Source organism: Cellulosimicrobium sp. Marseille-Q4280 (genome assembly GCF_943181405.1).
GTDB lineage: Bacteria > Actinomycetota > Actinomycetes > Actinomycetales > Cellulomonadaceae > Cellulosimicrobium.
Map to the genome: position 1 here is coordinate 341,867 of NZ_CALPBY010000004.1, position 56,567 is coordinate 398,433.

Sequence of the window (56,567 nt, forward strand, 5' to 3'; positions counted from 1 at the left end):
GCGGGAGCTGGCCGCCTGGGCGACGTCCCACGGCATCGACTACCTCGACGGCGGGATCATGGCGGTCCCCGCGATGATCGGCGGGCCGGGCTCGGAGGTCCTCTACAGCGGGTCGCGCGCCGTGTTCGACGCCGCGCGTCCCGTGCTCGACACGTGGGGCGAGAGCACGTGGCTCGGCGAGGACCCCGGCCTCGCGCCGCTCTACGACCTCGCGCTGCTCGCCGGCATGTACGCGATGTTCGCGGGCTTCTTCCACGGTGTCGCGATGGTCGGGACGGCGGGCGTGAGCGCGACGGACTTCGCCCGCCGCGCGGCGCCCTGGCTCGTCGCGATGACGTCGGGCCTCGCCGACTACGCCGACGTGATCGACCGTCGCGACTACGGCGGTCCCGGCCAGCAGAGCCTCGAGTTCTCGGACCCCTCGGACATGGTCCGTGCGAGCGAGGAGGCCGGGCTCGCGACGGACGTCGTCGCTGCCGTGCAGGCGCTGGTCCGGCGCCAGGTCGACGCCGGTCACGGCGCCGACGGGTTCGCACGTGCCGTCGAGAGCATCCGGACCGACACCACCCGGACCCACACCGCAGGAGGAACCCGATGAGCAAGCCCACCCCCGTCACCGTGATCGGCCTCGGCCCGATGGGCCAGGCCATGGTCCGCACGCTGCTCGCCGCGGGCCACCCGGTCACCGTGTGGAACCGCACGCCGTCGCGCGCGGACGCGCTCGTGGCGGAGGGCGCGGCTCTCGTCGCGTCGCCGGCCGAGGCCGTGGCGGCGAGCGACGTCGTCGTGCTGAGCCTGACCGACTACGCGGCGATGTACGACGTCCTCGGCGCGGCGCCGGACGCGCTGCGAGGAAGGACTCTCGTCAACCTCAGCTCGGACACCCCGGGCGCGACGCGCGTCGCCGCCCGGTGGGCTGCCGACCACGCCGCGACGCTCGTGGTCGGCGGCGTCATGGCGCCGCCGCCGATGGTCGGGACCTCGGACGCGTACGTCTACTACAGCGGGCCCGAGGCGGCGTTCCGGTCCCACGAGCGCACCCTCGGGCTCCTCGGCGCACCGCGGTACCTCGGTGAGGACCCGGGTCTCGCGCAGCTCATGTACCAGGCGCAGCTCGACGTGTTCCTCACGGCACTGTCCGGGGTCGCGCACGCGGCGGCGCTCGCGCAGGCCGCCGGGGTGCCGCCGACCCAGTTCGTCCCCGAGGCGCTGCAGACGCTCGTCACCACGCCCGCGATGATCGGGGCCGACGAGGCGGCGGGGGTGGAGTTCGAGACCGGCGTCCACCCCGGCTCCCTCAGCACCGTGACGATGATGGGCGCGACCGCGGCGCACGTCCTCGGCGCGAGCGAGGAGCTGGGAGTCGACCCCGAGCTGCCGCGCGCGGTCCAGTCGCACTACGAGCGCGCGCTCGCGGCGGGGCACGGGCGGGACGGCTGGACGGCGATCTTCGAGGGGATCAGAGCGGGCGTCGACGTGGGCTCCGGTGCTCGGGCGGCGCGTCGGTAGTGTGGAGCGTGTGACCGACGCACCGCGCGAGACCTCGTCCGGGACCTCGCCGCGGGACCGGGAGGGGATCTTCGTCGCCGGTCCCGCATCGTGGAACCGGATCGTCCAGCTCGACGCGCTCCCGGACCCCACCCCGCACGCGGTGCTCGCGCGCGACTCCTACGACACCGTCGGCGGGACGTCCGCCGGGAAGGCGCTCAACCTCGCGGCTCTCGGCCGGCCGGTCACCCTGCGCACCGTGCTCGGAGCCGACGACGACGGCGCGCGCGTGCGCTCGGTCCTCGAGTCCGGCGGGGTGCGGCTGCTCGTCGAGCCGTCGCCCGACGGGCGGACGGAGAGCCACCTCAACCTCATGGACCGTGACGGTGGCCGCGTGTCGGTGTACCTGCGCGCCCCGGGCGAGGTCGCGGCGTCGGGTGCGGGGTGGGACGCGGCCGTCGCAGCGCTCGACGCCGCCGCCGTGGTCGTCGTCGATCTCGCCGTCCCGGCTCTGCCTGTGCTCGACCTCGCCGTCGCGCGCGGGCGGGAGGTCTGGGTGGACCTGCACGACTACGACGGCGCGGCGGACTTCCACCGCCCGTGGGTCGAGGCGGGGACGCACGTGTTCCTCAGCTCCGACCGCCTGCCCGATCATCGCGCGTTCATGGTGGCCCGGCTCGGTGCCGGCGCGCGGTTGGTCGTGTGCACGCACGGCGCTCGCGGGGCGACGGCGCTCACCGCCGAGGGGTTCGTCGACGTCCCCGCGCAGCCGGTCGAGGACGTCGTCGACACGAACGGCGCCGGGGACGCGTTCTTCGCGGGGTTCCTCGACGCGCACCTGCGCGGCGAGCCCGTCGAGGCGGCGATGCGGGCCGGGGCCGCGCACGCGGCCCGCGTCGTACGCAGCCCCGGTCTCGCCCCGCTCGGCGGCGTCGAGCGGGGCTGACGCCGTCCGGTCCTCGGCGGACCCGGCGCGGCAGGGCTCAGCACGGCCGGCCGGCCCCGGTCAGCCGCGACCGGAGTCGACGAGCGCGTCGTCGGCCGTCGTGCCCGCGCCCGTGGGTGCGGTGGTCGGGGCGCCAGCGGACCGAGCCCGGGAGGGACGGTGCCCGGCGAGCACGAGCCCGACCCCGAGCACGGCCCAGCCGGCGAGGACGAGCCACGGCAGGGTCGTGTCCGCGGCAGGGAAGTACGACAGGTCGCGCAGGAGCGTCGCGGACGCGCCCGGCGGGAACCACTGCCCGACGGCGCCCCAGGGCGCGAGCAGCATCTCGACCGGCACGGCTGCGGCGGAGAGCGGGTTGGCGACCAGCAGGAAGAGCACCGGCCCGACGGCGATCCCCGGCCGCCCGAGCACGGCCGCGGCGCCGACGACCGTCCCGGAGATCCCGAGGAGGGTGAGCCCCACGGCCGCGGAGTCGGCGAGGAACGCCCCGTGCAGCCCGCCGAGGCCGTGCAGGATCCCGGTGATCGCGAGGCCTCCGGTCACCGCGTAGGTGCCGAGCGCGGCGAGCCGTCGTCCGGTGCCGTGGACGGCGAGCGCGATCGCGACACCGCCGGCGATCCCGCCGAGGACCAGCGGGAACGTGGCGGCGGAGAGCGTCGTGCCGCGCGCGTCGTCGGGGGACAGCGGCACGACGTCGGTCACGACGACCGTGGGCGCGGTGCCCGCCGGTGCGCCCTGGGCGGCCGCCGCGGAGTCGACCTGCGCCTGGAGCGCGGCCGCCTGCTGACCGAGGAGCTGCGCGACGACGGGGCTCGCGGCCGACGCCGTGAGGACCTCGGGCTCCGGGCCGAGCACGATCGCGCCGTAGACGTCACGCGACTCGACGAGCGCGACGGCGGCGTCGCGGTCGGCGACGGCGGTGATGTCGAGCGCGCCGGGGGCGCCGTGCGCGAGGCCGGCCTCGACCTGGGCGACCGCCTCGGCCGGTCCGGCGACGGCGACCGGGAGGTCCCGCGCCTCGGCGGTGACCGACGGCCACAGGAAGGCCAGGACCACGACGCTCACCACGACGACGAGTCCGACGGCGATCCCGAGGGCGCGACGCCAGGGCGTCGCGACGGGTGCGGGGTGCGTGCTCATGACGGGCCTCCAAAACGAATGTTCGTTCTCTATAGCGTCCACCTGTGCCGCGAGGTCTGTCAAGAACGATCGTTCGGTTTAGGCTGGCCCGGTGCCCAGGGTCACCGAGGAGTACCGCGCCGCGCGCCGGGACGAGATCGTCGACGCGGCGTTGCGCGTGTTCCGGCGCAAGGGCTTCCAGGCGGCCTCGATGGCCGACATCATCGCCGAGTCGGGCCTGTCGGCGGGGGCGATCTACGGGTACTTCGCCAGCAAGTCCGAGATCGTCCGCGCGACGGCGACCCGGATCGTGGGGGCGCGGGTGCTCGACGTCGAAAGGCTCGCCGCGCAGGAGCCGCTGCCCGCGCCGGCCCAGGTCGTCCGGGTGCTCATGACGGGGGTGCAGCGCGAGCTCGGCGACCCCGGAATCCTCGTGCAGCTCTGGGGGGAGGCGATGACCGACCCCGCGCTGCGGGGCCTCGCGGCGGGCGTCGTCGGTCGCATCCGGACGACGTTCGAGCACTACCTCACGGAGTGGCACCAGCGGGCGAACGGCCTCGCCGGGGCCGCGGCGACCGCGCTCGCCGTCGAGCAGGCGCCGCTGTTCGTCGGTGTGTGCCAGGGCTGCATCCTGCAGTCCGGGCTGTTCGAGGACTTCGACCGCGACGGCTACCTCGACCAGCTCGACCGGTACCTCCCGCGCTGACGGGCCGGCCCGCTCGTCGTCGCCGGACGTCGTCGGACGGCGGGCGTCGTCGGTGCGCCGGGCTACGACGCGGCGAAGAGCGGCGCCCGGCCGGGCGGCTGCGCGGGCGGCGGGCTCTGCTCCCCGGGACGGACCGGCCGCACCTGCGCCGGCTGCTCCGGGGTGAGCCGGAGCTCGTCGCCGTCGTGCACGATCCGCAGCTTCTCCCCGGACACGAGCCGGTACGTCACCCCGTCGCTGCGCACCTCGACGCGGGCGCTCGCGCCCGCCGCGTGCACCGGGAACGCGTACCCGGTCAACCGAGACGGCAGGCAGGGCGCGAGGTGGAGCACGCCGCCGTCGAGGCGCGCGCCGCCGAGCCCGGCGACCATCGCGGTCCACGCCCCGGCGAGCGACGCGACGTGCAGGCCGCCGTCGGTCGACGCGCGCAGGTCGCACAGGTCGAGGAGCGCGCACTCGCGGGCATACGCGTAGGCGAGGTCCACGTAGCCGATCTCCGCGGCGACCACCGCCTGCACCGGAGCGGACAGCGACGAGTCGCGGACCGTGAGGGGCTCGTAGTAGTCGAAGTCGCGACGCCTCTGCTCGGGCGTGAACTCCTCCCGCGCGACGTGCAGCGCGAGCACGAGGTCGGCCTGCTTGACCACCTGCCGACGGTAGAGCTCGGAGTAGTGCACGTGGTCGTCGAGCGGGAACCGCGCCGTGCCCCGCGCCTCGAAGTCCCAGTGCGCGTGGCGCGTGAAGTCCTGCGACTGCTCGGTGACCTGCAGCTCGTCGGAGTACGGCACGATCATCCGGTCGGCCGCGAGGAGCCACGCCGCGCGCTCGTCGGCGCTGACGCCCAGGCGGTGGGCCTGCTCGGGATACCGGTCGCACAGGCCCGCGGCGGCCCGGAGGTTCTGGCGCGCCACGAGGTTGGTATAGGTGTTGTTGTCCACGATCGCGGTGTACTCGTCCGGTCCGGTCACGCCGTCGATGCGGAACCCGGCGTCCGTGTGGTGCCCGCGGCCCGCCCACAGCCGCGCCGTCTCGACGACCAGGTCCACGGCGACGTCCCGCGCGAACGCCTCGTCCCCCGTGGCTGCGACGTACCGCACGGCGGCGAGCGCGACGGCGGCGCTGACGTGGAACGCGGCCGTACCGGCGGGCCAGTAGCCCGACGACTCCCGACCGCTGATCGTCCGCCACGGGAACGCGGCGCCCGGCAGACCCAGCTCGGCCGCGCGCTCGCGCGCCCGAGGCAGGGTGGTGTGCCGCCAGCGCAGGTGCGCGGCCGCCGCGCCGGGCAGGACGTGGTCCAGGACCGGGAGCACGAAGGTCTCCGAGTCCCAGAAGGCGTGCCCGCCGTACCCGGTGCCCGTCAGGCCCTTGGCGCGGACGCCGACGCCGTCGACGCAGGCCGATGCCTGCACGGTCTGGAAGAGGGAGTACCGCGCGGCCTGCTGCATCTCGTCGTCGCCCTCGAGCTCGACGTCACCGCGCGCCCAGACGTCGGCGAGGAGCTCCGCCTGCTCGCGCTGAAGCTGCTCCCAGCCGGCCGCCAGCGCGTCGGCGAGCGCCGCGTGCGCCCGCGCCGGGAGGGCGTCGGCGTCCGGCCCGCCCACGTGGGCCGCGAGCACCAGCACGGTGAGCCACTGACCCGCACGCAGGTCCACGGTGAGCGTGGCGGCCCCGGCGCGGTGGTGCCACACCGGCGTCACGCCGTCCGCGCACTCCACGACGTGAGCCGTCTCGACGGCGACACCCCGGCCCGAGCGGACGGTGCGCTGGTGCACGGACGAGCCCTCGGCGTCGTGCCGGCACGACGTCGTGACGAGCCCGGGCTCCGTGCGCTCACGGTCGGCGTCGTCGCCGTGGGAGCAGTCAGGTGCGGGTCGCAGGGCGACCGTGACGTCGTCGTGTGCGAGCACGTGCCAACGGGACGCGACGAGCTCCGGTCGCGTGAGCGACACGAGGCGCCGGTTGACGAGGGTCGTGCTCCCTCCCGACGGCGCGGTCCACCGCAGCTCCCGGTCCAGGACGCCGGCGCGCAGGTCGAGGGCGCGGTCGTGCGACCCGGCGGCCGAGGCGTCGACAGGCGTGCCGTCCACGGACCAGCCGACACGCCAGGCGTCGACCACCGGGACGAGGCGTTCCTCCACCTCGGGATAGGCGTAGCCGCCCTCGGCGTACGTCTGGTCGTACTCCTCGAGCACGGTGGCGAGGAGCGTCGCCGGGTCGGCGTCCGCGGGGGTCTCGTCGAGGACTCCGCGCACGCCGACGTACCCGTTCGACAGGGACAGGATCGAGGCCGCTGCCTGGGGGCCGTCGAGGTCGAGGTCGGACTCCCGGACCGACCAGGGGCTGAGATCGCTCGTCACGGGTGCCACACCATCACGACCCGTACGTGCTCACCCGTCGAGGGGCGCGTGCCCCCGGGCGCTGCGGCCTACGCCAGCCCCGTGTCCCGCGCGACGATCGCGGCCTGCATGCGCGACGTGACCCCGAGCTTCGCGAGCACCCGGGAGACGTGGGTCTTCGCCGTCGCCTCCGAGATGAACAGCTCCGTCGCGATGCCCTGGTTCGACAGCCCGCGGCCCAGCGCCGCGAGGACGTCGACCTCGCGCGGCGTGAGGTCGGCCAGCCGGGGGTCGCCCGCCGTGCCCGGTTCCCGTCCCGTGCCCGACGGGTGGGCCGGCTCCCCGGGGCGAGGGCCGTCGTCGGGCCCGGGACCGCGGGCGAACGCTGCCAGCAGGCGCCGGGTGACCTCCGGGGCGAGCACGCCGTCGCCGTCGGCGACGCGGCGCACGGCGTCGAGCAGCGCCGCGGGCTCCGCGGTCTTGAGAAGGAAGCCCGCCGCGCCGGCGCGCAGCGCGCCGTCGACGTACTCGTCGAGGTCGAACGTCGTGAGGACGAGGACGTCCGCGAGTCCCTCGGTCGTGATGACGCGCGTCGCCTCGATCCCGTCGACGCCCGGCATGCGCAGGTCCATGAGCACGACGTCCGGGCGCAGCGCCCGCGCGTTGGTGATCGCCGCCGTCCCGTCGGCGGCCTCGCCGACGACCTCGACGTCGTCCGCCGCCTCGAGCAGCAGGCGCAGCCCGGCGCGGATCGCGGCGTGGTCGTCGGCGAGGATCACGCGGACCGTCGGGCGCATCATCTCGGTGCCCCCGACGCCGATGCCGGACCACCGGTGGGCCCGGCCGCCGGGACCGCCGCGCGGACGGTCCACCCGCCACCGCCCGTCGACCCGTCCGCGGGCCCGGCGTCGAGCGTGCCGCCGACCCCCTCGGCACGCTCGCGCATCGTCAGCAGACCCGTTCCTGCGCTGAGCGCCGGGTCCCCCAGCGGGGTGGGCGCGGGCGTCCCGTGGTCGTGGACGGTGAGCACGACGTCGTCGCCCGACCGTTCGAGCCGCACGGCGACCGGCGCCCCCGGCGCGTGCTTGAGCGCGTTCGTCAACGCCTCCTGCGCGACCCGGTAGAGCGTCTGGTCCACGGCGGCGGGCAGCCCGGCGGCACGGGGGTCGTCCGTGAAGGTCACCTCGGTCCCCGTCGCGCGCGCGGCGTCGAGCAGCGTGCCGATCTCGGCGAGCCGACCGGGGGCGACCACCGGTTCGGACCCGCGCCGCTCGCTGCGCAGGAGCAGGATCATCGACCGCATCTCCTCCAGCGACGTGACCGCGCTCGTGCGCACCTGCTCCAGCGCCGCCCGGTCGCGCGTCGCGTCCGGCGGGAGCTGGAGCGCGGCACCCGAGTGGATGGCGATCGCGGAGAGGTGCGACGCGATGACGTCGTGCAGGTCGCGCGCCATCGCCGCGCGCTCGGCCCGGACGGCCTCGTGCCGGTCGAGCTCGGCGATGCGCTCGAGGTCGCTCGCGCGCTCGCGCTCGAGCTCCGCGGCGCGGGCGGCGCTCGCGGCGTCGCGGGCTGCGAGGTCGGCCCGGTCGCGCTCCAGGTCGGCGAGCTCGGTCTTCTGGCGCACGTTCGTCGCCCACCACAGGGGCAGCAGCAGCACGGCGCCCAGCTGCAGACCCGTGTACACGAACACCCGCACGTCGCGCGCGGCCTCGCCGGCCGCGACTGCGCCGAGCACCGAGACGGTCACCGTGACGCCCCACAGCCAGGCCCGCGCCCGCGGGCTGCCCCACGTCGCCGCCGCGTACAGCAGGTCCCACAGCACCACGGTGATCGCGAGGGACCCGCCCCACGAGAGGTCCACCAGCATGACGACGACGCCGCCCGCCAGCGCGAGCATCGGCCGGCGGCGCTTGACGAGGATGAGGGCGCAGCCGACCGCGAGCAGCGCGTACCGCCACCACGGCTCGGGCGTCACGATCCCGATCGCGCCGTCGACCGACACGAGGTCGACGAGCCCGACCTCGATGAGCACCCACCCGAGCGCGAACGTCATGACGGCGGTGACGACGTCGTTGCGCGAGTCCTCGAGGCGCCACACCTGGCGCAGGGCGCCGTCGCGGGACCACCAGCGGGCTGAGCTCACGGCTCCATCCCAGCACACGGGCCGTCGTCGTGGGATCGGTCGAAGGGTGTAGGCGGGGCGCGGCGGCGCTCCGCGGCGGGTCCGAGGATCGTCCGTCCGGCCGACGACGCGGCCGCCCGCTCGGGGGAAGGTCGGGCCATGGACCTTCCCCTCGACCTCGCCGGCGCCGACGGCACCGGGCTCGGCCTCGCCACGATGGCCGGCATCCTCGTCGTGCTCGCGCTCGTCGACTCGACGAGCTTCGGGACGCTGCTCATCCCGGTGTGGCTGCTGCTCGCGCCCGGGCGGATCCGCGCCGGCCGTGTGCTCACCTACCTGGCGACCGTGGCGGGCTTCTACCTCGCCGTCGGGATCGTCGTCATGCTCGGCGCCGGGGCGTTCCTCGACCGCTTCGGCGACGCTCTCGACACGCGGGCCGCGGCGATCGTGCAGCTCCTGCTCGGCATCGGGCTCTTCGCGCTGAGCTTCCGGTTCGACGGCAAGCGCGCCGCGCGCCGCGCGGAGCGTGCCGCGGCGGACGGCCGCCCGCCCGCGCCGGGAAGGTTGTCCCGGTGGCGCGAGCGGGCGCTCGGCATCGAGTCCGGGGCCGACGTCGGCGGTGCGCAGGCTGGCGCGACCGTGCGGACGCGGCCGTCCGTCCTGCCGCTCGTCGGTCTCGCGCTCGGTGCCGTGGCGATCGAGGTCGGCACGATGCTGCCGTACCTCGCCGCGATCGGGATCGTCACCACGTCCGACGTCGCGTGGCCGGCCTCCGCGGGCGTGCTCGCCGCGTACTGCGTCGTGATGATCGCTCCGGCGCTCCTGCTCCTCCTCGGCAGGCTCGTCGCAGCACGCGCGGTGGACCCGCTCCTGCACCGGCTCGACCGGTGGCTGACCAAGAACGCCGCCGAGATGACCGGCTGGGTCCTCGGGATCCTCGGCGTCCTGCTCGCGCTGAACGCCATGGGGCGGCTCGGCTGGACGGGCTGACGGTCGTGACCGGTCGGTACGCCTGTCACGACGACCGAGCACGTGCGTGCGGCCCGTCCGGAGAGCCGGACGTGCCGCGCCCGCACGGCGCTCCGCTCGTCAGCGTGCCCGACGCCGCAGCGCCAGCACGACCGCACCCGCCAGGACCAGCGCAGCCGCGACCGCGACGGGGGCGACCGTCGCCGCGCCCGTCGTCGCGAGCGCACCGCTCGTCGACGGACGCCGTGCAGCGGCCGTCGGGGCGGGGGTGCCGGTCGGGTCGACGGCGCCCGGGTCGCTCGGGTCGGTGAGGTCGGTGGTGTCCGGATCGGTGGTGCCTGGATCGGTGGTGCCCGGGTCGGTGGTGCCCGGGTCGATGGTGCCCGGGTCGATGGGGTCGGTGGGGTCGGTCGGGACCCACGGGCCAGGCGTCCCGTCCGCGGTGTTGGTGAGGACCAGCTCGACGATGGTGCCGTCGCCGACGACGAAGGTCGCCGACCCGTCCGGGCCGACCCTCACGCCGTCGCCCGTCCAGCGCGGCTCGCCCCACCGGACGCCCTCGATCTCCGGCAGCGCGACCTCGGTGAGCTCGACCTGCGTGCCGACGGGCAGGCCGTCGACGACCTGCCGCTCGTCGGCGCGCAGCGTCAGCGGGTCGGCTGCGACACCGTCGAGGGTCTGCTCGACGGTGAACGTGGTCCCGGTCGGCACGACGTCGGCCTTCCTGTCGTCGACGACCTTGGTGACCGCGTAGCCGCCCGTGGGCGTGGGGACCGGGTCGCCACCGCAGGGGATCGTCCCTGCGAAGAGGAACGCGTGCGCCTCTCCTTCGCCCGCCAGGACGAGGTTGCGCGCGACGACCTGGCCGTCGAGCGGCGAGGCGGAGACCGTCAGGTCGGCCGCGGGCGCGTAGACGGAGCCGTCGATCCGCACCGGGCTCGTGAGCGAGACCGGCCCGGTGACGGCCGAGAGGTCCCACAGGATGTACGGCGAGTACGTTCCCTGCGGATCCATCCGGAACCCCGTGAGGTCGGTCGTGCCAGCGGGCACCCGGACGATCAGCGGGTTCGTCGGGCCGGGCGCGGCACTGCCGTCGGAGAGCTGGAGCAGGCCTGCGCCCGCGACGTCGGCGTAGTCCACGACGTTCGGGGCGACGGCGGAGAGCGGCTCGAGCACGTACCGCTCGCCCCACGACCCCGCGACCCCGACCTGGTGCCCGGCCCCCGTCGGCGAACCCAGGTCGGCAAGACACCGCTGCACGGTCTCGAAGGGGGTCGCCCCTGCCTCGACGTAGCTCGCGACGTCGTCGCGCTCGGTCCGGACCGTCTCCTGACCCGCAGGCCAGGGCTGGTTCGTCGCGTCGATCGCGGGGGCGTCGTCCGTCGCCGTCCGCCAGCGGACCCATCCACCGCGCTCGAAGGCCGCGAAGTCCGTGCTGTCGTGCGCGACCTTGAGGTGACCGGCGAGGGCAGGGTCGCCGCCCGACCCGGAGTTCTTGATCTCGACGAGCCCGGAGTCCGTGGAGTACGAGCCGACGAGGAGGCGGGTGGGGTCGCCGTCCACGGTCGGGATCGTGTAGCCCGGCGTCCCGGCGACGTAGTGGTGGATCGCATACGTCCCTCCGCCGCTGCGCGTGACGGTGAGCTCACCGCCGACGGCGATGCTGCCCTCCGTCTCCTGGTTCGCGAGGGTGGCGTCCTGGCGCGCGTACACGCTGAAGCCGCCGGCGAGGTCGAACGGGTTGACGGTGATCGGAGCAGAGGTCGACGGGTCGGATGCGCTCGCGGCCGATGCCGTCGCCGCAGGGGTGAGGGCGACGGCTCCGGCGAGGAACGCGGTGCCGACGAGTCGCGCGGCGCGGCGGCGGTCGCGACGGGGTCGCGGGAGCATGGTCATGTCGATCTCCAGGGGGTCGTCCGGAGAAGCGACGCTGGTCCTGCCGGTGATCGGGCTGTCGAACTGGACAACCGTCCAGCTCGTCTCCCCGTTCCCGCTCCGGACCGCCTGGCGACCTTCGGCGTGGCGCGCGGGACGAAGGTCCCGGACCTCGGACGCGTGGCCGGCGAGTCCTCGGCCACGCACGACCGTGGCCCGCCCGGAAGGCCGGACGGGCCACGACTCGAAGGGGCGCGAGAGGTCAGACGCGCGTGCCGTTCGACTCCGACGTGGCGCCGGTGCCGGGCAGCGTGCTGCCCGCCAGGCCGGCGATGAGCTGGTTGATGTCGACGCCCGTGAGCTGCTTGATGACGCCCTGGCCCTCCCCGAGGACCGAGGCGACGTTCTTCGTGATCGCGGACGCGCCGTCGGTGGAGATGACGGTCATGCCCTGGATGTTGCCGATCGGCTCGGCCGCGGCGCGCACGATCTCGGGCAGGCGCTCGATGAGCTCCTGCACGAGGGCCGCCTCACCGTACTTCTTGAGCGCCTCGGCCTTGGCGTCGGTGGCGACCGCCTCGGCGCGACCCTCGGCCTCGATCGCCGACGCGCGAGCCTCACCCTCGGCCTTGATACCGGCCGCCAGGGCGACCTGGCGGTCACGCTCGGCCTCACCGGCGCGGCGCACCGCGGCGGCGGACGCCTCGGCGTCCTGGATCGCCGCCGTCTTGTTCGCCTCGGCGATGACGGTGCGCTTGTAGGCCTCCGCCTCCGTGGACGCGTTCGCGGCGTCACGACGCGCGTTCGCCTCCTGGACCTCGGCGTACGCCTTGGCCTCGGCCGGCTTGCGGATCTCGATGTCGAGTCGCTCCTGCGTCACGCGAGCCTGCTCGGCGAGCGCCTCGCGCTCCTGCTGCGCGACGAGACGGTCCTGCTCGGCGCGGGCCAGCTGGCCGGCCGCGTCCGCCTCGGCGTTCGCGCGGTCGGTGTCGGCCTTGATGACGGCGCGCTTGAGGTCGAGCGCCTTCTGACGCTCGGCGATCTGCTCCGCCGCCTCGATGACCGCGAACTCCGACGCACGCTGCGCCTCGGCCTCGGAGACCTCGGCGACCTGGCGGGCGCGCGCGTTCTCGGCGCGGCCCAGGTTGGACAGGTAGTCCGACCCCGGCGTCGAGATGTCGGAGATGTTGAGCAGGTCGACCTGCAGGCCCTGCTCGGACAGGTCGGCCTTGGTGGACTCCACCACGCGGTCCGACAGTCCCTTGCGGTCCGAGATGATCTGCTCGATCGTCATGTCGCCGACGATGGAGCGCAGCGAGCCCTCGAGGGACTCCTTGATGATCTCGGTGAGCGTGCCCTGCTGGGACAGGAAGCGCTGGGCGGCACGCCGCACGCCCTCCTCGTCGCCGCGGACCTTGAAGTTGATCGACGCCTTGATGGCGATCTTGATGCGGTGCTTGTCCACGCCCTCGACGGTGATCCCGATCTGACGCTGCTCGAGCGAGATGGGGAAGCCCTGCTGGAGGATCGGCCAGACGAACGTGCGGCCGCCGACGATGACCTTCTGGCCGCTGCCGGTGGCCTCCTTGCGGCCCGCGCCGCGGCCCACGATGACGAGGGCCTCGTTCGGCGGGACGCGACGGATGCGCTTGCTGATGAAGATGATCACCGCGAAGAACGCGATGACCAGGGCGACGATCGCCAGGGTCGTGATGAGGTTGTTCGAGTCGTCCAGCATGGTCAGCGCCGGGGCGCGTCTCCTTCCGTTCGGGCGGTGGGCGTGCGGTGCGTGCGAAGGTTCGGGTGGCCTGTGCGGCGGTGCGGGCGGGCCGGGCGGCGGTGCAGCAGGTGCGGGACGTCGTCAGTCGTTCGCGAAGTGCCGGCGCACGCGCACCTTGCTGCCGGACTGCTCGAGGACGACGACGCGCGCGCCCTCGGGGATGGGCTCCTCCGACCAGGCGAGCCGGCGCTCGAGCTCGTGCGCGGCGTCGAGCGACACCTCGCCGCGGGCCGGGTCGATGGCGGTCGTCGCGGTGCCCTGCACGCCGACGAGCGACACGGGCGTCCCGTCCTCCGAGTCGCGCAGGTGCGTGACGAGGCGCTGGACGACGAGCACGACGACGACCGCGACGACGAGCGAGCCGACGTACGCGACCCACGTGGGCAGGCCGTTGGCCGTGACGATGACCCCGACGGACCCGAACACCACGCCCCCGACCCCCAGCGAGGTACCCGAGAGCGTCCCGTCACCCAGGTCGACGATCTCCCCGACCAGGAGCGAGAGGAGGAGCAGCGCGAGCGCGGCGATGCCGATGACGAGGAAGACGATCATTCGTGGTCCCTTGAGCGACGCGTGGAGTTGTCGTGAACGTGCGCACACCATACCGTGACGCGCGCGCGAGATCGGCCGTCCACAGCCACCCGGGCATGGGGACCTCTCCCCGCGCCGGTTCGCCTCGCGGGCGGCGACCACGGATGTTTGAGTTCCACCCATGCGGACAGACCCTGCGCGACGCGAGATGCTCCGGTGATCGAGGTCGAGCACCTCACCAAGACCTATGGCGAGACGGTCGCCGTCGACGACCTGAGCTTCGTGGTGCGCACCGGCCGGGTGACCGGGCTGCTCGGCCCGAACGGTGCGGGCAAGTCGACGACGATGCGCATGATCCTGGGCCTGCACCGGCCGACGAGCGGGGTCGTCCGGATCGACGGGAAGCCGTTCGTCGACGACCCGGCGCCGCTCACGGCCGTCGGCGCCATGCTCGACGCCCACGCGGTGCACCCGGGCCGCACCGCGCGCACCCACCTGCGGTCGATCGCGCTCACGCACCGGCTGCCCTCCTCCCGCGTGGACGAGGTGCTGGAGACGACGGGACTGGCCGCGGTGGCCGGTCGTCGCATCGGCACGTTCTCGCTGGGGATGGGGCAGCGCCTGGGCATCGCCGCCGCGCTCCTGGGGCGCCCGCGCACGCTCGTGCTCGACGAGCCCGTGAACGGCCTCGACCCCGACGGCGTGCACTGGGTCCGCGAGCTCGTGCGCGCGCTCGCGGCGCAGGGCACGACCGTCCTCGTCTCGAGCCACCTCATGAGCGAGATGGCGCTCACGGCGGACGACGTCGTCGTCCTGGGCCGCGGACGGCTCGTCGCCAGCGGGACGGTCGAGGAGATCGTCGCGGCTGCGACGGGGGGCAGCGTCCGGGTCCGGACCGCGGAGGCGTCCGACGCGCTGGCCGCCGAGGTCCGTGCGTCCGGCGGCACGGTCGCGTCGACGGAGGAACGGGTGCTGACCGTGACCGGGCTGTCGAGCGACCAGGTCGGCGCGCTCGCGATGCGCACCGGCACGGTGCTCGCGGAGCTCGTCCCGCAGCACGTCTCGCTGGAGGACGCGTTCTTCGAGCTGACGAAGGACGCCGTCGAGTACTCGACCGACGGGGGCCCCCGATGACCGCACAGCCCGCACGGCCCGCGCCCCCGACGACGTCGCCGGCCACGTCGCCCGCCCCGCCCCCGACGAGCGCGCCGCGGCTGGGGTTCGGCGGCCTCGTCGCGTCCGAGTCGCTCAAGGCGCGGGGCCTGCGGTCGACGTGGTGGCTCCTGTCCCTCGCCCTGCTCGTGCCGGTCCTCGTCGCGGTGATCACGGCGCTCACCGAGCGGTCGGACGTCACCGACGCCGACACCGCGCTCGCCGGTGCGGTCGGCGCGTTCACGGACACGAACTACCTCGGGCTCCTGCTCCTCGTCGTCCTCGGGACGATCGTGGGCACCACGGAGTACGAGCGCGGTGCCGTCCTCACCACGTTCGCCGTCGTGCCGCGCCGCGTGCCGGTCGTCCTCGCCAAGGCCGTGGTGGTCGCCGCGGCCGCCCTCGTGGCCTCGGTGGTCTCCGGCGTGGTGTCGTTCCTCGTCGCGGCCCTCGTGCTCGGTCACGGGTCAGCCGGAGGGATCACCGACCCGGTCGTGCTGCGCGTGCTCGCGGGCACGGCGTTCTACCAGGCCGCCGCGGCGGTGATCGCCCTCGCGTTCGGGCTCGTCGTCCGGTCCAGTGCCGGCGGCATCGCCGCGACCCTCGGCTTCCTCTACGTCGTGCCCGCGCTGCTGCAGGCGATCCCGGTCGACGCCGTCGGCCGCTTCGCCCGCTCGCTCCCGGGGCCGGAGGGCACGGTCCTGGAGCTCCCGAGCGGAGCCGACGGTGCGACGCTCACATGGAGCGTCGTCGCGATCGTGGTCTGGACGGCGGTCGTGGTGGCCGCTGCCTGCGTCGTCGTGCGCCGCCGGGACGTCTGACAAGAGGCCTCGGCCTCAGGCGGGCTCGAGCAGGCCGTGCTCGCCGACCGCGCCGACGCTGAGCGTCCGGTAGCCGTGCGAGGCGAAGAGCACGGTCACGCGTTCGCCCTCGCCGTTCTCCTCGCCGGCGTCGTACCCCATGACCGTGCCGTCGCCGAACTCGGCGTGCCGCACCTGCGAGCCTGCGGGGAACGGCACCGTGTCGTCGACGACCCGTTCCGTCGCCGTGCCCGCCAAGCACGTGTCGCAGCGCCCGCAGGGCTCGGCGAGCTCCTCGCCGAGGTAGGCGAGGAGGAACTGGCGCCGGCACTGCGCGGTCTCGGCGTACGCGCGCATCATGTCGAGGCGCGAGTCGTCCACGCGGCGCCGGTCCTCGGCGAGCTCGACCGCGGCGTCGGCGACGTCGGCCGGTCGCGCGCCCGGGCCCAGCAGCGCGCGGGCGTCGGTCACGAGCGCGCGCAGGCGCGCCAGGCGGCGCGGTAGCCGGCCGCGCGGCGACGTGGCGTCACCGGCGCTCGTCCCGGGGGGCGGGTCGGCGGGGCCAGCCGGGTCGTGCGCACCGCGCAGCGCGCGCGCCACCTCGAGCACGTCGCCGCGGTCCGGCACGCCGACCCGGAAGTAGCGCTGCAGCCCCAGGTCCTCCGGCCGGTAGAACAGGACGGCGACGGCGGGCTCGCCGTCGCGGCCCGCGCGACCCACCTCCTGGTAGTAGCCGTCCGGGGACCCGGGCACGTCGGCGTGCACGACGAACCGCACGTCCGGCTTGTCGATCCCCATGCCGAACGCCGACGTCGCGACGACGACGTCGACCTCGTCCTCGGTGAACCGGCGCTGGGCCTCTTCGCGCTCGGCACGGCGCATGCCGCCGTGGTAGGCGACGGCGCGCAGCGCCCGGCCGGTGCTCGGGTCGGCGAGGGCGTCGGCGAGCTCGGTGGTGTGGCGGCGGGTCGCGACGTACACGATGCCGATCCCCTTCTCCGCCTCCTCGCGCACGCGCTCCACGACCGCGCGCCGCTTGTCCGCGTCGTCGATCGCACGGACCACCTCGAGCGCGATGCCGGGGCGGGCGAACCCTCGGACGATCACCGCGGCGTCGCGCAGGTGCAGGCGGGCGGCGACGTCCTCGCGGACGGGTGGCGCCGCGGTCGCGGTGAGCGCGAGGACGCGCGGGCGCGGGTCGAGCGTGTCGATGCGCTCGCCGAGCCGCAGGTACTCCGGCCGGAAGTCGTGGCCCCACACGGAGACGCAGTGCGCCTCGTCCACGGCCACGAGGCTCGGTCGCGCGGCGCGGACGGCGTCGAGCACCTCGGCGTTGGCGAGCTGCTCGGGCGACAGGAAGAGGAAGTCGAGCTCCCCGGCGGCTGCCGCCTCGAGCGCGGCGCGCCGCTCGGCGGCGGGCACGGCGGAGCTCACCGCCGCGGCCGCCGCCTCCCCGTCCCCGAGCTCGAGCAGCGAGCGCATCTGGTCATGCTGGAGGGCGATGAGGGGTGAGACGACGAGCGTCGGCCCGGGCAGCTCGAGGCCCGGCAGCTGGTAGACCGCGGACTTCCCGGCGCCCGTGGGCAGGACGAGGAGGACGTCGTGACCGTCGAGGAGCGCGGAGATCGCCTCGGCCTGGCCCGGCCGCAGCCGCTCCCACCCGAACACCTCGCGCGCCGTGGTCCGTACCTCGGCGAGGGTCGGCGCGCCCGGCGCCGTGGCGCCCTCCGTCACGGGCGCGGGACGTTGCGCAGGTTCGCCCGCGCCATCGACACGACCTCGCCCATCCCTCCGCCGAGGACCTCCTTGCTCATCGCGGCGGCGAACCCGCGGACCTGGCCCGCGGTGATGTTCGGGGGGATCGACAGCGCGCGCGGGTCGGTGACGACGTCGACGAGCGCCGGACCGGGGCGGTGCAGCGCGTCCTCCAGGGCGCGCCGCAGGTCGCGGGGATGCTCCACGCGGACCGCGGGGATACCGATCGCGTTCGCCACGGCCGCGTAGTCGACCTGCGGCGACTCGGTGCCGAACATCGGCAGGCCGTCGACGAGCATCTCGAGCCGCACCATCCCGAGGCTGGCGTTGTCGAACAGGACGACCTTCACGGGCAGGTCGTACTGCCGCAGCGTGACGAGCTCGCCGAGGAGCATCGAGAGACCGCCGTCGCCCGCCATCGCGACGACCTGCCGGTCGTGACCGGCCTCGCGCGTCGCCGCCGCGGCGCCGATCGCGTGGGGCAGCGCGTTGGCCATCGAGCCGTGGAGGAACGAGCCGACGATGCGGCGTCGGCCGTTCGGCGTGATGTACCGGGCGGCCCAGACGTTGCACATGCCCGTGTCGACGGTGAAGACGGCGTCGTCCGCGGCGACCTGGTCGAGGACGTCGGCGACGTACTCCGGGTGGATGGGGGTCGTGCGCTCGACCTTCTTCGTGTACGCGCCGACGACTCCGCTCATCGCCTTCTCGTGCTTGCCCACCATCTTGTCGAGGAACGTGCGCGACCGCGCCTTCCTCACGAGCGGGAGCAGCATCCGCACGGTCTCGCCGACGTCGCCGACGACCGCGAGGTCGAGCCGCGTGCGACGCCCGAGCCGCGTGGGCTCGACGTCGACCTGTGCGGTCCGGACCTCGGCCGGCAGGAACTGGTCGTACGGGAAGTCCGTGCCGAGCAGGAGCAGCAGGTCGCAGTCGTGCATGGCGTCGAACGCGGCGCCGTAGCCGAGCAGGCCCGACATGCCGACGTCGAACGGGTTGTCGTACTGGATGAACTCCTTGCCGCGCAGCGAGTGGCCCACGGGCGCGGCGATCTTGTCGGCGAGCGCGATGACGTCGTCGCGCGCGTCCCGCACTCCCGCGCCGGCGAAGATCGTCACCTTCTTCGCGGCGTCGATCGCCTCGGCGAGCTCCTGGACCGACCGCACGTCCGGGACGATGCGCGGGCGCGGGGGCCGGCACGCGACGTCCGGTACCGCGGCCGGGGCGTCGAGATCGGCGACGTCTCCCGGGAGCGTCAGGACCGCGACGCCCGGCGCGCCGAACGCGTGGTGGATCGCCGAGTTGATGACGCGCGGCGCCTGCTCGGCGCTCGAGATCATCTCCGAGTACACGGAGCACTCGGTGAAGAGCCGGTCGGGGTGCGTCTCCTGGAAGAACCCCGTGCCGATCTGCTTGCTCGGGATGTGGCTCGCGATGGCCAGCACCGGCACGCGCGACCGGTTGGCGTCGTAGAGGCCGTTGATGAGGTGGAGGTTGCCGGGGCCGCACGAGCCCGCGCACACGGCGAGCTCGCCCGTGACCTCGGCCTCGGCGGCCGCCGCGAACGCCGCGGCCTCCTCGTGCCGCACGTGCACCCACTCGATGCCCTTGCCCGCGTTGTCGCCGGTGTTGGACCGGTGCACGGCGTCGACGACGGGGTTGAGGCTGTCGCCGACGATGCCGTAGATCCGGCGCACCCCCGCCTCGATGAGCTGCGCGACGAGCAGGTCCGCGACCGTGCGGTCGCGCTTGTCCTGCGGGGGGCGGCCGATTCCGAACGGCATGACGTACCTCCACGGGTGGGGACGGGTCGTCCTCCATCCTGCGTCGGGCGGCGGTCGGTCGCAGGGCGAGCCCGCGGCGGTCGGCCCGGGCCGGTACGACCGTGTCCCGGCGCTCGACGTCGTGGTCGGCGCCGCACGTCAGCGTGCACCCGCCGGTGCGACGCGGAGCAGCGCCACCGCCAGCAGGGCCCCCAGCGCCGCAACGCCGGCCAGGGCCAGCAGCGCGAGCTCGAAACCCTCGGTCAGCGCGGAGTCCGACGGCGGACCGGCGGACCGGCGCGTCGCGTAGCCCACGGCGACCGCCGAGGCGAGCGCCGCACCGGTCGTCGTCCCGATCGCGAACGACGTCTCCTCCAGACCTGCCGCCAGTCCGGCGTCGCGCTCCTCCGTACCGGCCAGCGCGGCGATCTGGCCCGCGACGAAGGCCGCGCCCAGTCCGGCCCCGAAGACGGTGAGTCCCGGGAGAAGGTCCACCGGCACGCCTGCGGGCGAGAGCCGGCTCAGCAGCACGCACGCGATCGCCAGGAGGCCCAGGCCCGCGGTGGCCACGAGCCGGAACCCCGAGCGGGTGACCAGGTGCTGCCCGACCATCACCGCGAGCACGGAGGCGACGGTCATGGTCGCCGTCGTCAGCCCGAACTGGATCGCCGAGAACCCGAGCACCTGCTGCGCGTACAGGGTCACGACGATCAGCAGTCCGTCGACCGCGATGCCCGCGATCACGACGACCAGGTTGCCGCCGGCCCGGGTGCGCGAGGAGAGGACCCGCAGGGGTACCAGGGGTGCCGGGCTACGACGCTCGACCGCGACGAACGCGGCTGCCGCCACCACGGCACCCGCAGCCAACGTCGCCGCGGCGACACCCGGCCCGTCCTCGGCGACCCGGAACAACGCCAGGAGCATCAGCGTCAGCGCGGCGGTGATCGTCACCGCACCCGCGACGTCCGGACGCTGCCCGCCCGCAGAGCCCTCGGGCAGCAGCACCCGGCAGAGCGACAGCACCACCAGGCAGACGGGGACGTTGGTGAGGAAGATCCACTCCCAGCCCGGCCCGTCGGTCAGCACGCCACCCAGCAGGAGACCGGCCGACGCGCCGGCCCCGCCGAGCCCGCCCCAGATCCCCAGGGCCTTGTTGCGGTCGGGGCCGTCGGGAAAGACCTGCATCACGATCGACAGCCCCGCAGGCGTCATCACCGCAGCGCCCACTCCCTGGACCACACGGGCGGCGATGAGCACCTCGCTCGACCAGGCCAGGCCGCACGCCACCGACGACACCGCGAAGACGCCCACCGAGGCCATGAACACCCGGCGCCGTCCGAGGAGGTCGGCCAGCCGCCCACCCAGCAGCAGCAGCCCACCGATCGCCACCCCGTAGGCGGTGACCACCCATTGCGTCTGGGCAGGGGCGAAGCCGAGGTCGACGGCGATCACCGGTAGCGCCGCGTACACGCTGGTCGAGTCGAGCACCCCCATGAACATGGCCATGCACACCACGGCCAGCGCCCACCACCGCCGCGTCACCGTCCTCGGGCGACCCACGCTCACCATCACGCCTCCTCGGCAGCCTGCCGGAACCCTCGTGGGTGCGTCGGCGCTGAAGAGGTAGATGCCCGCCGGCCCCCGGACTCATCGGGACGCGGGCGAAGACGTCGGGCGGCCGGTCCCGCTCAGGCGAGCCCGTGCGCGCGGACGCCCGCCACGAGCGCGGCGACCTCGGCCTCCCGGTGCGCCGAGAACGGCGACCGACGGCGCTCGACGGCCCGCTCGGCGTCCTCCGTGACGAGCTCGGCGTTGAGCTGCGCGCCGGCCATCACGCCGGCCGCGGCCGACGCGCCGACCATCGCCGACAGGTCGCTCGTGTTGCCCGCGGCCCACACGCCCGGCACCGCCGTCGCGCCGCGGGCGTCGACCGGGACGAACCGCCCACCCATCGGGTGCTCCTCGAGCTCGCCGCCGAGCTGCTCGAACAGCTCGCCGCGCGCGACGAAGCGCGGCGCGACCGCGACCGCGTCGACGGCGAACGTCGTGCCGTCCTCGAGCACGACGCCGCGGAGCGAGCCGCCGGCCACGCCGTCCTCTCCTGCCGGTCGGGTACCCGGAACGCCCACGTCGAGGCGTGCGACCCGCCCCTCGACCACGCGCACGCCGAGGGCCGCGAGCTTCTCCCACGCCGCGTCGTCGGGCTCGGGTGCGGTGTGGAGGAAGAGCGTGACGTCGTCGCTCAGCTGGCGCAGCAGCAGCACCTGGTGCACCGCGTTCGGCCCCGTGCCGAGGACGCCGATGCGGCGACCGCGCACCTCGTAGCCGTGGCAGTACGGGCAGTGGATGACGTCCCGGCCCCACAGCTCCCGCACGCCCGGGACGTCGGGCAGCTCGTCGACGAGGCCGGCGGCGAGCAGCACCCGCCGGGCGCGGACCGTCGTCGGCGCCCGGCCGTCGACGGGGCCCGACGCGTCCGTGCGGTCCGTGCGGTCCGCGCCGGCAGCGCCGGCAGTGGCGAGCGTGGCGAGCGGCGCGACGTCGAGGGCGAACCCGTCTCCCTCCCTGCGCACGGCGACGACGCGGCCGGGCCGGACCTGCGCGCCGTACGACGCCGCCTCGCGCCGCCCGGCGGCGAGCAGCTCGCGGGGCGGGACGCCCTCACGCCCGAGCAGGTTGTGCGCGCCCTCGGCGGGCGCGTTGCGGGGTTCGCCCGCGTCGATCACGACGACGGAGCGCAGCGAGCGGGCGAGCGTCACCGCGGCGGACAGCCCGGCGGGTCCGCCACCGACGATCGCGACGTCGTGGGTGGGGAGCGAGGTGGTGGTCATGGGGTCTCCTCAGCAGGGATCGGGTCAGCGGGAGGGGCGGCGCGCCGCCCAGAGGATGCGGCCGCTGCGGGCCGTCGGCTCGTCGCCGGGGGGCTCGGGGTCGGTGCCCGACGCCGTGCGCTCGGGCCGGTCGAGGAAGGCGGCGATCGCGGCGACGTCCTCGGGCGGGAGGTGCGGCGCGAGGTGGTCGCGCTGGCGCTCGAGGGCCGTGCGCACCCAGCGCGTCGCGTCGGGTCCGGTCGCCGGTGACGACTCGAGCTCGACGCGCTCCACGAGCCGGAACCCGGCGCGCTGGAGGTGGGGCGTCCAGTCGGGGTACTGGTTCCACCCGGCGTGCGTCATCGCCTCGGCGAGGCGGCCGGCGAGGCCCTCGCGTCCGACGGACCGCGGCAGGACGGGCGTCGTCCCGGTCATCTCGACGACCGCGACCAGCCCGCCGGGGGCGAGCGCGGCGTAGGCGTCGCGCAGGACGCGGTCGGGGTCCGCGACGTGGTGCATCGACGCGGACGCCCACACGAGGTCGGCCTCGCCGGTCGCGGGCCACCCGTCGTCCAGGTCGGCCTCGACGGTGCGGACCCGCTCGCCGACACCCGCGCCGTCGGCGGCGGCGCGCAGGCGGCCGAGCATCACGGACGACGAGTCGACGGCGACGACCTGCGCGTCCGGGAGGGCCTTCGCGAGCGCGAGCGTCCCGGTCCCGGTGCCCGCGCCGAGGTCGACGACGGTCCGAGTGGGCGACGGCGCGAGGGCCGCGACGCGCGCGACGACGTCGGCGAGGAGGTCCGCGAAGACCACGGCGTCGAGCTCGAGGATCTCGGCGCAGGCGTCGTCGTCGGGGCGGGCACCTCCGTGGGCGCCTTCATGGGCACCGACGTGGGCATGGCCGTGGTGACCTGAAGCATGGTCGTGGTGGTGGTGGTCGTGCGACGTCATGCCACCACGGTAGGCCGGATCTGCGCAGGAGACATAGACTCTTGCGCATGACGCAAGAAGTCGACCTCGACGCCGTCGTCCGGCAGCGCATCCGCGGGCTGCGCCTCGCGCGCGGCTGGACGCTCGACGCGCTCGCGGCCCGGTGCTACCTCAGCCCGTCGACGCTGAGCCGCATCGAGACGGGGGGGCGCCGCATCGCGCTCGACCAGCTCGTGCCCATCGCCCGTGCGCTCGGCACGACGCTCGACCAGCTCGTCGAGCCGGTCGACGACGAGGACGTCGTGATCCGCCCCGAGCCCAGCCGGCACGAGGGCGTCACGACGTGGCTCCTGTCGCGCGAGCGTGCGGGGAGCACCGTCGCGAAGATGCGGATCACGCCGGAGCGGCCGGTCGGTCCCGAGCACCAGCGCGTGCACCCCGGCCACGAGTGGTTCACCGTGCTCTCCGGGACCGCGTGCCTCTACCTCGGCGAGCGCCGCGTGCTCGTCCAGGCCGGGCAGGCCGCGGAGTTCTCGACGATGGTCCCGCACTCGTTCGGCGCGCACGACGGCCCGGTCGAGATCCTCACGATCTTCGACCACGACGGCGAGCGCGCCCACCTGCGGGACGGCCGGCCCGGCGCGACGCCGCCGACCGGCTGAGGGACCGCCGTCGGGCACCCGCCGAACCCGGGGTTGCACGGCAACGTCCCGTGCCGAACCCCGGGACATGTGTCGTTCGGGCCGTTCAAGGGCGCACAACCCGGGGTTCGGCAGGAGCGATGACCGACGGCGCACCGGTGGGCCGACGGCGCGAGGCGCGTCAGGGTGCCGGCGCGACGTCCTCCCGCGCGGCGCTGCGCCGCAGCGACCGGACTGCCGCGAGCGCCAGCACGACCGCGAGCAGCGCCGCCGCGACGACGACCTCGAACCCGGCGTGCGCGCCGGCCGCGTCGATCCGCGTCCCGGCCACGGACGACCCGATCGACACGCCCACGCCGAGCGACGTCCCGACCCACGCGAGACCCTCGGTGAGCTGGTTCGGGGCGACGAGGTTCTGGACGAGCCCGTTGCCGTTGATGAGCGTCGGCGCGATGGCGAAGCCGGTCACGAACATCACCGCCGCGAGCACGGGCAGCGACGTGACGAAGAAGAACAGGCTCACGCCGACGCCGAGGCCGACGATCCCGAGCACGAAACGCCGCCACAGCGGCGACACCCAGTGCCGGGCGCCGTAGAACAGCCCGGACAGCAGCGAGCCGGACGCGAAGACCGCGAGGATCAGCCCGGCGGCGCCCTGCTGCCCCTGCTCCTCGGCGAACGCGATCGTCGACACGTCGGTGGCGCCGAACACGATGCCCATCGCGACGAAGATCACGGCGAGCACGACCATCCCCGTCGACCGCATGGCCGACCGCTGCTTGACGCCCGGCTCCGGCACGACGACGGGCGGCTCCGTCCCGCGCTGCGAGAGGAACCACAGCCCGCCCACGACGGCCGCGACGAGCGGCACGAGCAGCCCGGCGGACGGGAACACGGTCGTCGCGAGGATCGTGGCGAGCACGGGCCCGACGACGAACACCAGCTCGTCGAGCGCGGACTCGAGGGAGTAGGCGGTGTGCAGGCGCCGGGGGTCGTCGAGCACCCCGGTCCACCGGGCACGGACCATCGACCCGTACGAGCCCTGCGTCCCGCCGGCGATCGCGGCGAAGACGTAGAGCGTCCACTCGGGCGTGCCGAGCACCGCGCACAGGATGAGCCCGCCGAGCCCGAGGGTCGTCGCCGCCAGCAGGGGCAGCATGACCTTCCGCTGGCCGACGCGGTCGACGAGCCGCGCGATCTGCGGCGAGAAGATCGCCTGCACCACGATGAGCACCGCCGCGACGCGGCCGGCGAGGGCGTACTCGCCGTAGATCCCCTGGATCATGAGGATCGTGCCGATGCCGACCATGGACATCGGCAGGCGTGCCACGAGCGCGGCGGCGGAGAAGCGCCAGGCGCCGGGAACGGTCAGGACCGCCCGGTAGGGGTTGCGCGACGCCGGGGCCTCGGGGGCCGCGACGCCGCGCTCGTCACTGGGGTCGTCGTCCTCCGGTCCGGCCGGGGAGAGCGGGGGATCCTGCACCACCGTCCCAGTGTCGCACCGGGTGCTCGCATCGTGGACGATGGGCGCCATGAGCCAGGACACAGACCCGCAGACGATCGACGTCGTCGACGCCGGCGACCGCTTCGAGGCCCGCACCCCGGACGGCGTCGTCGCCGGGTTCGCCGAGTACGTGCGCGAGCCGGGGCGGGTGATCTTCACGCACGCCGAGGTCGACCCGGCGTTCGAGGGCCGGGGCGTCGGGTCGGCGCTCGTCGTCGGCGCGCTCGACCAGGTCCGCGCGTCGGGCGAGCGCGTCGTGCCGCTGTGCCCGTTCGTCAAGGCCTACATCGCGCGCCACCCCGCGTACGAGGACCTCACGCGCCGCTGAGCCCCGACGCACGACGGCGCGGGTGCGGTCGTGCCGCACCCTCGCCGTCGCGCTCGTCCCCGGGCCTGCCGCAGCGCGGACGGCCCGGTCGGACGGTCAGGAGATCGTGCCGGTCCCCGAGCCCTCGAGGCGCTCGTCGTGCAGGAGCTCGCCCTCGGCGTCGACCGGTGTGATGACGGACTCGAACGTGATCGGCGACCCGGGCTGGTACGGGAAGTTCTCGCCGTACGAGTAGGTCTGGTCCGTGCCGAGCGTGTACACCGACGGCTCGCGGTAGGCCCCGTCCGCCATGCCGTTCCGGTTGACGCCCTGCGCGTCGGTGAGGTCGAAGTCCGTGACGGAGTCCATGCCCTGCATGTAGGGCCAGTCGTCGTAGCGCGCGCTCGTGTTGACGAGGCTCGAGCCGAGGTCGATCGGCTCGCCCTCGTTCGTCACGACGTAGTTGACGAAGACGATGTCGTCCCCCACGGCGATGATCGGCTCGTTCTTCTCCGGGTCGACGAAGTTCCCGGTCTTCGTCGCCGGGACGACGCTCACCTGGTAGACGTCGACGCGCACGTCGCCGACGGTGTAGGTCGAGATCTGCTCGCCCGGGTCCTTGAGGGGGTTCGCCCAGTCGGGCTGCTCGCCGTCGCTCGCGGGCGCCGCGTCCTCCTCGGCCGCCTCGGTCTCGTCGTCCGCCGGCTCGGCCTCCGTCTCGGCCGACTCCTCGACGGCCGGGGCGCTGGTCTCCGCGGGCGCGTCCCCGCCGTCGGAGCAGGCTGCGAGGCCGAGGACGAGAGCGGACGCGACAGCGAGGTGGGCGGCGGTACGGGCAGGGCGCATGAGGACTCCGGGCTCGTCGGGTGGGATTCCCGGCGACCGTACGTGGGCGCGGCGCGCGCAGCGATGGGTACCGGTGCCCATCCAGCACGGTGGGACCGAGGACCTTCGCCTGTTGCGCAAGATTCCGCGAGGCACGAGCCTTCCGGTATGACCCACGTCACGTCCGTCCCCCCGGTCCGACGGCCCGCTGTGCGAGACAGGGCCGGAGGTCCCGTCCGGTGACGCGGCTGCGGGTCGAGCACGCGGACGTCGTCGTGGTCGGTGGCGGCGCGGCCGGGCTGAGCGCGGCGCTCGCGATCGCGGAGGCGGCCGCCCGCGAGGCGACGGCCGACGAGACCGCCCGGACCCCCGTCGTCGCACTCGTGTCGAAGGTGTACCCGATGCGCTCGCACACCGTCGCGGCCGAGGGCGGCGCCGCGGGCGTCGTCGGGGACGACGACTCGCTGGAGCAGCACGTCGCCGACACCCTCGCAGGCGGCGCGGGGCTGTGCGAGGAGGACGCGGTGCGGTTCGTCGTCGAGCGCGCGGCCGGCGAGCTGTGGCGGCTCGAACGCTGGGGCATGCCCTGGAGCCGCGGCGACGACGGGCACGTCGCGATCCGCCGGTTCGGCGGGATGAGCCGCGCGCGCACGTGGTTCGCCGCCGACCGCACCGGGTTCCACCTGCTGCACACGCTCTTCCAGACGTCGCTGCGCCACTCGGGCGACGCCGGACCGATCCGCCGCTACGACGAGCACCACGTCCTCGACCTCGTGGTCACGGGTGAGGTCGTGGACGGCGGCGGGCCGGCCGTCGCGGGCGGTTCGCCAGGCGCGCAGGTGCGCGGCGTCGTCGTGCACGACCAGCACCGCGGCGAGCCGCTGCTCCTCGCCGCGCCCGCGGTGGTCCTCGCGACCGGCGGCGCGGCGCGCGCGTGGGGGACGAGCACGAACGCGGGGATCGTCACGGGCGACGGCATGGCGATGGCGCTGCGCGCGGGCGTCCCGCTGCGCGACCTCGAGCTCCTCCAGTTCCACCCGACCGGCCTGCCCGGCAGCGGCATCCTGCTCACCGAGGCGGTGCGCGGCGAGGGCGGCGTGCTGCTCGACGCCGACGGCAAGCGGTACCTCGCCGACTACGGCCTCGGCCCCGAGACGCCCGTCGGGTCGCCCGTGCCCCGCACGATGGAGCTCGGCCCGCGCGACCGGCTGTCGCAGGCGTTCTGGCACGCGGACCGCGACGGTCGCACGATCCCCTCGCCCGACGGCGGCGTCGTGCTGCTCGACCTGCGCCACCTCGGCCGCGAGCGCATCGCCGAGCGGCTGCCGCTCGTGGCGAGCCTCGCGAAGCAGTTCGCGGGCGTGGACCCCGCGCTCGAGCCGGTCCCCGTCCGCCCGACGGCGCACTACACGATGGGCGGCATCCGCACCGACGCGCGGGGCGCGACGGAGATCGGCGGGCTGTTCGCCGCCGGGGAGTGCGCGTCGACCGGGCTGCACGGGGCCAACCGGCTCGGGTCGAACTCGCTCGTGGAGACGCTCGTCGTGGGACGCGCGGCCGGCGAGCAGGCGCTCGGGTGGTCGCGCGAGCACGCCGTCGGGGGCGGGCGCGTGACCGGCGGTGCTGCGGCCGCCGGTGCGGGGGTCGGCCCCGGGAGCGTCGCGGCGGACGTCGTGGACCGCGCCGCGGAGGTCGCGGACCGTCACCTCGCGATGCGGGGTCGCGGCACCGAGCCTCCTGCCGCAATCCGCGCGGAGCTGGGCCGCGTGCTCGACGCGGACGCCGGGATCTACCGCGACGCCGAGGGGCTGCGGCGGGCGCTCGCGGCGCTCGAGGAGCTGCGCGCACGCTACGACGACGTCCGCGTCGCCGACACGGGCGCGGTGCTCAACACCGACTGGGCGACGACTGTCGAGCTCGGCGCGACGCTGCTCGTGGCCCATGTCGCGGTCGCGGCGGCGCTCGCGCGCGAGGAGTCGCGTGGCGCGCACCAGCGCCTGGACTTCCCCGGCACCGACGACGTCCCGCGCCACTCGCTCGCGGCGCTCGACGCCGACGGCGGGGTGCGGATCACGCACGCGCCCGTGGGTGGACGGCCGTCGTCCGGCGCCGAGCACGACCTCACGGACGGAAAGAGCGCGAGAACGACCGCCAGGTCGTTCTCGGCGGCAGAGGGAGCGGGCTCGTGAGCGAGACGGGGAGCACGGTGCGGCTTGAGGTGGCACGTCAGGACCCCGACGGCGCAGCACGGCGCGACGTGTTCGACGTCCCGTTCGACGACCGCACGTCCGTGCTCGACGCGCTGCAGTGGGTCAAGGACAACGCCGACCCGACACTGACGTTCCGGTGGTCGTGCAAGATGGCGGTCTGCGGGTCGTGCGGCGTCATGGTCAACGGCCGCCCGGTGCTCGGGTGCGAGACGTTCGTGCGCGGCTACCGCACGTCGGGCCTCGTCGTGGAGCCGCTGGCGCACGCCGAGGTGCTGCGCGACCTCGTCGTCGACACCGACACGTTCCTCGGCAAGCTCGCCGCGGTGAAGCCGTGGCTCGTGCCCGACGGCGCGACGCGGCTCCCGCTGGCCGGCCCGGCGGGGGAGGCCCTCGCCCTGGGCGCGGACCCGGGTCCGGGTGCGCACGACCCGGCCCCGGACCCAGGCGACGACGCGCTGCGGGCGCGCGGGCCGGCGTCGGGCAGCGTCCAGGCGCCGGGCGAGCTCGCCGCGTTCCGGGACTTCGCGCAGTGCATCGACTGCATGCTCTGCTACGCGGCGTGCCCGCAGCTCGAGCCGGCGCCCGACTTCCTCGGCCCGGCGGTCGTCGCGACCGCCCGGCGGTGGGACGAGGACTCGCGCGACGGCGGCGAGCTGGACCGTGCGGACGTCCTCGACACGGAGAACGGCGCGTGGCCGTGCATCCAGGTGGGTGCGTGCACGCAGGTGTGCCCGAAGGGTGTGGACCCGGCGCGCGCGCTGCGGGACGCGCAGCGTGTCGCGACCGAGACCTGGGACGCCCGTCAGGCGCCGCGCTAGGTCTCCGGTTCTCGCCGAGGGAGAAGCTCCGGTCGCGAGGTAGGACGCCGGGGGTTCTCCCTCGCGACCGGAGCTTCTACCTCGCGACCGGGAGTCAGCTGCCGAGCGCGGCCGAGACGACGTCCTTCGCCTCGGCCTGGACCTGCGCCAGGTGCTCCTCCGACACGAACGACTCGGCGTAGATCTTGTAGACGTTCTCCGTGCCCGACGGCCGCGCCGCGAACCAGGCGTTCTCGGTCGTCACCTTGAGGCCGCCGATCGCCGCGTCGTTGCCCGGTGCGCTCGTGAGCTTCGCGGTGATCTGCTCGCCCGCGAGGTCGGTCGCGGTGACCTGCTCGGGCGAGAGCTTGCCGAGCGTCGCCTTCTCCTCGAGCGTCGCGGGGGCGTCGACGCGCGCGTACCAGGACTCGCCGTACCGCGCGACGAGCTCGCGGTGGTGCTCCGACGGCGACTTCCCGGTCGTCGCGATGATCTCCGACGCGAGCAGCGCGAGCAGCAGGCCGTCCTTGTCGGTCGACCAGACGCGGCCGTCCTTGCGCAGGAACGACGCCCCCGCGGACTCCTCGCCGCCGAACCCGACCGAGCCGTCGAGCAGCCCGGGCACGAACCACTTGAACCCGACCGGCACCTCGATCAGCCGGCGCCCGAGCCCGCCCGCCACACGGTCGATGAGCGCCGACGACACGAGCGTCTTGCCGATCGCCGCGTCGTCGCGCCATCCGCCCCGGGCGCCGCCGTACAGGTACTCGATCGCGACGGCGAGGTAGTGGTTCGGGTTCATGAGCCCGGCGTCGGGCGTGACGATGCCGTGGCGGTCGGAGTCGGCGTCGTTGCCCGTCGCGACGTCGAACGGCGCCTCCTCGCCCGTGCCCGTCATCCCCGCGACGAGCGACGCCATCGCGTACGGCGACGAGCAGTCCATGCGGATCTTGCCGTCCCAGTCGAGCGTCATGAACGACCAGCGCGGGTCGACCTGCGGGTTCACGACGGTCAGGTCGAGCCCGTACCGCTCGCCGATCTCGCCCCAGTACTCGACCGACGCGCCGCCCAGCGGGTCCGCGCCGATGCGCACGCCCGCCGCGCGGATCGCCTCGAGGTCGAGGACGTTCACGAGGTCGTCGACGTACGTCGTGAGGAAGTCGTGCTTGTGGACGTGCTCCGACTCCAGCGCCTGCGTCAGCGCGACGCGGGGGACCGCCCCGACGCCGGTGCGCAGGATCTCGTTCGCGCGGTCCGCGATCCAGCCGGTGGCCTCGGAGCCGGCCGGCCCGCCGTGCGGCGGGTTGTACTTGAAGCCGCCGTCGCGCGGCGGGTTGTGCGACGGCGTGACGACGATGCCGTCCGCGAGGCCGGGGCCCGTGGTCCGCACGCCCTCGGACGTCCCGGCGCCGTTGTGCAGGAGGATCGACTGCGAGACGGCAGGGGTGGGCGTGAAGGAGTCCCGCGCGTCGACGAGGGTGGTCACGCCCGCGGCGACGAGCACCTCGAGCGCCGTCTGCCACGCGGGGAGCGACAGGGCGTGCGTGTCGCGGCCGATGTACAGCGGTCCGTCCGTGCCCTGCGACCGCCGGTACTCCACGATCGCCGCCGTGATCGCGACGATGTGGGCCTCGTTGAACGCGTGGTCGAGGCTCGACCCGCGGTGGCCCGACGTGCCGAACACGACCTTCTGCGCGGGGTCGTCGACGTCGGGGGACAGGTCGTAGTAGGCGCCGACCACGGCGTCGACGTCGATGAGGTCGCTGGGCTGGGCGGGGGTGCCGGCGCGGGGGTCCATGGGTCGATCCTGCCAGGGGTGGCCGTCCCCCGTCAGCCGGGACGGGAAGGCCGTCTCAGCGACCGGCGTTCGCCCGGTCGATCGCCATCTCGACGGCGTCGAGCAGGCGGTCGAGGCTCGCGTCGAACGGGCCCTGCGGGGCGTCGAACCCGCCCGCGACGTAGACGCGCGTCATGGTGGGGTAGCGCTCGACGTCGAACCAGTCCTCCCAGAACGAGCTGAGCGTCGTCCAGTACTCGTCGCTGCCGTCCTGCTCGGACGACTCGGCGATCGTCGCGCGCGCCAGCCCCTGCACGTAGTTGTCCACCAGGCCGAGCGTCTCCACGACCTGGATCTCGCCGAGGCCGGTGTCGACGATCGTGCGCAGCCCGGCCTCCTGGGCGTCGAGCACGTGCGGGGCGAGGGGCGCGCGCCACATGTTGGTCTGCAGGATCCACGGGTGGCGCAGGTAGAGGTGCCACATCTCGTGCGCGTACTGCGCGAGCGCCCGACGCCACGGGTCGCCGGCGGCAGGCAGGTCGAGCTCGGAGTAGGCCCGGTCGATCATGAGGTCGACGAGCTCCGTGCGCCCGGGGACGTACGTGTAGAGCGACATCGCGCCGACGCCCAGCTCGGTCGCGACGCGGCGCATCGAGAGCGCGTCGAGCCCGCCCTCCTGCGCGACGGCGATCCCGGCCCGCACGACGTCGTCGAGCGTGAGTCGTGGCTTGCGTCCCCGGGTCGCAGGGGAGGGCGGGTCCCACAGGAGCGCGAGCCGGCGCGTGACCTCGGGCGTGCGCACGACCTCGGCGATCCCCGCGCGTGCGTGCTCGGCGGCGGCGACCGCGCTCGGCACCCCGGCCTCGGCGGCCGCGACGACGCCGCGCGGCCGGTCCCGGGTCCCGTCCCCGCCGGCCTCGGCGGGCTCGTCGGACCCGGCCGGCCCGGCAGGGCTGCCCGGGACGGGCGGGGTGCCCGACGGCGCGTCGGAGCTCGTGCGTTCCTCGGTGCGGTCGGTCGTCACGTGCGCATCCTCCCCCGACTTCCTCTCGTGGGCCGCCTCGGTACGTGTCCGCAAGCAAGGCTTGCCTTTTCCCGTACACCGTATGCTAGCGTGGTCGGGTCAATTTCGGTACGGCGTACGAAAGGGTGGCTCCGGTGATCCGAGCCCGTGGCCTGACCAAGACCTTCCACCGCAAGAAAGAGGTCGTCGAAGCCGTCAGGGCGATCGACGTCGACGTCCGCGAGGGCGAGCTCGTCGCCTTCCTCGGTCCCAACGGGGCCGGCAAGTCCACCACCCTGAGGATGCTCACGAGCCTCCTCGAACCGACCGCCGGCTCGGCCGAGGTCGCCGGGTTCGACGTCGTGCGCCACCCCGCGCACGTGCGCTCGCGCATCGGCTTCATCGGGCAGGGCAACGGGGGCGGCTACTCCTACCGCGTGCTCGACGAGCTGCACAACCAGGGCCGCTTCTACGGCCTGCCTCCCGCCGAGTACTCGCGGCGCGCGGCCGACCTCCTCGAGGCCCTCGACCTGGGCGGGCTCGAGAAGCGGACCGTGCAGTCGCTGTCCGGTGGTCAGCGACGGCGCCTCGACGTCGCGCTGGGCCTCATGAACCACCCGCCGCTGCTGTTCCTCGACGAGCCGACGACGGGGCTCGACCCGCACGCGCGCGCCAACCTCTGGGAGCACATCCGGGCGATGCGCGAGCGGTACGGCATGACGATCGTCCTCACGACGCACTACCTCGACGAGGCCGACGACATGGCCGAGCGCGTCGTCGTCATCGACCACGGCGACATCATCGCCGACGCCACCCCGGACGACCTCAAGCGCGACCACGCGGACGACCTCATCACGCTCACCGTGAGCCCGTTCCCGGGCGACGGGCCGGGGCAGGGTGCGCCCGCGTCGTCGGGCACGGAGGGCGTGCCCGACGACGTCGCCCGGGTCCGCGCGGCCCTCGCCGAGGACGCGGAGCGGGCGGAGGTGACGCCCGGCGCGGACGGCGGTCTCGCCGTGCGGATCTCCACGACGCACGGTGCCGACCGGCTGCCCGAGGCGATCGAGACGCTGCGCGTCGGCGGGTTCGCCGTGCGGTCGGCGGAGCTCCGGCAGGCGAGCCTCGACGACGTGTTCCTCAACCTCACCGGACGCAGCCTGCGAGAGGAGGCGGCGTGATGACGACCAGGACCGACGTGTCAGGAGCACGGACCACCGGGGTGACCTCCGGCCCTGACGCCACCCTGCGGACGGGGGCCGCGAAGTTCTTCGCCGACACCTGGGCCGTGTTCACGCGCGAGATCCTCCTCGTGCTGCGCGACCCGTTCACCCTCATCTTCTCGCTCCTGCAGCCGCTGATCTTCCTCGGGCTGTTCGGGCCGTTGCTGACCGGTGCGGTCGGCGGGTCGTTCGGGGGAGCGGAGGGCGCGAGCACCGCGGACACGCTGCAGTGGTTCGTGCCCGGCGTGATCGTCATGATCTCGCTGTTCGGCACGTCCATGAGCGGGTCCAACCTGCTCTACGAGATGATGACGGGCTCCTACGAGCGGGTCCTCGCGACGCCGCTCGACCGGTCGGCGATCCTCGTGGGCCGCGCGCTCAAGGAGTTCGCGCCGCTCGTCGTGCAGGGGCTGCTCATCGCGCTCGTGTGCGTGCCGTTCGGGTTCACCCTGTATCCGCTGCACCTGCTCGTCGGGCTCGCGCTGCTGGGCCTGTTCGGCATCGGTGTCGGCGCGCTGTCCATCGCGCTCGCGCTCGCGGCGAAGAACCGTGAGTGGCTGTTCTGGGGCGTGCAGCAGTCGCTGCTCTTCCCGCTGCTGATCCTCTCCGGGATGATGCTGCCGCTCGAGGCCGGCCCGGCGTGGATGCGCACGGCCGCGCTGTTCAACCCCCTCACCTACATCGTCGACGCCGAGCGCGCGCTGCTCGCCGGCCGGTTCGCCGACACGGACGTGCTGTGGGGCTTCGTGGCCGCGGCGGTGACGTGCGCCGTCGGGCTGTGGGTCGGCATCCGGCGCACGCGGCGCACGGTCTGACCGCTCAGCGGCTCGTGAGCACCACGAGCCGCTGGGTCGCGCGCGTCATGGCGACGTAGCGGTCGACGGCGCCCTCGATCCCGGAGCCGAACGCCTCCGGGTCGACGAGGACGACGAGGTCGAACTCGAGCCCCTTCGCCAGCTCGGGCGTGAGCGAGCGGACGCGGGGCGTCGCGACGAACGTCGGGTCGCCGATCACGCACGCGGTGCCCTCGGCGTGCTCGGCGAGCCAGCCGTCGAGGATCGCGTCGCGCTCCGTGGCCGGTGCGTGCCGGACCGGCACCCCGGTGCTCCGGACCGACGTCGGCACGTTGGCGTCCGGGAGCGCGGCGCGGATCACCGGCGCGGCCTCCGCCATGACCTCCTCCGGCGTGCGGTAGTTGATGCTCAGCGACGCCACCTCGACGCGGTCGAGACCGACGCGCCCGAGGCGCTCCTCCCACGACCCGGCGAACCCGTGCCGTGCCTGGGCCCGGTCGCCGACGACCGTCAGGCTCCGCGACGGGCAGCGGTCGAGCAGCATGCGCCACTCCGCGTCGGTCAGCTCCTGCGCCTCGTCGACCACGACGTGCGCGTACGGGCCGGCGAGCAGGCCGGGGTCCGCCGGCGGGGCCGAGTCGTCCACGAGCGCGTCCTGCAGGTCCTGCCCGCGCAGCATCGACATGACGAGCAGCTCGGAGTCGTCGGCGGCGACGAGGTCGTCCACCACGTCGGCCATGCGCCGCCGCTCCTCCACGACGGCCGCCTCGCGCCGACGCCGACGTCTCGACGTCTCGGGGTCGCCGAGCCTCCGCCGGGCGGCGTCGAGCAGGGGCAGGTCGGAGACGGTCCACGCCTCGGGCTCGTCCCGCTGGAGCGTCCGCACCTCGTCGGACGTGAGCCACGGGGCGCACAGCCGCAGGTAGGCCGGGACCGACCACAGGTCGGCCACGAGGTCGGTCGCCTCGACCAGCGGCCAGGCCCGGTTGAACGCCGCGCCCAACTCGCGGTCCTGCGCGAGCGCGCGGCGGACCTGTTCCGCGGCGGCGCCACCGCCGTCGGCCGACTCGTCGCCGTCCGCGTCTCCGATCTTGTCGACGAGGATGCCGAGGAGTGCGTCCCAGACGTCGTCGCGCGCCTCGTTGTGCGGCGTCCCGGGCTCGGGGGCCTCGAAGGCCTCGGCCCAGTCGGCGGTGCTGACCCAGACGTCGCCCCACGGGGTCTCGACCTCCATGCCCTCGCCGGGCGGCCGCTCGGAGAACGCGACGGCCGGCTCGATCGCCCGCACGAGCTCGACGGAGGCCTTGAGCCGAGCGACCTCGGGGTCGGTCTCCGGCACGGCGCTCGCACCCTCGGGGACGAGGTCGCGCAGCGTGCAGGTCTGCACGCCCTCCTCGCCGAGGCTGGGCAGGACGTCGGCGACGTAGGCGAGGTAGGGCTGGTGCGGGCCGACGAACAGCACCCCGCCGCGGCGGTGGCCGAGGCGCGGGTCGGAGTACAGCAGGTACGCGGTGCGGTGCAGGGCCACGACGGTCTTGCCCGTTCCCGGGCCGCCGTCGACGACGAGCGCGCCCCGCGACCCCGCCCGGACGATCGCGTCCTGGTCGGCCTGGATCGTGCCGAGCACGTCGCGCATCCGGGGCGACCGGCTGCTGCCGAGGCTCGCCACGAAGGCGGACTGGTCGTCGAGCGCGACGTTCCCCTCGAGGCCGTCGGGCGTGAACACCTCGTCCCAGTAGTCGCTCACGCGGCCGCGGGTCCAGCGGTAGCGGCGGCGGCTCGCGAGGCCCATCGGGTCGGCGTGGGTCGCCCCGAAGAACGACTCGGCCACCGGCGACCGCCAGTCGACGAGCAGCCGACGGTCGGCGCCGTCGGTGAGGCCGAGGCGGCCGACGTAGACGGGCTCGGAACCGTCGGCCGGGACCATGCGGCCGAGGCAGAGGTCGAGCCCGAAGCGCCGCAGCGTGCGCAGGCGTGCGCTCAGGCGGTGGACCTCCTGGTCGCGGTCCAGCGCCGCCTGGCCGTGGCCGCCCGGGGCGCGGCGCGCGGCGTCGAGGCGCACGGTGAGGTCGGCGACCTGCTCCTCGAGGGTCGCCGCGATGCGCGCGAGGTGCTGCTCGTCGTCGGCGACCAGGGCCGGGTCACCCTTGTGCGAGAGGCGGTCGGGAAGGTCGAAGGCGCTCGTGGCGAGAGGGTTCACGGGGCTCCTTGCGTCGTGGCGTGAGCCGTCAGTCTGGGTGCCGAGGGGGGCCTTGCCACAAGACCCCCCATGCGCTATACGTTGAGAACGGAGGGGTTCGCGCGACGTCGTCCGCGCGGTGGTTCACTGGACCGGTGCCCGACGACGCGCCGCTCGCCCTCCCTCTCACCCTCCCCGGCCTCACCGACCGCGTCGAGGACGTCTCCGCCCTCTACGCGCGGAAGTTCGGCATCGACCGCGACGCCGACTGGTTCGCGCTCAAGCTCACGGAGGAGGTCGGCGAGCTCGTGCAGGCGTTCCTCGCCGTCACGGGTCGCACCCGGCCGCGGGCGGCGGGCGAGCCCGTGCCCGACGGCGCACGACAGGCCCTCGCGGACGAGGTCGCCGACGTCCTCGCGCACCTCCTGCTGCTCGCCCGCTCGCAGGGCGTCGACGTCGAGGCGGCGGTGCGGCGCAAGTGGCTCGCCTGGGAGTCGGAATTCGATGGTTGAGCCGTCCGCCGCGCCTCTAGGGTGGCGCGGTGACCGACCAGCGCACCGACCCTCCCGCCACCGCCGACGAGATCACGACCCTGCGCGGGTACCTCGACTTCCACCGCGACACGCTGCGCTGGAAGACGTCCGGCCTCGACGCCGCTGAGCTCGCGCAGACCCTGTCGCCGTCGACCATGTCCCTGGGTGGCCTGCTCAAGCACGTCGCGCTCGTCGAGTCGTACTGGTTCTCGGAGATCTTCCTCGGCAAGCCGTTGATCGCCCCGTTCGACACCGCCGACTGGGACGCCGACGCGGACTGGGACTGGCACAGCGCGACGCAGGACAGCCCGGCCGAGCTGCGCGTGCTCCTGGACCGGTCGATCGCCGCGTCCGACGAGATCCTCGAGGCGGCGTTGTCGGACGGCGGCCTCGACCGCGTCTCGGTCGTGACGCACAGGCGTACGGGCGAGCCGTGGAACCTGCGCTGGATCGTCGTGCACATGATCGAGGAGTACGCGCGGCACAACGGCCACGCGGACCTCATCCGCGAGTCGATCGACGGGGCGGTCGGCGAGTAGTCCTCGTGGAAGACCGGGCGGTGCGCGCCGCCGTGGACGACGGTTGCCCCGGTGTCGGGCACCCGGCACGATGGCGGGCGTGACCGCGCCACCGCCCCGCCCCTCCCGCGACGGCCTCGCGCCTCGCGCAGCACGGCGACCACCGTCGGCCAGGTCGCCGCGAGCGGGCGCGGCATGAGCGCGCCCGGGTACGACGTCGTCCTGCTCGACCTCGACGGGACGCTCGCCGACTCCGCTCCCGGGATCGTCGCGTCCGTGCGCCACGCCTACGCGGCGCTCGGGCTCGCGGTACCGCCGGACGACGTCCTGCGCGGCTTCATCGGCCCACCCCTCGACGACACGTTCCCGCGGCACGGCGTGCCGGTCGACCAGGTCGGCGCGGCCGTCGCCGCCTATCGCGAGGTGTACGCGGCGGGGAAGCTGTTCGACAACGCCCTCTTCCCCGGCATCCCCGCGTCCCTGACGACCCTGCGTGACGCAGGTGTGCGCCTCGCCCTCGCGACGTCGAAGCCGGAGCCCCTGGCCCGCCGGATCGCCACGCACCTCGGCATCGACGCGTTCCTCGACCGTGGTCTCGACGACGTGTTCGGCGCGACGCTCGACGGCACGCGCCGGTCGAAGGGCGACGTCATCGCGCACGCGCTCGCCGGGCTGCGCGCGGACGCGGGGCTCGTTGACCTGACGGCCGACGCAGTGGTGATGGTCGGTGACCGCGAGCACGACGTGCACGGGGCGGCCGAGCACGGGATCGCGTGCGTCGGCGTCGCGTGGGGCTACGCCGACCCGGGTGAGCTCGAGGCGGCGGGGGCGCGCGCCGTCGTCGGGTCGCCCGCGGAGCTCGTCACGACGGTCCTCGGGCTCGCTCGACGCGACGCCGGCTGATCCGACGTGACGGGAGAGGGCATCTTTTCGCGACGTTCGGTCGCCCGTCAGGCGCGAGCCAGGACGACGACCGGTGCGAGGATCCCGGCTCTGGTCGCCGCCATCCGGTTCGCCATGCGCTCGACGAAGGCTGGACCGAAGACGACGGCCCGGTCCTCCGCGGGTTCCCCAGGACCCGCAGCGAGCGCCGCACGGCGGTCCTCGACGCTCAGCACCTCGAAGCCGGCCGCTGCGAGCGCGTCCACGTAGGCGGACGGGGAGGCGAGGAACGACGTCTCGTCGTCGACGGCCCACGGCTGCGGGTAGGGCAGGTCGCCGGGGCCGACGCGCATCTGGTCGTGCAGCCCGAACAACCCGCCGGGCCGCAGGACGCGGTGCACCTCGGCGAAGGTCGCGGCCTTGTCGGGCAGGTTCATCCCGACGTGGATCATCACCGCGCGGTCGTGGGAGGCGTCGTCGCACGGGAGCTGCTCTGCCTGCCCGACCTCGAACCGGAGGAGGTGCGACAGGCCGACACGCGTCGTCAGGGCCCGCGCCGCGGCGACGAAGTCCGGGCTCAGGTCGACGCCGGTCACCGGGCAACCGTGGCGGTCGGCGGCGACGCGGGACGAGCCGCCGAGACCGCAGCCCACGTCGAGGAGGGCCGTCCCGGCGTCGAGCTCGAGCCGGCTCAGCAGGTAGAGGGTCGTGGCCAGCCCCCCGGCGTGCAGCTCGTCGTACGGCGCGAGCGCGTCGACCGGTACGGCACCGCTCTCGTCGTCGGCACCGGCGGCGGCAAGGATGCGGTCCGCGAGGTCGCGCCCTGCGTAGTGCTCGCGGATCCGGTCGTTCGCGGCCATCGTGGCCTCCGCTGTCATCGCGTGTCCCGGCGGGCGCACGTCCACCGTCGACGGTACGCCGTCGCCTGACACCGCGCCCGGGCGGCGCGGGGTTGTCGAGCGCGGTGTTGACCTTGACGTAACGTCAACTCCTAGCGTGGTGATCGCTGCCGCACCGCACGGGCTGCGTACAGGAGGAGGCGTCATGGGAGTCACGGCACCCGCTCGGACGGCCGACTGGTCGATCCAGGAGGTCGCTCGGCTCGCGGGCACGACGAGCCGCACGCTGCGTCACTACGACGCCGTCGGGCTGCTCGCACCCACCCGCGTCGCGTCGAACGGCTACCGCCACTACGACGCGGACGCACTGGTCCGGCTCCAGCGGATCCTCCTCCTGCGGGATCTCGGTCTGGGTCTGCCCGCGATCAAGGCGGCGCTGGACGGCCCGGGCGACCGGGCGCCGTCGGGCACGGGTGCCGAGGACTCCCAGGTGCGGGCGCTGCGCGGCCACCTCGAGTGGCTGCGTGCCGAGCGGCAGCGGCTGGCGCGACAGATCGCGTCGGTCGAACGGACGATCACCACGATGGAAGGAGGTGGCGAGCTCATGGCGAAGGACATGTTCGACGGGTTCGACCACACGCAGTACCAGGCCGAGGTCGAGGACCGCTGGGGCAAGGACGCGTACGCGCGCGGTGACGCCTGGTGGCGCGGGATGTCCGACGACGAGCGGTCGGCCTGGAAGGAGCGCACCGCACGGCTGAACGACGACTGGGCGGCGGCGGCGCAGGCCGGTGCCGACCCGGCGTCGGACGAGGCGCAGGAGCTCGCCCGACGCCACGTCTCGTGGCTGCAGGCCGTCCCCGCGAACCCCGTGCACGAGGCGGGTGCGCTGGCCGGCTACCTCCTCGGTCTGGGAGAGATGTACGTGAACGACCCGCGGTTCGCGCTCAACTACGGCGGCGTCGAGGGCGCGACGTTCGTGCGCGACGCGCTGCGCGTCTACGTCGACCGCGTCCTGTGAGCCGGACGCCCGGCCGGCCTGCCGGGCGGTCCCCGAGGGAGGGCTCCGCGTGAGCCCTCCCTCGCGGGCCGGTGCCGAGCCGGTCGCCGCCGTGGTGATCGCCGTCGCGGCGGCCACCGCGCTCGCGGGCTGCTCGTCCTCGACGTCGTCGCCGGACGCGTACCGCCTGCCGCCGACCGAGGGCACGTTCGACTACCAGCTCGGCGCCGCGTACGACCTGCCGGGCGGGCTCGACGTCGTCGTGCGCGACGCGACGGCCGAGCCCGCCGGGGGCGCCTACTCGGTCTGCTACGTCAACGGCTTCCAGACGCAGCCGGGCGAGGAGGACCGCTGGCTCGGCGAGCACGAGGACCTCCTGCTGCACGACGCGTCGGGAGAGCTCGTGGTCGACCCCGACTGGCCCGACGAGCTCGTCCTCGACCCGTCGACCGCCGCGCAGCGCGCGGGGATCCTGGAGGTCCTGGGCCCGGTCGTCACCGGGTGCGCCGACGCCGGGTTCGACGCCGTCGAGATCGACAACCTCGACACGTGGACCCGCTTCGACGACCCGGCGACCGGTCGCGTCGACGAGGAGGGCGCGCTCGCCCTCGCGGCGGCGTACGTCGACCTCGCGCACGGGGCGGGGCTCGCCGTCGCGCAGAAGAACGCGGCCGAGATCGCGGTCGTGGCCCACGACAAGCTCGGCTTCGACGTCGCGGTGACCGAGGAGTGCGCCGTCTACGACGAGTGCGCCGCGTACACGGACGTGTACGGCGACCACGTGCTCCAGGTCGAGTACGTCGACGCGCTGCCCGCTCCGTTCGCGGACGTGTGCGCACGGGCCGACCGTGCGCGGCTCACCGTCCTGCGCGACCGGGACCTCGTGGGGCCCGACGACGCGGGCTATGTGCGCGAGCAGTGCTGACCGGCCGAGGCGGGCGGCTCAGTCCGTCGTCGCGGCGGACACGTCGACGCAGACGACTCCCTCGTTGCCGTCCTGGTCCGCGATCACGGTGAGCGCGGGGGCGTCGCTGTCGTCGACGACGGTCCCGCCCGCGGCGAGCGCGGCGGCGACCCGTCGCGCGGCCACCTCGGGTGCGACATAGACCTCGACGTGGAACCGCTGACGTGGGGTCTCGTGCTCGCCGGAGGGCCCGAACCACAGGTTCGGCACCCGACCCGTGGCGTCGCGGATCTCGTCGCTCGGCGTCCCGCGGCCCTGGGCCTCGGCGCTCCCGGTCAGGAGCGCGGCCCACACGGGGGCGATGGTCGCGGAGCGCGCCGTGTCGAGACCGAGCTCGACGACGCTGACCGAGCCGGGGTCGGCGCCGAGCTGGTGCTCGGCGGCGATCTCGCTGATCCGTCGCGCGAGGTCGACGTCCAGCTGGGTCACCCATTCGACGACGTGCTCGGTGCCCGCGTCGTCGCGGTAGATCGCGTCGTCGCTGACCAGCTCGAGGTCGACGAACCCCGTGCCGATCGACACGCTCGGGTGGTGGCCGAGCTCGTCGCCCGCCTCGCCCACCGCGGCGACGAACCGTGCGCCGGTGCCGAAGTCGTCGACCAGGTAGCGGGTATGCAGGCCTTGGGCCAGCTTGCGCCAGTCCGTCAGGTCGGCCGCCGCGATCTGTGCGCCGCTCAGCATGTCCATGGACGGGCAGCGTATCCCCGTTCCGGCCGCAGCGACCCTCGAACGCCGGCCTGAGGTTCGTGACCTCCGACCCGCGCGCGATCGGCGTCACCTCACTAGCCTGGGGTGACGGTGGGCGGTCGCCCGCCGCGAGACAGCGTCGCGAGGCAGCCGAGGGAGGCAGCCATGGGCACGTCGTCACCAGCCCCCGGGCCGCGCACGGTCCGCAACGTCGCCCTCGTGGGGCACAGCGGCTCGGGCAAGACCACGCTCGCCGAGGCGTTCCTCCATCGGGCGGGCGCGATCCCGCGGCCCGGCTCGGTCACCGAGGGCACGACCGTGTGCGACCACGAGCCCGAGGAGATCGCGCGGGGCATCTCGGTCGGGCTCGGCGTCGCGCACCTCGACTGGACCGCGCCCGACGGCGAGTCCTACCGCGTCACGCTCCTCGACACCCCCGGCTCGCCGGACTTCCTCGGCGCGGTCGACGCGGCGCTGGCCGTCGCGGACCTCGCGGTCGTGGTGGTGAGCGCCGTCGACGGGGTCCGCTCCGGGACCCAGGAGGTGTGGCGGCTGTGCGACGAGGCGGGGATCCCCCGCCTCGTCCTCGTCTCGCAGGAGGACCGCGCGCGCGCCGACTTCCGCGCCGTGCTCGACGACGTGCGGTCGACCTTCACCGCGTCGTTCGTCCCGCTCGAGCTCCCGCTGGGCGAGGAGCAGTCGCTGCACGGCGTGGCCGACGTCCTCGCCGAGCGCGCGCGGGAGTACGACGGCGACGGGAGGTCCCACGACGAGGCAGTCCCGGACGACGTCCGCGCCGAGGAGCACGCGCTCCACGACCAGGTGGTCGAGGAGATCGTCACGCACGACGACGAGCAGCTCGAGGCGTACCTCGCCGGTGACGAGCCCGGCGTCGCGGACCTGGAGCGCACGCTCGCGCAGGAGGTCCGCGACGGCGAGGCCGTGCCCGTGCTCCTCGCCTCCGCGCTCACCGGCGTCGGGGTCGACCGCGCGCTCGACCTCGTGTGCGAGCTCGGCCCGTCGCCCGCCGACCGGCCGGCCGTCGTCCTCCTGCCCGACGCCGCGACGTCGGAGGTGGTGGCGGCACCCGGAGGGGACCCGCTCGTCCAGGTGTTCCGGACGGTGGTGGACCCGTTCGTGGGGCAGGTGTCCGTGTTCAAGGTGCTCTCCGGCAGCGTGGCGAGCGGGGACCGCCTGGTCGACGTCGCGACGGGTGCCGAGGACCGCGTGCACGGGTTGTTCCGCCTGCGCGGGCGCGAGCACGTGGCGGTCGAGCGCGTCGGCGCGGGGGAGGTGGCCGCGGCGGCGAAGCTCGGGGCGGCGTCCACGGGCGGGCTCCTCGCGAGCCGCCGCTCGCCGGTGTCCGCGCGACCGCTGCCCGGCCGGCCGGCCGTCTACGCGCACGCGCTGCGGCCCGTCTCGCAGTCCGACGACGACAAGCTCTCCGCCGCGCTCGCACGCCTCGTCGCGGAGGACCCGACGCTGCACGTGGACCTCACCGGAACCCAGGCGGTGCTCGGCGGGCTCGGCGACACGCATCTCGCCGTCGCGCTCGAACGGCTCGGGCGCACGTTCGGCGTGCACGTGACGACCGAGCCCGTCCAGGTCGCGTACCGCGAGACGATCGCGCGGCCGGCCGAGGCCGAGGGGAGGCTCAAGAAGCAGTCGGGCGGGCACGGCCAGTTCGCCGTCGTGCAGCTGCGGGTGTCGCCCCTGCCTCGGGGATCGGGGTTCGAGTTCGCCAACGCGGTCGTCGGCGGGTCCGTGCCGCGGCAGTACCTCCCGGCGGTCGAGCGCGGCGTCGCCGAGGCGATGGCCGCGGGCGGTCCGCACGGCTACCCCGTCGTGGACGTGCGCGTCGAGGTGTACGACGGCAAGGCGCACTCCGTCGACTCGTCCGACATGGCGTTCCGCACCGCCGGCGCCGTGGGGCTGCGCGAGGCGCTCGCCGCGGCCGGGACCGTCGTGCTCGAACCGGTCTCGGCCGTGACCGTGACCGTCCCGCCCGACGCGCAGGGCGACGTCATGGGCGACCTGTCGGCCCGGCGCGGCCACATCACCGCCACCGACTCGCTCGACGACGGACGTGTCGTCGTCGAGGCGCTCGTCCCCGAGGCCGAGCTCGTGCGCTACGTGCTCGACCTGCGGTCGCTCACGGGCGGCCGCGGGTCGTTCACGGCACGCCCCGACCGGTACGAGACCCTCCCGGGCGGCGTCCCCGCCCCGAGCCCCACGAGGTAGTACCGCAACCCGCCGAGGTAGTACCCCTGTCCGCCGAGGTAGTACCGCAGCCCGCCGGTCTCGCCCGTCGTGTCGGTGCATACCTGAGGCTTGCCGCGCCGAGGCCCGCGACGACGGCGTCGGCCGTCGTCGCCCTGCGGCGGCGCCTATGACGTGACAGTGAGCTCGTCGCCCCGTCCGGAGATCTCGACGTGACGAGGTAGCGGACTCTTCGTGGTGACGAGCTCGCCGTCCGCGTCCTGAGCGCGCCACACCGCCTGGCCGCCGGCGACGACGTGCTGGCCGGTGTCTTCGTCGTCGAGCACTCTCCACGGGCGGAGATACACCACGTAGCGCGTTCCTGGGCCGGGCTCGAGTGCCGGTGCGACGTTCACCCAGCGGTCGCCTTCCTGGCGGATCTCGACGACGTCGCCCGCGGAGAGCGGCCCGGCCCCCGACGCGACGACGTCGACCTGCGTCACCACGAACGAAGCACCGTGCATCTCCTCGGTGCGCTGCGCCCCCGTCGGCTCGACGAGCACGACGTCGCTCGCCACGTCCTCGAGCTGCCTGAGCGTGCTGTGCTCCGTCATGAGGTCCAGCTCAGGGGCGCTGGGCTGGACGGTCGTGGTCTCGACCACCACCAGGACCCCGAGAAGTCCGAGCCCACCCAGGAGCACGAGCGACTTCCATGCCCGCTGCTGCGTCATCGCGTACCAGCTCCCCACCGTCCGTCGCGCCGCACAGCCTAGGTGACTCGGGAGGTCTTTCGGCGGACCGCGGTACTCCCTCGGCAGGGGTCAGCGGCGCGGCAGCACGATCGGCGCGCCGCCGCACGGGTGCTCGACGATCTCGACCGGATAGTCGTAGACCTCGCTGAGCAGCGCCTCGGTGAGCACCTCGCGCGGTCCGCCGTCCGCCACCACACGACCGTGCGCGAGCAGCGTCACGCGGTCCGCGTATGCCGCGGCGAGCGACAGGTCGTGCACGACGACGACGACCGCACCGCCCGCGGCGGCGTGCGCCCGTGCGAGCCGGAGCACCAGCTCCTGGTGCTTGAGGTCGAGCGCGGCGGTGGGCTCGTCGAGCATGAGCAGCGTCGTGCGCTGGGCGAGCACGCGCGAGAGCGCGACGCGCGCCTTCTCGCCGCCGGACAGCGACGTGAAGTGCCGCTCGGCGAGGTGCTCGACGTCCGTCGCTCGGAGGGCCGTCGCCACAGCATCGTCATCGGCTTCCTCGAGCGGCGTGCCGCGCCAGGGCGAGCGACCCATGCGCACGACGTCGACGGCCGTGAACGGGAAGCTGAGCGACACCTGCTGGAGCAGCACCGCCCGGCGCATCGCCAGCTCGGTGGGCGACCAGTCGCCCAGCGCGCGTCCGTGCACGACGACGTCCCCCGCCTCCGGGGTCAGGTCGCCCGTCAGCACCCCGAGCAGCGAGGACTTGCCCGCGCCGTTGGGACCCAGCAGCGCCCGCACCTCGCCCGCGCGCACGTCCACGGACACGTCGCGCAGGATCGGCGCCCCGCCCAGCGTGAGCGACACCGCGTGCGCGGCAGTGACGACGTCGCCGGGCGAGACGGGCTCGGGCAGGCGGGACCGGCGTCGGGCACCGGTCACGGCGGTCCGCAGCGAGCCCAGGAACGAGGAGCCCTCGTGGCGCAGGTCGGTCATGCCCAGCCTCCCTGGCGCGAGCGCGTGCGGCGCAGGAGGTAGAAGAAGAACGGCCCGCCGACGAGCGACGTGATCATGCCGAGCGGCAGCTCGACGCTCGCGACGGCGCTGCGCGCGAGGAGGTCGGCGGCGAGCAGCACGACGGCGCCGCCCAGCACCGAGGCCGGGATGAGCGTGCGGTGGCTCGGCCCGCAGACCATGCGCACGAGGTGCGGCACGACGAGCCCGACGAACGCCACGATCCCCGTGAACGCCGTGCCCGCGGACACCAGCAGCGCGACGAGGACGATGACGACCTGACGCAGCCGCTCGACGTCGACCCCGAGGTGGTGCGCCGCCCGCTCGCCCAGGGCGAGCAGGTCCATCCTGCGCCGCACGAGCATCGCGCCGGTGACACCCACGACGGCGATGGGCAGCACGACGGCGACCGAGCTCCACGTCGCGCCGCCCAGCGAGCCGAGCTGCCAGAACACGACCTGCTCGCGCGCGGCCGGGTCGGCGACGAACGTGAAGAACGCGAGCAGCCCGCCCGCGAACGCGTTCACCGCGATGCCCGTGAGGACGAGCGTGACGACCTCGGTCCGCCCGCCGGCGCGCGCGAGCGCGTAGACGACGAACGTCGTGACGAGCCCGCCGACGAACGCCGCCCCGGCGACCCACGTCCCCGGCACGAGCGCCCCCGCCGTGACGATGACCGCGCACGCGCCGACGGCCGCTCCGGCCGACACCCCGATGACGCCCGGCTCGGCGAGCGGGTTCCCGAACACGCCCTGCATGAGCGCGCCCGAGCACGCGAGCGCGGCCCCCACGACGATCGCCATGACGACGCGCGGGAACCGCACGACCCACAGCGCGTTCTCCCCCTGCGGGTGCGACGGCATCGGTCCCCAGTCGAGCCCGACGTGGTGCGCGAGCGACCCGAGCACCTCCGCGGGCGAGACCGGCACCTGGCCCGTCATCCCCGACACGACGGTGAGCACGGCCAGCGCGGCACCGAGCCCGCCCATGAGCCAGCGTGCGGCGCGGCGCCGCTGCTGCCCGACGTCGGGGCCCACCCGGGTGGGCCCGCCTCCCGGGCGCGTGGCGGCGTCGGGCACGGTCGCGGTGACGCCGTCCTCCCGTGCGCCTGTCGGGCGCGTGACCGGCGCGCTCACGAGGCCGGGAGCTCGGGCGCGGGCACGCCGTAGAACGCCTCGACGAGCGAGGCGATCGTCGCGCCGGTCCGGGGGCCGAACGTCAGCAGGCGCGAGCCGTCCATGTCGACGACCCGCTGCGACTCACCCGCGGGCGTCTGCGCGAGGCCCGGGATCGCCATCATCGCGTCCAGGCCACCCATCGACGCGAGACCGTCGGTCATGACGAGGTACGCGTCGGGCGCGGCGCTGATGATCGCCTCGCTCGTCACGGGCGCGTACTCCTGCGTGAGCCCGATCGCCGTGCCGGCGTCCTCGGCGCCGATCGCGCGGACGAGGTCGTCGGCGCCGGAGCCGGGCCCGAAGAGCATCTTGATGTTCGCGCCGCGCAGGTAGAGGAACGCGACGCGCGGCGTGCCGGTCTCCGTGGGGACGGCGTCGAGCGCGGCGCAGATCTGCCGGTCCGTGCGCTCCACGAGCGCCTCGCCCTCCGCAGGGACGCCGAGCGCCGTCGCGACCGCGCGGATGCGGTCGTCCACACCGTCGAGCGTGCGGGACTCGTCGAGGTAGACGACGGGCACGCCCGACTGCTCGAGCTGCGAGCGGACGTCGTCCGTGAGGATCGTCGCGTCGGTGAGGATGACGGACGGGTCCAGGCCGAGGATCGCCTCGACGTCGAGCGCGTGGCCCGCCCCCGTGACGACCGGGACGTCCGCGGCCTCCGGGAAGCCCGTCGGGAGGTCGCGGCCCACGACGTTGTCGCCGAGCCCGAGGCTGTAGACGATCTCGCCGAGCGTGCCGTAGAGGTCCACGGGGATGATGCGGCTGACGTCGGTGACCTCGACCTCGCGCCCGTCGACGGACTGCACCGTCACGGGGAGCTGCGGCGCGGGGGACTCGGCGATGGGGTGGATCGCGTCCCCGGAGAACGCCGCGGTCGTGGGGCCCGTCGGGAACGAGGCCGGGTCGACGTCGCTGCCACCACCCGCGGCGCGCGACTCCTCGAGCGTCGTGCAGAGCGGGGCCGTCGTCTCGGTGGGCTCCGCGGACGGAGCGGCCGCTGGTTCGACGTCCTCGGTGGCCGTGGCCTCCGGCGTCGCGGGCGGCTCGTACGGCAGCGGCGCGCACGCGGCGGCGAGCCCCAGCAGGACGACGGCGCTCAGGGCACGCAGCGTAGAGCGGGCGGGGTGACGCATGGGGAGTTCTCCAAGAGCGGGGCGCGGACCGGCGCGGCCGGTCCGGCCGCCGCCTCGTAGGCCAAGTGAGTTAAGGCTAACCTACATCGACGGTGCTCCGCGGCGACGGGGGGACCGCGGTCGCGCGAGGTAGCACTGCGGGCGCGTGAAGTAGTACCGGGGTAGCGCGAGGTGGTACCGAGTCCCCACTCCTGCCCGACGGGGGTACTCCTTCGGCGTACTGCGGTGCTCCCTCGTCAGCAGTGGACGGCGCCGAGGTCGGCGAAGAGAGCGCTGTTGAGCCGGAACGCCAGCTTGGCCTCGGCGACGGTCTCGTCGACCTGCTCGGGCGAGAGGTCGAGGCCATCGAGGCGCTCGCGGTAGACGTCCTTGAACGGCTTGGACTTGGGGATCTCGACGAACGTGTAGAACGCGAGGCCGTCGACCGACAGGCCGTAGTGGCGCTCGAGCATGCGCTTGATGATCTGGCCGCCCGAGAGGTCGCCGAGGTAGCGCGTGTAGGCGTGCGCGGCGTACGCGGGGAGCGACCCGCCGACCTCGCGCAGGCGCGCGACGTAGCGCTCGGTCGCGGGGCGGATCGTGATGCGCTCCGCCCAGTCGGGGCCGACGAGGAACGCGAGGTCCTTCTCGATCTCCGGCGTGCGCGCCAGCTCGTCGAACACGAGCGCCGCACCCTGGGTGTCGTCGCGGATCGCGGCGCTCGCGTCCTCGAGCGCGCCGTAGATCGCCCACTGCTGCGCCGCGAGGTCGGCGTATGCCGCGACGTCGAGCCCGCCCGACATGAGCTTCTCCACGAAGCCCGAGCCCTCGGCCTGCTCGTGCTCGGGGCGAGTGCCCTCGCGCAGGCGGAGGGAGAGCGCGACTGGGAGGTCGGCGGGGGCGAGATCGTGCGTGAGAGCCGTCATGGGAGCTCCTGCGGTGCGTCGGGTCAGGGTGCGCGTCCTGACAGGGCGTCATGACGATGCGTCAGGAACTGTACCGCATAAGGTAAGGCATGCCTACGTGCTCTCGGGGCGAGGGGTCGCACCGACGTCCTCCGGGTTGGGCAGACCGGCGAGGAAGCGGAAGCCGACCAGCCCGACCACGACCGCGAGGCCACCGCCGACGACGAGCGGGGTGGTGAGGTCGATGCGGGCGAGGAGCCCGCCGAGGAACGCGCCCAGTGGCATGACCCCCCACAGGAGCGTGCGCCACGTGCCGTGCACGCGGCCGAGCAGCCGGCTCGGGATGACCGCCTGGCGCAGCGACATGACGTGGATGTTCCAGACGGTCGTGCCACCGAACGACAGCGCGAGCAGCACCGCCGCCACGGGCACCACGGGCACGAGGCCCATGACGACGAGCGCCGCGGGCGTGAACAGGTTCGCCACGGCCATGACGGGCCCGGAGCGGAAGCGCTCCTTGAGCGGCGAGGCCGCGGCCGCACCCAGCAGCGAGCCGACGGCGCCGACGAGCATGAACGCGCCGAACCACGCCTCGGGCACGCCGAGGCGGTCGAGCACGAAGAGCACGAGCGTCGCGGTCGCCGCGGAGAAGCACAGTCCGACGACGGTCGACAGCAGCCACAGCGGGCGCAGCATCGGGTGCGCCCAGATGTACCGGAAGCCGTCGGCGACCTGGCGGTACCAGCGCACCGGGGCGTCGTCGGACGCGTGGGTGCGGTGCTCGCCCGCCGCCGCGGCGGGCAGGAAGAACGCGAGGACGAACGCCACCGCGTACCCGAGCGCGCCGACGCCCAGCGGGACCACGACGGCGATCGCGAACAGCGCGGACGTGAGCGGCGCCGAGAGGAAGTTCTGGACCGTGATCTCGCCCGCCTCGATGCGGGAGTTCCCGCGCGGGAGGTCGGCCGGCCGCACGATCGAGGGGACGACCGCCCGGATCGCGCCGTCGTACACGGTCTCGAACGCGCCGTAGAGGAAGACGACGGCGTACAGCGACCAGATCGTCAGCGTGTCCGTCCACGCGAGGGCCACGAGCCCGAGGGCGAGCAGCGTCCGCACACCGTTCGCGAGGGCCAGAGCATGGCGACGGTCGATTCGGTCGAGCAGGATCCCGGCCGGGATGGCGAAGAAGAGCCACGGCAGGAGCGCGACGGCGGCGATGCCGGAGACGAGGACCGGGTCGTCGGTGAGACGGACGGCGAGCAGCGGCGCGGCGACGCGTGCGACGCCGTCGCCCAGGCTCGAGCTGAGGTTCGCCGTGAAGACGTTGGTGAACGCCGGCCCCAGGCGATCACGCGGTGGCCGCGGCAGACGCGGCGAACGGTCGCGACGTCCGAGGGGCATGGCAGCGAGGGTACGAGACCGGTGCTTCGATCACCTACCTCCGGGTGCCGGCAGGCGAGGACCTCTGCCGAGGGCAGAAGTGGGTCCGCGCGGGTCCGGCCGGTCGCCTCGGTCTCGACCCGTCGGCTCAGCCGCGGGCGAGCGCAGGGGCGTCGAGGTCGGCGCCGACGGCGCGCAGGACGAAGGCCTCGGTCGCGGCGACGGCCTGCGCGCGCGCGACGGGGTCCTCCGGGGCGAGCCGGCCGGACAGGCACGCGTTGACGAGCTGGACCGTGGTGTCGATGTCCTGCGCCGGGAACTCGCCGGCGTCGATGCCCGACCGCACGATGCGCCGCAGGATCGCCTCGACGAGCTCGGCGTGCTCGCGCAGCCGCTGCCGTGTGGTGCGCGAGAGCACGGAGCGCAGGTCCGGACCCGGGGCCAGGTGGAAGACGCGCATGAGCTGGGCCTGCTGACGGATGTAGGTGCGCAGCTGCTCGACCGGGTCGTCCACGTCCTCGAGCGCGCGCTCGAGCGTGCCGACGTACTGCTCCGTCTCGTGGGTGATGAAGCCCAGGAGGAGCGCTTCCTTGTCGGGGAAGTGGTTGTAGACGGCCGTGCGGCCGACCCCCGCCGCGGCGGCGATGTCGGCGAGCGAGATGGCGTCGAAGCCGCGGTCCATCATGAGGTTCGAGAGCGCCGCGAACAGCTTCTGCCGGGTCTGCGCGCGGTGCTCGTGGAGCGAACCTCCGATGATCTTGGGCATGCTGACACCATAGGCATCCCGTGTCAGAACGCCAAACGCCGCAGGTCACGGCCGCGCTCTGCGACACTTCCGCCATGGACACGAGCGCGTTCCCCGACGGCGGTCCCGCGCAGGACGCCGCACCCGCCGACTTCCCGCCGGTCCCCGCCGACACCAAGGACTGGACGTGGGTCCTCGAACGGCCCTGCCCGGAGTGCGGCTTCGTCCCGGGCGACGTCACGCCGGACCAGGTCGGGGCCGCCGTCCGCGCCGCGGTGCCACGCTACGTCGCGGTCCTCGGGCGGGCGGACGTCCGCACGCGGCCCGACGCGACGACCTGGTCCCCGCTCGAGTACGCCGCGCACGTGCGCGACGTGTTCTCGATCTTCGACGTCCGGCTGCAGTCGATGGTCGAGGGCGACGACCCGCTCTTCGCGAACTGGGACCAGGACGCGACCGCGGTCGAGCAGGACTACGCGCACCAGGACCCGGCGGTCGTCGCCCGCGAGCTCGAGATCGCCGGCGACCAGGTCGCCGGGCGCTTCGACGCCCTGACGCCGGACCGGTGGGAGCGCCCGGGGCGCCGGTCGAACGGGTCCGTGTTCACGGTCCGTACGCTCGGGCAGTACTTCCTGCACGACGTCGTCCACCACCTCCACGACGTGCGCGCGGGCTGAGCGCGACCTCGCCACCACGGGCAGCACGGCCGAAAACGTGACACGCCTGTAACACCGTCGCATTCCGGACGTACTACGGTCCGGTCATGGACCCCGTCGTCGTCGCCGGTCTCGTGCCCGAGGCGCACGCCGGTGCCCACCTGCTCGCGGTGCCCCGCTCGCGCGGTACGGCACGGACCCCCGTCGACACGCTCGCCCGCGCCTGGTTCCCCGAGGCGGGGTGGACCACGGCTCCCGGAGGCGGCGGAGCGGCGCGGCCGATGGCGGGTGCCAGGTTCCGCGGCGTGGTGGCCGACACGGTGACCGCGCCGGGGGTGCTCCGGCTCCTCGAGGGCGCCCGCGCCGTCGGGCCGTTCCCGCTGACAGTCCCGCAGACGCAGGCGCTCGACCTCGCGAGCGGGGCGGCCGAGGTCTTCGCGCTCGAGCTCGACGACCCCGCGCCGCGCGGGGCGCCGGCAGCCGTGCCCGACGACCGGGACGGGATCGCGCGGGTCTTCCCCGGCGGGCTGCCGCAGGGCGCCGAGCTCCAGGTCGTGGGGTGGGCCGTCGCGGTGGCGCGGCGCGTGGGCGGCGCCGTCGTCGCCGACGGGCGGTCGGTCCTCACCCCGGACCCGGCCTCGGGGGTCGACCTCACGCTCTACTCGGCCCAGGTGCTGGCGCCCGAGGACGTGCTCGGCGTGCTGCGGACCGTGGTGCCGTCGGCGCAGCTCGTCGCGGTCGAGCCGCGCGCCGACGGGCCGTCGGACGTCGCGGCGTCCGGCGACACCCCGTACGACGGCGCGGTCCGGCTGTGGATGCAGCGCGTCCCGGAGGTGCCGCTCGCGCTCGGCGCGCTCGACTGGCGGGAGTACGGCCCGTACGCGTACCGCGTCTCGTGGAGCCCGGTGGACACCTACGAGCTCGAGGTCGAGCGGCCGTCCGGTCTCCACGCCATCGCGCGCTCGCGGGCCCGGGTGCTCGTGGCGCGGCTCGCCGCCATGCTCCAGGGCCGGCTCGCGGGCACGCTCGTCGACGACGGCGGCTTTGTGGTGCGCGACCTCGACCTCGACGCGCGCCTCACGCCGGCGCCGACCTCGACGTCGCAGTTCTGGGTCTGAGGAGGACGGGCGGCCGACACCGGGTGAACGGGCCGTGACGGCCCGACGGACTGTCCACAGAATTCGTCCACAGGCCTGTGGGCGACGTTGCCCTCGCGCGGGTGCGGCTGTGGACGAACCTGTGGTCGACGAGGGCCCGGAAATGACAACGGTGGGAACCCTTGCCCTCGCCCGGTCCGAGGACTACAAACGTGCCTATCGGCCTGGACGGGCGCACGTGGACGACGGTGTTCCGGCACGCAGAGCAGGGGTCATCCCGACCTCGCCGGCACCGGCAGGTGACACCACGGCGCGCACGTGAGGCACGGTCGACCGGAGAACGGTGGACGACCCGCGACCTCGGCCGCGGGCTGCGCGCGACGGCGCAGGCTCCGACCGGACCCGGAAGACCGACCGCGATCGGTGTCGTCGAGGAGACCGGACCCGTCTGGTCCCGCGACGGCACCGGGCCGCCACGTCGCGAGCGGCGCCCCGGCGGGCCACCCGGCCCGACCGCCCCGGGGTTGCGCGGCGACGGCGAGGCCCCTCGGAATCCTGCTCCGAGGGGCCTCGCTGCCATTGTCCCGCGAGGCCGCGCGCGACCACAGCCCCTGTGCGCGCGTGGTCGGGAGGCGCCGGGCGGGCCCGTGCTGTCGCTGCCTCGTGCGGGTGCCTACGCTCGACCCATGAGCAACCTGGAGACCCGTCCGGAAGAGCGCGTGTGCACCGCGGGCGCGTCGCACGACCCGGACCGCGGCGCCGTCGAGATCCTGGAGCACCGCGACGTCCCTCTCGGCGGGACGCGGGCGATGCAGGTGCGCCGGACGATCCCGCAGCGCGCGCGGTCGCTCGTCGGGGCGTGGTGCTTCCTCGACCACTACGGGCCCGACCCGCTGCCCGCGATCGGTGACGGGACCGACGGCATGCAGGTCCCGCCGCACCCGCACACCGGCCTGCAGACCGTCTCGTGGCTGTTCGCGGGGGAGATCCTGCACCGCGACTCCGTCGGCTCCCTGCAGACCGTCCGTCCCGGCGAACTCAACCTCATGACCGCGGGCCGGGGGATCTCGCACTCCGAGGAGACGCCGCGCGGCGTCCGCCCGCCCGTGCTGCACGGCGTCCAGCTCTGGGTCGCTCTCCCCGGCGACCGCCTCGCCGACGCGCCCGCGTTCGAGCACCACGCCGACCTCCCCGTCGCGACGGACGGCGGCGCGCGGGTCCAGGTTTTCCTCGGCGCGCTGACGGTGGCCGGCGCCGAGCTGCGATCTCCCGCGACGGCGTACACGCCTCTGGTGGGTGCCCAGCTCGACCTCGAGCCGGGCGCGCGCGTCGTGCTCGACGTCGACGCCGCGTTCGAGCACGGGCTCCTCGTGGACGACGGCGCGGTGCGGCTCGAGCACGAGGCGATCCCGGTGGCGTCCCTCGGGTACGTGGCGCCCGGTCGCCGGACGCTGACCGTCGAGGCCGGCCCCGACGGCCCGGCGCGCGCGGTTCTCGTCGGCGGCGAGCCGTTCGGGGAGGACATCGTCATGTGGTGGAACTTCGTGGGCCGCTCGCACGACGACGTCGCCCGCGCCCGCGAGGAGTGGCAGACCCAGCTCGTGGTCGACGGCGAGGACGGATCGGACGGCTCACCGGAGAACGGCCCGAACCCGGACCGCGGACCGGGCCGGAGCCCGCGGCGCGGTGGGACGCGCTACGCCGAGGGCGCGGCGTCGGGCCGGTACGGGCAGGTCGTCGGGTACGACGGCGGCCCGCTGCCGGCCCCCGTGCTCCCCGACGTCCGCCTCCGCCCGCGCACCCGTCCTGCGAGCACCGCGGGGCGCCCGCCGAGGTAGAACCGGAGGCCACGAGGTAGAGCTCCGTGGGCTCTCTCTCGCGACGCCGGGTTCTACCTCGCGGCGGGCCCTCGCCTGCCAGGAGCGCCGACCGCCGTCGGTAGACTGCCGCGCATGGCCAAGAACTCCACGCCCGACTTCGTGCTGCGTCCGTTCGAGGGGCTGCCCGGCGAGACCGACTGGGTCGCGATGCGCGAGGTCGTGCCCTCGGCCACCGCGACGGCCCGCACGACCGCCGAGCACGGGTCGCGCGACGTCCTCGTCGTCACCGTCCTCCCCGCCGGCTGGGCGGCGCTGCACCGTCAGGACGGGGTCGTCCTGCTCGCCGTCCAGACGCTCGCCGGCTCCGGCGACACGAGCCGTGACCTCGCTGCGGCGCTCCTCGAGGCGATCGACGTCGAGCCGGGCACCTCGGTCGAGCTCGGCGCCCTCCCCGGCGCGGGGCCGCGACTGCAGGACGTCCTCGACCTCGACGTCCCGTTCGAGGTGACGGTCCACGAGGACTTCGCGTACTGGCTCGACCCGACGCAGGAGGTCACGCCCGACGTTCAGGCGTCGCTCGACGAGGCGGCGGGCTCGATGGTCCCGACCGTGAAGCTCGACGCCGTCCCGTCCGCGTACTGGTGCCGCATGTCGCGCGAGTTCCTGCGCTGGGCCCGGCCCGAGCCGGAGGACGCGCTCATCGATGGGATCTCGCGCCTGCACGCGCGCCGCGAGTCGGGCCTCGCCGACGGGAAGTTCGTCGGTGCGTTCCGCTCGAGCGGGCTGCTCGTGCCCGTGTGGGAGCTCCCGCGCGGCACGGAGGCCGACGAGCTCGAGGGCCCGGTCGCCGAGCTCGACGCGCGCCTCGCCGAGGCGCTGGCCGTCACCGAGCCGCTCGACGCGAACGAGCGCCGCGCCCGCGCGGGCATCGTGTCGCGCCAGGTCACGCTGCGCTGACACGCTGGACGGCCTCCGCGCCGACCGCTCGCACGGCGGGTCCGGTGTCGCTCCGGCACCGGACCGGCCGTGCGGCAGGCTCTGTCCGTCGGGGCCGGGGTCGAGTAGGATCCCGGGCGGCGTCGGGAGATCTCGTGACGCACCGCGAAGGGTTCGCCGCAGATCTCGGGCGACACTCCTGGCGATTCTGCGGTCAACTCTTTGCACTACTAGGCTGGGCGGCGTGAACGCGGACCATCGGTCGACCGAGACGAGGAGCGAGCCTGGGCGCGGCGTGCCCGCGAAGGCAGCGTCTCCCCAGCCCCCGACCTACCTCTCGGCGTCCGGCACCCGGGCGAGGACCCCACGACCGACGCACGACGGTGCCCGCAGCGGCCGTGCCGTCCGCCAGCGCGTCGCGGTGATCATCCCGGCGAAGGACGAGTCCCGGCGCATCGCCGCGACGGTCCGCGCGGCCAAGGCGATCCCGCACGTCGACCTCGTGCTCGTCGTGGACGACGGGAGCGAGGACGACACCCAGCACGTCGCGCGCGAGGCGGGGGCCGTCGTCGTGCGCCACTCCCACAACCGCGGCAAGGCGGCGGCCATGGAGACCGGCGCCGCGGTCGTCGCGATGCGCGACGCCCCGGACCGCCCGCCACGCCTGCTGCTCTTCATCGACGGCGACCTCGGCGAGAGCGCCGTCAACACGGCGCCTCTCGTGCCGCCGGTCCTGGAGGGGCACTCCGACGTCGCGATCGCCCTCCTGCCGCCGCAGCCCGGCGCCGGCGGGCGCGGGATCGTCGTGGGCGCCGCACGCCGCGCGATCCAGTCGATGACCGGGTGGACGCCCACGCAGCCCCTCTCGGGCATGCGCTGCCTGACGCGTGAGGCCTTCGAGGCGGCCACGCCGCTGGCGCGCGGCTGGGGCGTGGAGACCGGCATGACCATCGACCTGCTCCGCCAGGGGTACGTGGCGGTCGAGGTGCCGTGCGACCTGCGGCACCGAGCGTCGACCAACGACCTCAAGGGGCAGCTCCACCGGGCCGCCCAGTA

The 56,567-nt window shown here is 74.5% G+C and carries 50 protein-coding genes (2 of these 50 running past the window's edge); 24 read left to right on the forward strand and 26 right to left on the reverse strand.

Annotated elements, in window-relative coordinates:
- The 3 genes in view from NFS20_RS12820 to NFS20_RS12830 are tightly spaced (at most 10 nt apart) and all read left to right on the forward strand, a layout consistent with a single transcriptional unit that may run on beyond the window.
- On the forward strand, positions 1-598 hold the 3' portion of the coding sequence (locus NFS20_RS12820) for an NAD(P)-dependent oxidoreductase (RefSeq protein WP_251152170.1). It extends 344 nt beyond the left edge of the window; 598 of the gene's 942 nt are visible here — the last part of the coding sequence; its start codon lies off the left edge, out of view; its stop codon occupies positions 596-598.
- Positions 595-1,509 carry an NAD(P)-dependent oxidoreductase gene (locus NFS20_RS12825; RefSeq protein ID WP_251152171.1) on the forward strand — a complete coding sequence of 305 codons (915 nt, stop codon included), beginning with the start codon at positions 595-597 and terminating at the stop codon, positions 1,507-1,509. The genes NFS20_RS12820 and NFS20_RS12825 overlap by 4 nt, the downstream gene beginning before the upstream one ends.
- Before the next feature lie 10 nt (positions 1,510-1,519).
- Positions 1,520-2,434 carry a carbohydrate kinase family protein gene (locus tag NFS20_RS12830; RefSeq protein WP_251152172.1) on the forward strand — a complete coding sequence of 305 codons (915 nt, stop codon included), beginning with the start codon at positions 1,520-1,522 and terminating at the stop codon, positions 2,432-2,434.
- A gap of 60 nt (positions 2,435-2,494) precedes the next feature.
- Here NFS20_RS12830 and NFS20_RS12835 read toward each other — a convergent pair whose 3' ends face one another.
- A complete protein-coding gene (locus NFS20_RS12835) occupies positions 2,495-3,574 on the reverse strand; it encodes an ABC transporter permease (protein WP_251152173.1) in 1,080 nt (359 codons plus the stop codon).
- Positions 3,575-3,665: 91 nt separating this feature from the next.
- Here NFS20_RS12835 and NFS20_RS12840 point away from each other — a divergent pair, with 91 nt between their 5' ends.
- Positions 3,666-4,259 carry a TetR/AcrR family transcriptional regulator gene (locus NFS20_RS12840; protein ID WP_251152174.1) on the forward strand — a complete coding sequence of 198 codons (594 nt, stop codon included), beginning with the start codon at positions 3,666-3,668 and terminating at the stop codon, positions 4,257-4,259.
- A gap of 62 nt (positions 4,260-4,321) precedes the next feature.
- Here NFS20_RS12840 and NFS20_RS12845 read toward each other — a convergent pair whose 3' ends face one another.
- The 3 genes from NFS20_RS12845 to NFS20_RS12855 form a co-directional block, all read right to left on the reverse strand.
- Positions 4,322-6,619 carry a glycoside hydrolase family 65 protein gene (locus tag NFS20_RS12845; RefSeq protein ID WP_251152175.1) on the reverse strand — a complete coding sequence of 766 codons (2,298 nt, stop codon included), beginning with the start codon at positions 6,617-6,619 and terminating at the stop codon, positions 4,322-4,324.
- Positions 6,620-6,687: 68 nt separating this feature from the next.
- Positions 6,688-7,395 carry a response regulator gene (locus NFS20_RS12850; protein ID WP_251152289.1) on the reverse strand — a complete coding sequence of 236 codons (708 nt, stop codon included), beginning with the start codon at positions 7,393-7,395 and terminating at the stop codon, positions 6,688-6,690.
- Positions 7,395-8,741: a sensor histidine kinase gene (locus tag NFS20_RS12855; RefSeq protein ID WP_251152176.1), complete on the reverse strand. Its 1,347-nt coding sequence runs from the start codon at positions 8,739-8,741 to the stop codon at positions 7,395-7,397. The genes NFS20_RS12850 and NFS20_RS12855 overlap by 1 nt, the downstream gene beginning before the upstream one ends.
- 138 nt (positions 8,742-8,879) lie before the next feature.
- Here NFS20_RS12855 and NFS20_RS12860 point away from each other — a divergent pair, with 138 nt between their 5' ends.
- Positions 8,880-9,710 (forward strand): GAP family protein, encoded by an 831-nt coding sequence (locus tag NFS20_RS12860; RefSeq protein WP_251152177.1) that lies wholly within the window; start codon positions 8,880-8,882, stop codon positions 9,708-9,710.
- Between the two features lie 99 nt (positions 9,711-9,809).
- Here the strand turns inward: NFS20_RS12860 and NFS20_RS12865 are convergent, their stop codons facing one another.
- The 3 genes from NFS20_RS12865 to NFS20_RS12875 form a co-directional block, all read right to left on the reverse strand.
- The gene (locus NFS20_RS12865; RefSeq protein WP_251152178.1) at positions 9,810-11,585 is read right to left on the reverse strand and encodes a collagen-binding domain-containing protein; all 1,776 of its coding nucleotides are present in this window, start codon (positions 11,583-11,585) and stop codon (positions 9,810-9,812) included.
- A gap of 241 nt (positions 11,586-11,826) precedes the next feature.
- A complete protein-coding gene (locus NFS20_RS12870) occupies positions 11,827-13,302 on the reverse strand; it encodes a flotillin family protein (protein WP_251152179.1) in 1,476 nt (491 codons plus the stop codon).
- Between the two features lie 123 nt (positions 13,303-13,425).
- A complete protein-coding gene (locus NFS20_RS12875; RefSeq protein WP_251152180.1) occupies positions 13,426-13,896 on the reverse strand; it encodes an NfeD C-terminal domain-containing protein in 471 nt (156 codons plus the stop codon).
- 195 nt (positions 13,897-14,091) lie between these two features.
- Here NFS20_RS12875 and NFS20_RS12880 point away from each other — a divergent pair, with 195 nt between their 5' ends.
- A complete protein-coding gene (locus NFS20_RS12880; RefSeq protein ID WP_251152181.1) occupies positions 14,092-15,009 on the forward strand; it encodes an ABC transporter ATP-binding protein in 918 nt (305 codons plus the stop codon).
- Entirely contained in the window at positions 15,006-15,848 is an 843-nt protein-coding gene (locus NFS20_RS12885) for an ABC transporter permease (protein WP_251152182.1), read from the forward strand. Before NFS20_RS12880 ends, NFS20_RS12885 begins: the two co-directional genes overlap by 4 nt.
- 15 nt (positions 15,849-15,863) lie before the next feature.
- On the opposite strand, the gene NFS20_RS12890 is transcribed toward NFS20_RS12885, so the two are convergent.
- From NFS20_RS12890 to NFS20_RS12910, 5 genes are all read right to left on the reverse strand, one after another.
- Positions 15,864-17,561, reverse strand: a complete 1,698-nt coding sequence (locus NFS20_RS12890; protein ID WP_251152183.1) for a RecQ family ATP-dependent DNA helicase — start codon at positions 17,559-17,561, stop codon at positions 15,864-15,866.
- Entirely contained in the window at positions 17,558-19,366 is a 1,809-nt protein-coding gene (locus NFS20_RS12895; protein WP_251152184.1) for a pyruvate dehydrogenase, read from the reverse strand. The genes NFS20_RS12890 and NFS20_RS12895 overlap by 4 nt, the downstream gene beginning before the upstream one ends.
- Positions 19,367-19,504: 138 nt before the next feature.
- The gene (locus NFS20_RS12900; protein ID WP_251152185.1) at positions 19,505-20,911 is read right to left on the reverse strand and encodes an MFS transporter; all 1,407 of its coding nucleotides are present in this window, start codon (positions 20,909-20,911) and stop codon (positions 19,505-19,507) included.
- Between the two features lie 122 nt (positions 20,912-21,033).
- The gene (locus NFS20_RS12905; protein WP_251152186.1) at positions 21,034-22,176 is read right to left on the reverse strand and encodes an NAD(P)/FAD-dependent oxidoreductase; all 1,143 of its coding nucleotides are present in this window, start codon (positions 22,174-22,176) and stop codon (positions 21,034-21,036) included.
- Positions 22,177-22,200: 24 nt separating this feature from the next.
- Positions 22,201-23,109 carry a class I SAM-dependent methyltransferase gene (locus NFS20_RS12910; protein WP_251152187.1) on the reverse strand — a complete coding sequence of 303 codons (909 nt, stop codon included), beginning with the start codon at positions 23,107-23,109 and terminating at the stop codon, positions 22,201-22,203.
- 47 nt (positions 23,110-23,156) lie between these two features.
- Here NFS20_RS12910 and NFS20_RS12915 point away from each other — a divergent pair, with 47 nt between their 5' ends.
- Positions 23,157-23,750, forward strand: coding sequence for a helix-turn-helix domain-containing protein (locus NFS20_RS12915; RefSeq protein WP_251152188.1), 594 nt, complete (start codon positions 23,157-23,159; stop codon positions 23,748-23,750).
- 160 nt (positions 23,751-23,910) lie between these two features.
- Here the strand turns inward: NFS20_RS12915 and NFS20_RS12920 are convergent, their stop codons facing one another.
- Positions 23,911-25,215, reverse strand: a complete 1,305-nt coding sequence (locus NFS20_RS12920) for an MFS transporter (RefSeq protein ID WP_353050455.1) — start codon at positions 25,213-25,215, stop codon at positions 23,911-23,913.
- A gap of 46 nt (positions 25,216-25,261) precedes the next feature.
- On the opposite strand from NFS20_RS12920, the gene NFS20_RS12925 reads away from it, so the two are divergent.
- The gene (locus NFS20_RS12925) at positions 25,262-25,561 is read left to right on the forward strand and encodes a GNAT family N-acetyltransferase (RefSeq protein ID WP_251152189.1); all 300 of its coding nucleotides are present in this window, start codon (positions 25,262-25,264) and stop codon (positions 25,559-25,561) included.
- A gap of 96 nt (positions 25,562-25,657) precedes the next feature.
- Here NFS20_RS12925 and NFS20_RS12930 read toward each other — a convergent pair whose 3' ends face one another.
- Complete coding sequence (locus NFS20_RS12930; RefSeq protein ID WP_251152190.1) at positions 25,658-26,386, reverse strand: hypothetical protein; 729 nt, start codon at positions 26,384-26,386, stop codon at positions 25,658-25,660.
- A gap of 218 nt (positions 26,387-26,604) precedes the next feature.
- On the opposite strand from NFS20_RS12930, the gene NFS20_RS12935 reads away from it, so the two are divergent.
- Both NFS20_RS12935 and NFS20_RS12940 read left to right on the forward strand, forming a co-directional pair.
- The gene (locus NFS20_RS12935; RefSeq protein ID WP_251152191.1) at positions 26,605-28,554 is read left to right on the forward strand and encodes an FAD-binding protein; all 1,950 of its coding nucleotides are present in this window, start codon (positions 26,605-26,607) and stop codon (positions 28,552-28,554) included.
- On the forward strand, positions 28,551-29,393 hold the full coding sequence (locus NFS20_RS12940; protein ID WP_251152192.1) for a 2Fe-2S iron-sulfur cluster-binding protein: 843 nt from the start codon (positions 28,551-28,553) through the stop codon (positions 29,391-29,393). The genes NFS20_RS12935 and NFS20_RS12940 overlap by 4 nt, the downstream gene beginning before the upstream one ends.
- Positions 29,394-29,487: 94 nt before the next feature.
- Here the strand turns inward: NFS20_RS12940 and pgm are convergent, their stop codons facing one another.
- Both pgm and NFS20_RS12950 read right to left on the reverse strand, forming a co-directional pair.
- Positions 29,488-31,170 (reverse strand): phosphoglucomutase (alpha-D-glucose-1,6-bisphosphate-dependent), encoded by a 1,683-nt coding sequence (gene pgm, locus NFS20_RS12945; RefSeq protein WP_251152193.1) that lies wholly within the window; start codon positions 31,168-31,170, stop codon positions 29,488-29,490.
- Positions 31,171-31,225: 55 nt separating this feature from the next.
- Positions 31,226-32,173 carry a TetR/AcrR family transcriptional regulator gene (locus tag NFS20_RS12950; protein WP_251152194.1) on the reverse strand — a complete coding sequence of 316 codons (948 nt, stop codon included), beginning with the start codon at positions 32,171-32,173 and terminating at the stop codon, positions 31,226-31,228.
- A gap of 134 nt (positions 32,174-32,307) precedes the next feature.
- Here NFS20_RS12950 and NFS20_RS12955 point away from each other — a divergent pair, with 134 nt between their 5' ends.
- On the forward strand, positions 32,308-33,330 hold the full coding sequence (locus NFS20_RS12955) for an ABC transporter ATP-binding protein (RefSeq protein ID WP_251152195.1): 1,023 nt from the start codon (positions 32,308-32,310) through the stop codon (positions 33,328-33,330).
- On the forward strand, positions 33,330-34,187 hold the full coding sequence (locus NFS20_RS12960; RefSeq protein ID WP_251152196.1) for an ABC transporter permease: 858 nt from the start codon (positions 33,330-33,332) through the stop codon (positions 34,185-34,187). The genes NFS20_RS12955 and NFS20_RS12960 overlap by 1 nt, the downstream gene beginning before the upstream one ends.
- Before the next feature lie 4 nt (positions 34,188-34,191).
- Here the strand turns inward: NFS20_RS12960 and helR are convergent, their stop codons facing one another.
- Complete coding sequence (gene helR, locus NFS20_RS12965; protein ID WP_251152197.1) at positions 34,192-36,366, reverse strand: RNA polymerase recycling motor ATPase HelR; 2,175 nt, start codon at positions 36,364-36,366, stop codon at positions 34,192-34,194.
- A 134-nt stretch (positions 36,367-36,500) separates the two neighbouring features.
- Between helR and NFS20_RS12970 the strand changes: the two genes are divergently transcribed.
- The 3 genes from NFS20_RS12970 (at position 36,501) to NFS20_RS12980 (ending at position 38,299) form a co-directional block, all read left to right on the forward strand.
- Positions 36,501-36,857 (forward strand): MazG nucleotide pyrophosphohydrolase domain-containing protein, encoded by a 357-nt coding sequence (locus NFS20_RS12970; protein ID WP_251152198.1) that lies wholly within the window; start codon positions 36,501-36,503, stop codon positions 36,855-36,857.
- 29 nt (positions 36,858-36,886) lie between these two features.
- Positions 36,887-37,417 carry a DinB family protein gene (locus NFS20_RS12975; protein WP_251152199.1) on the forward strand — a complete coding sequence of 177 codons (531 nt, stop codon included), beginning with the start codon at positions 36,887-36,889 and terminating at the stop codon, positions 37,415-37,417.
- Between the two features lie 174 nt (positions 37,418-37,591).
- A complete protein-coding gene (locus NFS20_RS12980; protein WP_251152200.1) occupies positions 37,592-38,299 on the forward strand; it encodes an HAD hydrolase-like protein in 708 nt (235 codons plus the stop codon).
- 47 nt (positions 38,300-38,346) lie between these two features.
- Here NFS20_RS12980 and NFS20_RS12985 read toward each other — a convergent pair whose 3' ends face one another.
- Complete coding sequence (locus NFS20_RS12985) at positions 38,347-39,156, reverse strand: SAM-dependent methyltransferase (protein ID WP_251152201.1); 810 nt, start codon at positions 39,154-39,156, stop codon at positions 38,347-38,349.
- A gap of 166 nt (positions 39,157-39,322) precedes the next feature.
- On the opposite strand from NFS20_RS12985, the gene NFS20_RS12990 reads away from it, so the two are divergent.
- Positions 39,323-40,138 (forward strand): MerR family transcriptional regulator, encoded by an 816-nt coding sequence (locus NFS20_RS12990; RefSeq protein WP_251152202.1) that lies wholly within the window; start codon positions 39,323-39,325, stop codon positions 40,136-40,138.
- A gap of 49 nt (positions 40,139-40,187) precedes the next feature.
- The gene (locus NFS20_RS12995) at positions 40,188-41,042 is read left to right on the forward strand and encodes an endo alpha-1,4 polygalactosaminidase (RefSeq protein ID WP_251152203.1); all 855 of its coding nucleotides are present in this window, start codon (positions 40,188-40,190) and stop codon (positions 41,040-41,042) included.
- An 18-nt stretch (positions 41,043-41,060) separates the two neighbouring features.
- Here NFS20_RS12995 and NFS20_RS13000 read toward each other — a convergent pair whose 3' ends face one another.
- Positions 41,061-41,768, reverse strand: coding sequence for a VOC family protein (locus tag NFS20_RS13000; RefSeq protein ID WP_251152204.1), 708 nt, complete (start codon positions 41,766-41,768; stop codon positions 41,061-41,063).
- Positions 41,769-41,933: 165 nt separating this feature from the next.
- Here NFS20_RS13000 and NFS20_RS13005 point away from each other — a divergent pair, with 165 nt between their 5' ends.
- Positions 41,934-44,009 carry an elongation factor G gene (locus tag NFS20_RS13005; RefSeq protein ID WP_251152205.1) on the forward strand — a complete coding sequence of 692 codons (2,076 nt, stop codon included), beginning with the start codon at positions 41,934-41,936 and terminating at the stop codon, positions 44,007-44,009.
- A gap of 146 nt (positions 44,010-44,155) precedes the next feature.
- Here the strand turns inward: NFS20_RS13005 and NFS20_RS13010 are convergent, their stop codons facing one another.
- The 7 genes from NFS20_RS13010 to NFS20_RS13040 all read right to left on the reverse strand — a co-directional run bounded on the left by NFS20_RS13010 (position 44,156) and on the right by NFS20_RS13040 (position 51,023).
- Positions 44,156-44,698: a hypothetical protein gene (locus tag NFS20_RS13010; protein ID WP_251152206.1), complete on the reverse strand. Its 543-nt coding sequence runs from the start codon at positions 44,696-44,698 to the stop codon at positions 44,156-44,158.
- Between the two features lie 90 nt (positions 44,699-44,788).
- Complete coding sequence (locus NFS20_RS13015; RefSeq protein WP_251152207.1) at positions 44,789-45,661, reverse strand: heme ABC transporter ATP-binding protein; 873 nt, start codon at positions 45,659-45,661, stop codon at positions 44,789-44,791.
- On the reverse strand, positions 45,658-46,668 hold the full coding sequence (locus tag NFS20_RS13020; RefSeq protein ID WP_251152291.1) for a FecCD family ABC transporter permease: 1,011 nt from the start codon (positions 46,666-46,668) through the stop codon (positions 45,658-45,660). The genes NFS20_RS13015 and NFS20_RS13020 overlap by 4 nt, the downstream gene beginning before the upstream one ends.
- A 143-nt stretch (positions 46,669-46,811) precedes the next feature.
- A complete protein-coding gene (locus tag NFS20_RS13025; RefSeq protein WP_251152208.1) occupies positions 46,812-47,990 on the reverse strand; it encodes a heme/hemin ABC transporter substrate-binding protein in 1,179 nt (392 codons plus the stop codon).
- Between the two features lie 236 nt (positions 47,991-48,226).
- The gene (locus NFS20_RS13030) at positions 48,227-48,895 is read right to left on the reverse strand and encodes a biliverdin-producing heme oxygenase (protein ID WP_251152209.1); all 669 of its coding nucleotides are present in this window, start codon (positions 48,893-48,895) and stop codon (positions 48,227-48,229) included.
- Positions 48,896-48,988: 93 nt separating this feature from the next.
- Positions 48,989-50,278: an MFS transporter gene (locus tag NFS20_RS13035; protein WP_251152210.1), complete on the reverse strand. Its 1,290-nt coding sequence runs from the start codon at positions 50,276-50,278 to the stop codon at positions 48,989-48,991.
- A 127-nt stretch (positions 50,279-50,405) separates the two neighbouring features.
- Positions 50,406-51,023, reverse strand: a complete 618-nt coding sequence (locus NFS20_RS13040; protein ID WP_251152211.1) for a TetR/AcrR family transcriptional regulator — start codon at positions 51,021-51,023, stop codon at positions 50,406-50,408.
- Positions 51,024-51,097: 74 nt separating this feature from the next.
- On the opposite strand from NFS20_RS13040, the gene NFS20_RS13045 reads away from it, so the two are divergent.
- From NFS20_RS13045 to NFS20_RS13065, 5 genes are all read left to right on the forward strand, one after another.
- On the forward strand, positions 51,098-51,679 hold the full coding sequence (locus NFS20_RS13045) for a DinB family protein (RefSeq protein WP_251152212.1): 582 nt from the start codon (positions 51,098-51,100) through the stop codon (positions 51,677-51,679).
- An 86-nt stretch (positions 51,680-51,765) separates the two neighbouring features.
- Positions 51,766-52,776, forward strand: a complete 1,011-nt coding sequence (locus NFS20_RS13050) for a hypothetical protein (RefSeq protein ID WP_251152213.1) — start codon at positions 51,766-51,768, stop codon at positions 52,774-52,776.
- A 665-nt stretch (positions 52,777-53,441) separates the two neighbouring features.
- The gene (locus tag NFS20_RS13055; RefSeq protein ID WP_251152214.1) at positions 53,442-54,593 is read left to right on the forward strand and encodes a pirin family protein; all 1,152 of its coding nucleotides are present in this window, start codon (positions 53,442-53,444) and stop codon (positions 54,591-54,593) included.
- Between the two features lie 114 nt (positions 54,594-54,707).
- Entirely contained in the window at positions 54,708-55,532 is an 825-nt protein-coding gene (locus NFS20_RS13060) for a DUF5926 family protein (RefSeq protein WP_251152215.1), read from the forward strand.
- Positions 55,533-55,755: 223 nt separating this feature from the next.
- Positions 55,756-56,567, forward strand: the 5' portion of a protein-coding gene (locus tag NFS20_RS13065) for a glycosyltransferase family 2 protein (protein ID WP_463103710.1). Its footprint extends 76 nt past the window's final position; 812 of the gene's 888 nt are visible here — the first part of the coding sequence; it begins with the start codon at positions 55,756-55,758; its stop codon lies off the right edge, out of view.

Coding starts and splice junctions, on each gene's coding strand:
- NFS20_RS12825 (WP_251152171.1), top strand. CDS start 595: ATGAGCAAGCCCACCCCCGTCACCGTGATCGGCCTCGGCCCGATGGGC.
- NFS20_RS12835 (WP_251152173.1), bottom strand. CDS start 3,574: ATGAGCACGCACCCCGCACCCGTCGCGACGCCCTGGCGTCGCGCCCTC.
- NFS20_RS12850 (WP_251152289.1), bottom strand. CDS start 7,395: ATGCGCCCGACGGTCCGCGTGATCCTCGCCGACGACCACGCCGCGATC.
- NFS20_RS12860 (WP_251152177.1), top strand. CDS start 8,880: ATGGACCTTCCCCTCGACCTCGCCGGCGCCGACGGCACCGGGCTCGGC.
- NFS20_RS12865 (WP_251152178.1), bottom strand. CDS start 11,585: ATGACCATGCTCCCGCGACCCCGTCGCGACCGCCGCCGCGCCGCGCGA.
- NFS20_RS12870 (WP_251152179.1), bottom strand. CDS start 13,302: ATGCTGGACGACTCGAACAACCTCATCACGACCCTGGCGATCGTCGCC.
- NFS20_RS12875 (WP_251152180.1), bottom strand. CDS start 13,896: ATGATCGTCTTCCTCGTCATCGGCATCGCCGCGCTCGCGCTGCTCCTC.
- NFS20_RS12885 (WP_251152182.1), top strand. CDS start 15,006: ATGACCGCACAGCCCGCACGGCCCGCGCCCCCGACGACGTCGCCGGCC.
- NFS20_RS12895 (WP_251152184.1), bottom strand. CDS start 19,366: ATGCCGTTCGGAATCGGCCGCCCCCCGCAGGACAAGCGCGACCGCACG.
- NFS20_RS12905 (WP_251152186.1), bottom strand. CDS start 22,176: ATGACCACCACCTCGCTCCCCACCCACGACGTCGCGATCGTCGGTGGC.
- NFS20_RS12910 (WP_251152187.1), bottom strand. CDS start 23,109: ATGACGTCGCACGACCACCACCACCACGACCATGCTTCAGGTCACCAC.
- NFS20_RS12915 (WP_251152188.1), top strand. CDS start 23,157: ATGACGCAAGAAGTCGACCTCGACGCCGTCGTCCGGCAGCGCATCCGC.
- NFS20_RS12925 (WP_251152189.1), top strand. CDS start 25,262: ATGAGCCAGGACACAGACCCGCAGACGATCGACGTCGTCGACGCCGGC.
- NFS20_RS12930 (WP_251152190.1), bottom strand. CDS start 26,386: ATGCGCCCTGCCCGTACCGCCGCCCACCTCGCTGTCGCGTCCGCTCTC.
- pgm (WP_251152193.1), bottom strand. CDS start 31,170: ATGGACCCCCGCGCCGGCACCCCCGCCCAGCCCAGCGACCTCATCGAC.
- NFS20_RS12960 (WP_251152196.1), top strand. CDS start 33,330: ATGACGACCAGGACCGACGTGTCAGGAGCACGGACCACCGGGGTGACC.
- NFS20_RS12980 (WP_251152200.1), top strand. CDS start 37,592: ATGAGCGCGCCCGGGTACGACGTCGTCCTGCTCGACCTCGACGGGACG.
- NFS20_RS12985 (WP_251152201.1), bottom strand. CDS start 39,156: ATGACAGCGGAGGCCACGATGGCCGCGAACGACCGGATCCGCGAGCAC.
- NFS20_RS12990 (WP_251152202.1), top strand. CDS start 39,323: ATGGGAGTCACGGCACCCGCTCGGACGGCCGACTGGTCGATCCAGGAG.
- NFS20_RS13000 (WP_251152204.1), bottom strand. CDS start 41,768: ATGGACATGCTGAGCGGCGCACAGATCGCGGCGGCCGACCTGACGGAC.
- NFS20_RS13005 (WP_251152205.1), top strand. CDS start 41,934: ATGGGCACGTCGTCACCAGCCCCCGGGCCGCGCACGGTCCGCAACGTC.
- NFS20_RS13010 (WP_251152206.1), bottom strand. CDS start 44,698: ATGACGCAGCAGCGGGCATGGAAGTCGCTCGTGCTCCTGGGTGGGCTC.
- NFS20_RS13015 (WP_251152207.1), bottom strand. CDS start 45,661: ATGACCGACCTGCGCCACGAGGGCTCCTCGTTCCTGGGCTCGCTGCGG.
- NFS20_RS13020 (WP_251152291.1), bottom strand. CDS start 46,668: ATGGGCGGGCTCGGTGCCGCGCTGGCCGTGCTCACCGTCGTGTCGGGG.
- NFS20_RS13025 (WP_251152208.1), bottom strand. CDS start 47,990: ATGCGTCACCCCGCCCGCTCTACGCTGCGTGCCCTGAGCGCCGTCGTC.
- NFS20_RS13030 (WP_251152209.1), bottom strand. CDS start 48,895: ATGACGGCTCTCACGCACGATCTCGCCCCCGCCGACCTCCCAGTCGCG.
- NFS20_RS13035 (WP_251152210.1), bottom strand. CDS start 50,278: ATGCCCCTCGGACGTCGCGACCGTTCGCCGCGTCTGCCGCGGCCACCG.
- NFS20_RS13040 (WP_251152211.1), bottom strand. CDS start 51,023: ATGCCCAAGATCATCGGAGGTTCGCTCCACGAGCACCGCGCGCAGACC.
- NFS20_RS13045 (WP_251152212.1), top strand. CDS start 51,098: ATGGACACGAGCGCGTTCCCCGACGGCGGTCCCGCGCAGGACGCCGCA.
- NFS20_RS13050 (WP_251152213.1), top strand. CDS start 51,766: ATGGACCCCGTCGTCGTCGCCGGTCTCGTGCCCGAGGCGCACGCCGGT.
- NFS20_RS13055 (WP_251152214.1), top strand. CDS start 53,442: ATGAGCAACCTGGAGACCCGTCCGGAAGAGCGCGTGTGCACCGCGGGC.
- NFS20_RS13060 (WP_251152215.1), top strand. CDS start 54,708: ATGGCCAAGAACTCCACGCCCGACTTCGTGCTGCGTCCGTTCGAGGGG.